45 protein-coding genes and 1 other RNA gene (1 of these 46 running past the window's edge) are annotated in these 57,671 nt (G+C 40.9%); 33 read left to right on the top strand and 13 right to left on the bottom strand.

Annotated features, from left to right (window positions below):
* The 11 genes from HPE56_RS12935 to HPE56_RS12885 form a co-directional block, all read left to right on the top strand.
* On the top strand, nt 1–644 hold the 3' end of the coding sequence (locus tag HPE56_RS12935; protein WP_188244180.1) for a glycoside hydrolase family 97 protein. The gene continues 1,366 nt to the left of window position 1, outside the view; only the last 644 of its 2,010 coding nucleotides appear in the window; its start codon lies beyond the left edge, outside the window; it ends in the stop codon at nt 642–644.
* Between the two features lie 3 nt (nt 645–647).
* Nucleotides 648–2,045, top strand: a complete 1,398-nt coding sequence (locus HPE56_RS12930; protein WP_188244179.1) for a Gfo/Idh/MocA family protein — start codon at nt 648–650, stop codon at nt 2,043–2,045.
* A gap of 25 nt (nt 2,046–2,070) precedes the next feature.
* Nucleotides 2,071–2,751, top strand: a complete 681-nt coding sequence (locus HPE56_RS12925; protein ID WP_188244178.1) for a 3-keto-disaccharide hydrolase — start codon at nt 2,071–2,073, stop codon at nt 2,749–2,751.
* Nucleotides 2,752–2,758: 7 nt separating this feature from the next.
* Nucleotides 2,759–4,213: a Gfo/Idh/MocA family protein gene (locus tag HPE56_RS12920; RefSeq protein WP_188244177.1), complete on the top strand. Its 1,455-nt coding sequence runs from the start codon at nt 2,759–2,761 to the stop codon at nt 4,211–4,213.
* 315 nt (nt 4,214–4,528) lie between these two features.
* On the top strand, nt 4,529–6,223 hold the full coding sequence (locus HPE56_RS12915; RefSeq protein WP_188244176.1) for an OstA-like protein: 1,695 nt from the start codon (nt 4,529–4,531) through the stop codon (nt 6,221–6,223).
* Nucleotides 6,224–6,231: 8 nt separating this feature from the next.
* On the top strand, nt 6,232–7,413 hold the full coding sequence (locus HPE56_RS12910) for an aspartate aminotransferase family protein (protein ID WP_188244175.1): 1,182 nt from the start codon (nt 6,232–6,234) through the stop codon (nt 7,411–7,413).
* Between the two features lie 96 nt (nt 7,414–7,509).
* Nucleotides 7,510–8,910 (top strand): tetratricopeptide repeat protein, encoded by a 1,401-nt coding sequence (locus tag HPE56_RS12905; protein WP_188244174.1) that lies wholly within the window; start codon nt 7,510–7,512, stop codon nt 8,908–8,910.
* 25 nt (nt 8,911–8,935) lie between these two features.
* Entirely contained in the window at nt 8,936–9,853 is a 918-nt protein-coding gene (locus HPE56_RS12900) for a DUF368 domain-containing protein (RefSeq protein WP_188244173.1), read from the top strand.
* Between the two features lie 12 nt (nt 9,854–9,865).
* Nucleotides 9,866–10,879 (top strand): DUF368 domain-containing protein, encoded by a 1,014-nt coding sequence (locus HPE56_RS12895; RefSeq protein WP_188244172.1) that lies wholly within the window; start codon nt 9,866–9,868, stop codon nt 10,877–10,879.
* A complete protein-coding gene (locus HPE56_RS12890; RefSeq protein WP_188244171.1) occupies nt 10,857–11,603 on the top strand; it encodes a shikimate dehydrogenase family protein in 747 nt (248 codons plus the stop codon). The genes HPE56_RS12895 and HPE56_RS12890 overlap by 23 nt, the downstream gene beginning before the upstream one ends.
* A 95-nt stretch (nt 11,604–11,698) precedes the next feature.
* Nucleotides 11,699–13,918, top strand: a complete 2,220-nt coding sequence (locus tag HPE56_RS12885) for a DUF349 domain-containing protein (RefSeq protein ID WP_188244170.1) — start codon at nt 11,699–11,701, stop codon at nt 13,916–13,918.
* Nucleotides 13,919–14,080: 162 nt separating this feature from the next.
* Here HPE56_RS12885 and HPE56_RS12880 read toward each other — a convergent pair whose 3' ends face one another.
* A complete protein-coding gene (locus HPE56_RS12880; protein WP_109653148.1) occupies nt 14,081–14,506 on the bottom strand; it encodes a CBS domain-containing protein in 426 nt (141 codons plus the stop codon).
* A gap of 262 nt (nt 14,507–14,768) precedes the next feature.
* Between HPE56_RS12880 and HPE56_RS12875 the strand changes: the two genes are divergently transcribed.
* The 9 genes from HPE56_RS12875 (at nt 14,769) to HPE56_RS12835 (ending at nt 34,524) form a co-directional block, all read left to right on the top strand.
* Nucleotides 14,769–17,579, top strand: coding sequence for a helix-turn-helix and ligand-binding sensor domain-containing protein (locus tag HPE56_RS12875; protein ID WP_188244169.1), 2,811 nt, complete (start codon nt 14,769–14,771; stop codon nt 17,577–17,579).
* Nucleotides 17,580–17,911: 332 nt separating this feature from the next.
* Nucleotides 17,912–21,073, top strand: a complete 3,162-nt coding sequence (locus HPE56_RS12870; RefSeq protein ID WP_188244168.1) for a SusC/RagA family TonB-linked outer membrane protein — start codon at nt 17,912–17,914, stop codon at nt 21,071–21,073.
* Between the two features lie 18 nt (nt 21,074–21,091).
* Complete coding sequence (locus HPE56_RS12865) at nt 21,092–22,588, top strand: RagB/SusD family nutrient uptake outer membrane protein (protein ID WP_188244167.1); 1,497 nt, start codon at nt 21,092–21,094, stop codon at nt 22,586–22,588.
* A gap of 18 nt (nt 22,589–22,606) precedes the next feature.
* Complete coding sequence (locus tag HPE56_RS12860) at nt 22,607–24,652, top strand: PKD domain-containing protein (RefSeq protein WP_188244166.1); 2,046 nt, start codon at nt 22,607–22,609, stop codon at nt 24,650–24,652.
* Nucleotides 24,653–24,677: 25 nt separating this feature from the next.
* Nucleotides 24,678–26,303: a glycoside hydrolase family 16 protein gene (locus HPE56_RS12855; protein WP_188244165.1), complete on the top strand. Its 1,626-nt coding sequence runs from the start codon at nt 24,678–24,680 to the stop codon at nt 26,301–26,303.
* A 205-nt stretch (nt 26,304–26,508) separates the two neighbouring features.
* Nucleotides 26,509–28,038 carry a glycoside hydrolase family 30 protein gene (locus HPE56_RS12850; RefSeq protein ID WP_188244164.1) on the top strand — a complete coding sequence of 510 codons (1,530 nt, stop codon included), beginning with the start codon at nt 26,509–26,511 and terminating at the stop codon, nt 28,036–28,038.
* 57 nt (nt 28,039–28,095) lie between these two features.
* Complete coding sequence (locus HPE56_RS12845) at nt 28,096–29,637, top strand: sugar porter family MFS transporter (protein WP_188244163.1); 1,542 nt, start codon at nt 28,096–28,098, stop codon at nt 29,635–29,637.
* A 7-nt stretch (nt 29,638–29,644) separates the two neighbouring features.
* Nucleotides 29,645–30,964: a glycoside hydrolase family 2 TIM barrel-domain containing protein gene (locus HPE56_RS12840; RefSeq protein WP_188244162.1), complete on the top strand. Its 1,320-nt coding sequence runs from the start codon at nt 29,645–29,647 to the stop codon at nt 30,962–30,964.
* Nucleotides 30,965–31,062: 98 nt separating this feature from the next.
* Complete coding sequence (locus HPE56_RS12835; RefSeq protein WP_188244161.1) at nt 31,063–34,524, top strand: hypothetical protein; 3,462 nt, start codon at nt 31,063–31,065, stop codon at nt 34,522–34,524.
* A gap of 5 nt (nt 34,525–34,529) precedes the next feature.
* On the opposite strand, the gene nadB is transcribed toward HPE56_RS12835, so the two are convergent.
* From nadB to HPE56_RS12805, 6 genes are all read right to left on the bottom strand, one after another.
* Nucleotides 34,530–36,095: an L-aspartate oxidase gene (nadB, locus tag HPE56_RS12830; protein WP_188244160.1), complete on the bottom strand. Its 1,566-nt coding sequence runs from the start codon at nt 36,093–36,095 to the stop codon at nt 34,530–34,532.
* A 4-nt stretch (nt 36,096–36,099) separates the two neighbouring features.
* On the bottom strand, nt 36,100–37,023 hold the full coding sequence (gene nadA, locus HPE56_RS12825) for a quinolinate synthase NadA (protein WP_188244159.1): 924 nt from the start codon (nt 37,021–37,023) through the stop codon (nt 36,100–36,102).
* Nucleotides 37,024–37,171: 148 nt separating this feature from the next.
* Nucleotides 37,172–38,740, bottom strand: coding sequence for a ribonuclease Y (gene rny, locus HPE56_RS12820; protein WP_188244158.1), 1,569 nt, complete (start codon nt 38,738–38,740; stop codon nt 37,172–37,174).
* Nucleotides 38,741–38,788: 48 nt separating this feature from the next.
* Nucleotides 38,789–38,898: non-coding RNA, 6S RNA (gene ssrS / locus HPE56_RS12815), on the bottom strand.
* A 53-nt stretch (nt 38,899–38,951) separates the two neighbouring features.
* On the bottom strand, nt 38,952–39,248 hold the full coding sequence (locus HPE56_RS12810) for a cell division protein ZapA (RefSeq protein ID WP_109653168.1): 297 nt from the start codon (nt 39,246–39,248) through the stop codon (nt 38,952–38,954).
* 12 nt (nt 39,249–39,260) lie between these two features.
* Nucleotides 39,261–39,551, bottom strand: a complete 291-nt coding sequence (locus HPE56_RS12805; protein ID WP_188244157.1) for a hypothetical protein — start codon at nt 39,549–39,551, stop codon at nt 39,261–39,263.
* A 271-nt stretch (nt 39,552–39,822) separates the two neighbouring features.
* Here HPE56_RS12805 and HPE56_RS12800 point away from each other — a divergent pair, with 271 nt between their 5' ends.
* From HPE56_RS12800 to HPE56_RS12790, 3 genes are read left to right on the top strand one after another with little or no spacing between them, the layout of a single operon-like run.
* Nucleotides 39,823–41,517, top strand: a complete 1,695-nt coding sequence (locus HPE56_RS12800) for a M23 family metallopeptidase (protein WP_188244156.1) — start codon at nt 39,823–39,825, stop codon at nt 41,515–41,517.
* Nucleotides 41,518–41,522: 5 nt separating this feature from the next.
* On the top strand, nt 41,523–43,988 hold the full coding sequence (locus tag HPE56_RS12795) for a carboxypeptidase-like regulatory domain-containing protein (protein ID WP_188244155.1): 2,466 nt from the start codon (nt 41,523–41,525) through the stop codon (nt 43,986–43,988).
* A 30-nt stretch (nt 43,989–44,018) separates the two neighbouring features.
* Entirely contained in the window at nt 44,019–44,678 is a 660-nt protein-coding gene (locus tag HPE56_RS12790; protein ID WP_188244154.1) for a hypothetical protein, read from the top strand.
* On the opposite strand, the gene HPE56_RS12785 is transcribed toward HPE56_RS12790, so the two are convergent.
* Nucleotides 44,675–45,823: a cysteine desulfurase family protein gene (locus HPE56_RS12785; RefSeq protein WP_188244153.1), complete on the bottom strand. Its 1,149-nt coding sequence runs from the start codon at nt 45,821–45,823 to the stop codon at nt 44,675–44,677. The genes HPE56_RS12790 and HPE56_RS12785 overlap by 4 nt on opposite strands.
* Before the next feature lie 102 nt (nt 45,824–45,925).
* Here HPE56_RS12785 and HPE56_RS12780 point away from each other — a divergent pair, with 102 nt between their 5' ends.
* Nucleotides 45,926–46,432: a hypothetical protein gene (locus HPE56_RS12780; RefSeq protein WP_188244152.1), complete on the top strand. Its 507-nt coding sequence runs from the start codon at nt 45,926–45,928 to the stop codon at nt 46,430–46,432.
* Between the two features lie 19 nt (nt 46,433–46,451).
* Here the strand turns inward: HPE56_RS12780 and HPE56_RS12775 are convergent, their stop codons facing one another.
* Nucleotides 46,452–47,000 (bottom strand): Smr/MutS family protein, encoded by a 549-nt coding sequence (locus HPE56_RS12775; RefSeq protein WP_188244151.1) that lies wholly within the window; start codon nt 46,998–47,000, stop codon nt 46,452–46,454.
* Between the two features lie 62 nt (nt 47,001–47,062).
* On the opposite strand from HPE56_RS12775, the gene HPE56_RS12770 reads away from it, so the two are divergent.
* From HPE56_RS12770 to HPE56_RS12760, 3 genes are read left to right on the top strand one after another with little or no spacing between them, the layout of a single operon-like run.
* Nucleotides 47,063–47,362 (top strand): DUF2752 domain-containing protein, encoded by a 300-nt coding sequence (locus HPE56_RS12770; protein ID WP_188244150.1) that lies wholly within the window; start codon nt 47,063–47,065, stop codon nt 47,360–47,362.
* A gap of 20 nt (nt 47,363–47,382) precedes the next feature.
* Nucleotides 47,383–47,706 (top strand): CCC motif membrane protein, encoded by a 324-nt coding sequence (locus HPE56_RS12765; protein WP_188244149.1) that lies wholly within the window; start codon nt 47,383–47,385, stop codon nt 47,704–47,706.
* A gap of 25 nt (nt 47,707–47,731) precedes the next feature.
* Nucleotides 47,732–48,049 carry a CCC motif membrane protein gene (locus HPE56_RS12760; protein WP_188244303.1) on the top strand — a complete coding sequence of 106 codons (318 nt, stop codon included), beginning with the start codon at nt 47,732–47,734 and terminating at the stop codon, nt 48,047–48,049.
* A gap of 54 nt (nt 48,050–48,103) precedes the next feature.
* Here HPE56_RS12760 and rocD read toward each other — a convergent pair whose 3' ends face one another.
* Entirely contained in the window at nt 48,104–49,378 is a 1,275-nt protein-coding gene (gene rocD, locus HPE56_RS12755) for an ornithine--oxo-acid transaminase (protein WP_188244148.1), read from the bottom strand.
* Nucleotides 49,379–49,583: 205 nt separating this feature from the next.
* Here rocD and HPE56_RS12750 point away from each other — a divergent pair, with 205 nt between their 5' ends.
* From HPE56_RS12750 to HPE56_RS12735, 4 genes are all read left to right on the top strand, one after another.
* The gene (locus HPE56_RS12750; RefSeq protein ID WP_188244147.1) at nt 49,584–50,759 is read left to right on the top strand and encodes a mechanosensitive ion channel; all 1,176 of its coding nucleotides are present in this window, start codon (nt 49,584–49,586) and stop codon (nt 50,757–50,759) included.
* Nucleotides 50,760–50,976: 217 nt separating this feature from the next.
* Nucleotides 50,977–52,386, top strand: a complete 1,410-nt coding sequence (gene rlmD / locus HPE56_RS12745) for a 23S rRNA (uracil(1939)-C(5))-methyltransferase RlmD (RefSeq protein ID WP_188244146.1) — start codon at nt 50,977–50,979, stop codon at nt 52,384–52,386.
* A gap of 4 nt (nt 52,387–52,390) precedes the next feature.
* Complete coding sequence (locus tag HPE56_RS12740) at nt 52,391–52,882, top strand: DUF6452 family protein (protein WP_188244145.1); 492 nt, start codon at nt 52,391–52,393, stop codon at nt 52,880–52,882.
* Complete coding sequence (locus HPE56_RS12735; protein ID WP_188244144.1) at nt 52,863–53,657, top strand: DUF6048 family protein; 795 nt, start codon at nt 52,863–52,865, stop codon at nt 53,655–53,657. Before HPE56_RS12740 ends, HPE56_RS12735 begins: the two co-directional genes overlap by 20 nt.
* A 33-nt stretch (nt 53,658–53,690) precedes the next feature.
* Here HPE56_RS12735 and HPE56_RS12730 read toward each other — a convergent pair whose 3' ends face one another.
* A complete protein-coding gene (locus HPE56_RS12730; protein ID WP_188244143.1) occupies nt 53,691–53,921 on the bottom strand; it encodes a hypothetical protein in 231 nt (76 codons plus the stop codon).
* Nucleotides 53,922–53,924: 3 nt separating this feature from the next.
* The gene (locus HPE56_RS12725) at nt 53,925–55,094 is read right to left on the bottom strand and encodes a THUMP domain-containing class I SAM-dependent RNA methyltransferase (protein WP_188244142.1); all 1,170 of its coding nucleotides are present in this window, start codon (nt 55,092–55,094) and stop codon (nt 53,925–53,927) included.
* Nucleotides 55,095–55,185: 91 nt separating this feature from the next.
* Here HPE56_RS12725 and HPE56_RS12720 point away from each other — a divergent pair, with 91 nt between their 5' ends.
* Together HPE56_RS12720 and HPE56_RS12715 are read left to right on the top strand one after the other, a co-directional pair.
* The gene (locus HPE56_RS12720) at nt 55,186–55,857 is read left to right on the top strand and encodes a ZIP family metal transporter (protein WP_188244141.1); all 672 of its coding nucleotides are present in this window, start codon (nt 55,186–55,188) and stop codon (nt 55,855–55,857) included.
* A gap of 2 nt (nt 55,858–55,859) precedes the next feature.
* Nucleotides 55,860–56,288 carry a DUF4268 domain-containing protein gene (locus HPE56_RS12715; protein WP_188244140.1) on the top strand — a complete coding sequence of 143 codons (429 nt, stop codon included), beginning with the start codon at nt 55,860–55,862 and terminating at the stop codon, nt 56,286–56,288.
* 21 nt (nt 56,289–56,309) lie between these two features.
* Here the strand turns inward: HPE56_RS12715 and trhA are convergent, their stop codons facing one another.
* Nucleotides 56,310–56,942 (bottom strand): PAQR family membrane homeostasis protein TrhA, encoded by a 633-nt coding sequence (gene trhA, locus HPE56_RS12710; RefSeq protein WP_188244139.1) that lies wholly within the window; start codon nt 56,940–56,942, stop codon nt 56,310–56,312.
* Nucleotides 56,943–57,671 lie beyond the last annotated feature (729 nt).

The following is a 57,671-nucleotide window of genomic DNA, read 5'->3' as shown; positions in this document are numbered from 1 at the left end:
TGTGGCCCAACATCATCAATTACGAAGGTGTCCGGGGTAATGAGAATAACAAATGGACTAATGCAATTACGCCAGAACACAATGTGACATTACCATTCATTCGCATGGCCGCTGGTCCGCTGGATTTCACCCCTGGTGCCATGGTCAACATGAACCAATTGGATTATGAAACGGGTGGACCCAATTACGCCCCTTTATTCACTAGACCAATGAGCTATGGCACAAGGGCCCACCAAGTGGCCATGTATACGGTCTTCGAAGCCCCACTTCAAATGCTATGTGAATCACCGACCATTTATTACAAAGAACAGGAAACCGTCGATTTCATAACACAAATACCCACAATATGGGATGAGACCGTTGTGCTCGAGGGAGCAGTTTCCGATTATATTGTCCTGGCCCGTAGAAAGGGTGATAATTGGTATCTTGGTGCAATGACCGATTGGACGGCCAGGGACTTTGAAATAGACCTTTCCTTTTTGGAAAAGGGCAATTACACTATGCAAGGCTACCAAGATGGGGTAAACGCATCTAGGAATGCACAGGATTATAAGATCACAAAGAAAGACGTTGACCAAAACACAAAACTAAAGTTAAAGTTATCCAGTGGTGGGGGGTACTCCGCCATCATCACGAAAAATTAGATTATGAAAAACATAAACAGAAGAAATTTTATACGTAAGACATCATTGGCCGGTGCCGCATTGGCGATAGCCCCGGCAATAGCCAAAGGTGCCTATTCCAATTCTGAACGCCCTTATGGGGCAAAATACATGGGTGATTTCGCTGCCCCAAAGTTAGAGACCGTACGGGCTGCTTTCATTGGCGTGGGGTCAAGGGGCCCTGGACACCTTAAATTCTTTGCCTCTCTTCCTGGAACCGAAGTGGTTGCGATTTGCGATTTATATCAAGATTTTACTGAAAAGTGGAGTAAAGAGACCAAAGCAATCGGAAAGGGAAAACGCCATAAGAAGATAGCCCAATATTACGGTGATGAAAATCAATGGAAGACCATGTTGGACGAGGTTAAACCCGATGTGGTTTTTATCGCAACCAATTGGAGTAACCATGCACCCATGGCTATCGAGTCCATGAAAAAAGGAGCCCATGCTTTTGTAGAAGTACCTATAGGCATTACGCTTGAAGAAATGTGGGAACTCGTAAATACCTCAGAGCAAACCCAAAAGCACTGTATGATGATGGAAAATGTCAATTATAACAGGGAAGAACTGATGTACCTTAATATGTGTAGACAGGGTGTTATTGGGGATTTTTTACATGCCGAAGCTTCCTATATTCACGAACTCCGGTCCCAAATGGAAGACCAAGAACGTGGAACGGGCTCTTGGCGAACGTACCATTATGCCAATCGAAATGGTAATCTATACCCAACCCACGGACTAGGACCGGTTGCCCAATACATGAATTTAGGACGTAGTGATGATAACTTTGGCAGTCTGGTTTCTTTTTCTACCCAAGCCTTGGGAAGAAAATTATATGCTGAAAAAAATTATCCGGCCGATCATAAATGGAATAAACTGGATTATAAGGGTGGAGACCTAAATACCTCCATAATAAAAACAAAGGTTGGCCGTACCATAATGGTCCAATGGGACGAAACAAGTCCACGCCCCTACTCAAGATTGAACCTGATTCAAGGTACCAAAGGGATTCTGGCGGGATTCCCGACAAGGATTGCCTTGGAAGGAGGTGTGGAAGGTGTAACCGATAACCATCACACATGGGCACAAGGGGAACAATTGGCAGCCATATACGAAAAATACGACCACCCATTGTACAAAAGATTGAATGAGGCTACCAAAGACACTGGTCATGGTGGCATGGATGGTATGATGATGTATCGCATTGTCGAATGCTTGCAAAATGGACTTCCCCTAGACCAAAACCTCTATGAAGGTTGTTTCTGGAGTGCCGTGGGACCCTTAAGTGAACGATCCGTTGCAAGTGGCGGTGCCCCCCAGAATTTTCCAGACTTCACAAGGGGTAACTGGAAAGACACCAACCCATTAGCCATTATTTCATAAAATCAACGTAATAAAAAACCAACCTATGTTTAAAAAATTCCATGTTTCATCCTTTTTTGTTTTATTATCCATCATGGCCATTACTTCATGTGCATCCCATAAAAACAGCAATGAAAATGGATTCAAAGCCCTTTTTAACGGTAAGAATCTAGATGGTTGGGTAGGCAATACATCGGCTTACCGGGCAGAAAATGGTATGATTGTCGTTGACCCCAACGGAAGTGATAGCGGAGGTAACCTTTTTACCGAACAGGAGTACAGTGATTTTGTCTTAAGATTTGAATTTCAATTAACCCCTGGGAGTAATAACGGATTGGGGATTCACGCCCCCTTGGAAGGGGATGCCGCATATGTGGGCAAGGAATTACAGATTTTGGACAATACCGCCGATAAATATGCAAAACTACAACCCTATCAATACCATGGTTCAGTCTATGGTATCATTCCAGCCAAACGAGGATTTCTAAATCCCATTGGGGAATGGAACCAACAGGAAGTTTATGTAAAAGGCTCAAAAATAAAGGTTATTTTAAATGGCAGTGTAATTGTAGATGGGGATTACATAAAAGCCAGTAAAAATGGCACCTTGGATCATAAAGACCACCCAGGGTTAGAGCGAACATCCGGACATATTGGCTTTCTAGGTCATGGCGATGTCGTCCGTTTTAAAAATATCAGAATAAAGGATTTATCAACCAAAAATTAAAGAATTTATGTGCGCATACAATAAGGAACGTAGGGATTTTGTAAAAAAAAGTGGATTAGGCCTATTAGGAATGGCTATTGCCCCTTCCCTTTTGGGAAACATGGGGCTTGGACTCAAGAATCGCTTGAGAACGGCCCATATTGGTGTGGGAGGAATGGGGTCTGAAGACTTAAAGGCCATTTCATCCCATAAATTGGTCGATGTTATCGCCTTGTGCGATGTGGATAGCACCAATTTGGCTGCCGCCCAAAAACTACACCCTAAGGCCAAGGTATTTTCCGATTATCGTGTGATGCTGGCCGAAATGAAAAACGAAATTGATGCCGTCATCGTTTCAACACCAGACCATACGCATGCACCAGCTTCAATGATGGCGATGGATCTCGGTAAACCGGTTTATTGCCAAAAACCACTTACCCATCACGTATCCGAAGCCCGGGCTATGAAAAAATTGGCTGTGGACAAAAACCTGATTACCCAAATGGGTATTCAGGTGCATTCGTTCTATGACTATAAATTGGCGACGCTATTAATACAATCCGGAATAATCGGCAAAGTACATACCGTACGTGCATGGTCCCCAAAAAACTGGGGATATGACGGACCAAAACCACAAGGCAGCGATCCTATTCCCGAAACGTTGGACTGGAACCTTTGGCTTGGCACATCGGCAGAAAGACCGTATAAGAAGGATGTTTACCACCCCGGAAACTGGAGAAAATTAATGGATTTCGGTTGTGGTACACTTGGAGATATGGGGGTCCATATTTTTGACACCCCCTATAATGCCCTTGAATTGGATGTGCCAAGGACCATACGTAATGAATGTAGGGAACCCAACGGTTTTGGATTTCCCGAAAACAACATCGTAACTTATGAATTCCCAGGCACCAAACATACCGCAGAAAAATTGACTTGGGTTTGGTATGATGGCCCTGGGGCTCCAAAAATGCATAAAGACCTTATACTTCCTGGTGCAAAAGATGCTACGTCGGCCACAAACGTTGATAAAAAAGAAAAGTCCGTGGAAGAAAAAATGTCCTTGGACACCAAGGCTACCGGAGCTGGCAAATTACCTGATCAAGGTGCCATGTTCATCGGTGATAAAGGTCGTTTATTACTACCGCACTTTATGGAATTGCCCAAGAAGATCGTTGATGGAAAATACGTGGACATTTCCGACGAAATTGCCCGTATAGAAAAAAAGAACAATATGGGCAAGCCCATACGCAACTACAATTCCGAAGGACAAAAACACTACCATCAATTTGTGGATGCCTGTCTGGGCCAAGCAGAATGTAGTGCCCCTTTTTCCTATGCGTCAAGGCTTACCGAAACAATCCTATTGGGTGTAATAGCAGGTCGTTTCCCTAACAAGACCTTACATTGGGACAATAATGAGGCCAAATTCACAGAAGAAGAGGCGAACCAGTATTTGAAATCGGCTTATCGGGATTTTTAAAGAAGATCAAACCATAGACCGTCTTTTAGGTTCAAGGTGGTTTTGTAGTCTAAAAAGTTACAAAACCACCTTTTCCTGACGGTCTTCTTTACGTTATGGCAGCAATAGAACAACATCGTCCATTTCATTGTCCATACCTCCTATTATACGTTTGCATTTGGATGCCTTAAAAAATGGATTCAACCACAGAAAAGGCAAAAACCCAGCATCGAAAAGTTAAAAAACTTCCGCAACGTTTTATCGGTTTACTAAATCTATCCCAATCATTGATTACACTCCCTCAAAAAATCATATTTTTGGGCAAAATTCATAACCTTGTTCAATAAAATCATTTACATACTGGTTGTATTGGCTTCACTACCCCTATTGTCACAAGAAGCCCCCCCAAAGCAAATCAATATTGTTTATGGGGCCAACTTCACCAAGGATGAGGCACAATATCCAGGAGCTTCCATCTTCAGTAAAGACAATAGGCAAATACAATTTGAGCACGAAGGAGCCGATCTGTTTTGCGATATCGCCATCTACTATCAGAAAGAGAATAGGTTAAAGGCCATTGGCAATATTCGCCTGCAACAGGGAGATTCCATTCAAATGACCAGTGGAAAGATCAACTATGATGGTAACGAAAACATGGCAAAAGCGTGGGAGAACGTGGTATTGACCAGTAGCACCAAAATGACCTTAAAGACCGACACCCTTCGTTTCAACAGGTTGGAACAGCAGGCTTATTATAAGGATTTCGGTACGGTGATCGACTCTGTCAACACCTTGACCAGTGAAATAGGCCGGTATTTTCTGGAAAATAAAAAGCTACAGTTTTTAGACAGTGTCCATATTGTAAACCCGGACTATATTTTGGATTCTGAACAATTGGATTATTACGAAACCTCTAAAAACGCTTACCTCTACGGGCCATCGACAATAACGGGAAAAACCTATAAAATATATTGTGAACGCGGGTTTTATGACACAAAGGTAGAAACGGGGTACTTTATTAAAAACACTAGGATCGATTACAACAATCGCATCATTAAAGGTGATAGTGTATATTTCAACAAGGCTAGGGAATTTGCCTCGGCAACCAATAACATCAAGGTCATCGACACTTTGAACAACGGGGTGATCAAGGCCCACTATGCAGAGGTCTTTAAGGCCAAGGATTCGGTTTTTGCCACTCGGCGGGCGGTATCAATATCGGTAATGGAGAAGGACTCGTTGTACATGCACGGCGATACGTTAATGCTGACCGGCAAACCAGAACACAGGATTCTAAGGGCCTTTAGAAATGCAAAATTCTACAAGACCGACCTAAGCGGTAAATGCGACTCCATTCATGCTGACCAGAAAACCGGGATCACCCAACTGATAACCAACCCGATCATATGGAACGGCCCCAATCAAATGACCGGAGACAGTATCCATTTAAAATCCGATTTAAAGACCGAAAAAATGGATTCGCTTAAAGTATTGAACAATGCATTTATCATTTCCCTGGACAGTATTAGCATGGAAGGCTACAATCAGGCAAAAGGAAAGGATTTATTTGGAAAATTCAAGGACAATCAACTCAACCTAATCGATTTAATCAAGAACACAGAGGTCATCTATTATATGTACAATGATGATGATGAACTCATTGGAATCAACAAAACAATCTGCAGTGCCATTCGTATAAAAATGGCCGAGAACGATATTGAGGAACTTACTTTTTTCACCAAGCCCGATGGGGATATATTCCCTGAAACAGAACTTCCCGAGAACAGCCGGAAATTAAAAGGTTTCGTTTGGCGGGGTGATGAACAGATCATTACAAAAGAGGATATTTTTGATGAGGATGACAACAACCTGATACTACCCATTATCAGGGGTATTTCAAATCCCATCGATATTGATGCGGAAGAAGAGGAACGGAGCTCCAATGAAGGTGACCCCGTCAATAATATCCCACCAAAAAACGATAAGGCCATAAATCCCAAGAAAAATTCTAAGGAAGAAAAAGCCAATTAATAGGTGTTATGAAAAAGGATTTTTTAAAATTCCAGGCCCAAACATCCCCACATCCTTTAGCCATGCAAGTATCCCATGCCAAGGGGTCCTATATCCATGACAGTGAAGGGAATGCGCATTTGGATTTTGTAGCAGGCGTATCTGCCTGCAGCTTGGGGCATTGCCATCCTGAAGTGACCAAGGCCATAAAAGATCAGGTAGATAAGTACATGCATGTGATGGTGTACGGTGAATATATCCAAGAACCGCCAGTGGCATATACCAAACTTTTGGCTTCATTGCTCCCCCCCTCTTTGGAAACCACCTATTTGGTCAACTCAGGAACAGAAGCTATTGAAGGGGCTCTGAAGTTAGCGAGGCGATTTACCGGAAGAAGTCAGATAATCGCTGGAAAAAAGGCCTACCATGGCAATACCATGGGGAGTTTGAGCCTAATGGGACTCGAAGAACGGAAAGGAGCCTTTAGACCTTTGATCCCGGATATCTCGTATATTGAATTTAATGCACCATCGGATCTTGGGGAGATAACCCAAAAGACTGCCGCGGTCATTTTGGAAACCATACAAGGGGGAGCTGGCTTTATTGAGCCAAGCAATGGTTATCTGGCCAACGTAAGAAAACGTTGCTCTGAAGTGGGAGCCCTTTTGATTCTCGATGAGATCCAACCGGGTTTTGGTCGTACAGGAAAATTGTTCGCTTTTGAAAATTATGATTGTATTCCCGATATATTGGTCATGGGCAAAGGCATGGCCTCCGGTCTACCCGTGGGTGCTTTTACGGCTTCCCATGAAATGATGTCAACCTTACAGGACAATCCCAAAATGGGTCATATCACCACTTTTGGTGGTAACCCGGTCATTGCCTCCGCCGCTTTGGCCACACTCAAATGTATTGTCGAAAGTACCCTCATGGCTGACACCCTGGCCAAGGAAAAATACGTTCGTTCCTTATTAAAACACAAGTTCATCAAAGAGATCAGGGGAAAAGGTCTCATGTTGGCGTTGATCATGGAAAGCTCCGAAATTGCGGATTTCCTTATACTGACCGCAGCCAAGAGACACCTCATCCTTTTTTGGCTATTGTTTGAGACAAAAGCCGTTAGGATAACCCCTCCCTTAACGGTTTCATTAGAGGAACTTAAGGAAGGGTGCGATACCATTCTAGAAATATTGAACGATTACAGGCAATAATTTGTTAACTAATTTGTTAATAATATAGCCCAATTCAGGAGGAAAACGTAGTCCCAAAAGAGTACTTTTAAGCCTGAGATTAACCAAAAAATCCCTATGGCGTTAGAAGCCAACGAAAGGCCAAATAAGCCCATTGCCAAGTTTGAATCCATGCTGAAGACAGACGACGTCTATTTTTTTGATGCAGAGGATTTTGAGGATATCATACACCATTACCTCAACCATGGAAAAATAGCTTTGGCAAAAAAAGCCATAAAGATTGGCTTGAGACAACACCCCGACTCCATTGCGTTGAAACTTTTGGATGTTGAGGTTCTTGTGTTCGAGAACAATCTTGATCGGGCAGAGGATTTATTGGATAAACTACAGGTGCTGGATAGTTCAAACGAAGAGATTTATATTCAAAGAGCGAACATCTATTCAAAAAAAGACAATCACGAAGCTGCAGTCAAATTGCTTAAAAAAGCACTTAACCTTTCTGAAGAAAGTTATGATATTCATTCATTGTTGGGTATGGAATACCTCTTTATGGATGATTTTAGGTTAGCCAAAGAATGCTTCATGCGATGCGTCGATTTCGATGATCAGGATTATTCCTCGCTTTACAATGTAATCTATTGCTTCGATTTTCTAGAGGATTTTGAAGGTGCGATTGTATACCTCAATGACTATCTGGATCGAAATCCCTATTGTGAAGTGGCCTGGCACCAATTGGGAAAACAGTATTATTCCAAACACATGTTCAAGGAAGCGTTGACCGCTTTTGATTTCGCCATCATCTCTGATGATTCGTTTATTGGGGCGTATTTTGAAAAGGGCAAAGTCCTCGAAAAGTTGGGAAAATACAGTGAAGCCATAGAAAATTATGAGATTACCATTCAAATAGAAGACCCGACTTCCCATGCTTATTTAAGAATCGGAAAGTGCTATGAACGTCTTGGCAATGACGAAATGGCCAAATATTACTATTACCAAACCGTGCATGAAGATCCTTTATTGGACAAAGGCTGGTTGGCCATAACGGACTTCTATTTTTTAAAAGGTGATTTTGACAAAGCCCTGCATTATATCAGCAAAGCATTGAACATTGACGGTGAGAACCCAACATATTGGAAAAAAAGCGCCAACATCAATGCCGCCCTGGAAAATTATGATCAGGCCGATTTTTCCTTTAAACAAGCCGTTGACCTTGGCAATTACGAATTGGATACATGGTTAAACTGGGCCAATGTCGCCAAGGAAAACCATGACTACATCTCAGGAATCCATATTTTGGCACAAGGGCGTGAATTTTATCCGGAAAGCTCAGAGATCCTTTATAAGACCGCAGGTCTACACCTCTTGGCCAATGATAAAATAAATGCGCGTATCGGTCTAATAGATGCCTTGAACAAGAACTCTGAAAAATTACACCTTTTCGAAGAAGAATTTCCCACATACTTCAAAACAGAATGGACTCAGAACATAATATCGAATAACAAAAGAGCTTCTCGATAAATAGTCTATTTTTGCTTTTTTGTCTATGGAAAATCGAAACTTACTCCAATATATCTTCATTACCTTAAAAGGAATTGCCATGGGGGCGGCAGATGTCGTACCTGGTGTTTCAGGGGGGACTATTGCCTTTATTTCGGGTATTTATGAAGAATTGATTACGTCGATCAACAATATTAAGCCGTCCCTGATAACAACCTGGAAAAACGAAGGGTTTAAAGCCTCTTGGCAAAAACTCAACGGTAATTTTTTGGTTGCCCTGTTCTTAGGTATTTTCATTAGCCTTTTCTCTTTGGCGACCTTGGTAAGCTGGCTAATGGAAAATGAACCTATACTGCTTTGGTCTTTCTTTTTCGGATTGGTTGCCGCAAGTATCTTTTTCGTTGGAAAGGAGATAACGAAGTGGAATCCAGCTACCGTGATAATCTTGTTATTGGGTGCTGCCGTTGCCTATTTTGTAACTACCCTACCGGCATCAGAGCACGCAACAAGCCTTCCCTATTTATTTATGTCCGGGGCATTGGCCGTTTGTGCCATGATACTACCGGGAATTTCGGGGGCTTTCATTTTAGTGTTATTGGGGTCGTATAAAACCATTTTGGACGCCGTTCATGAAAGGGATGTGAAAGTGATCATTACTGTGGCCTTGGGAGCGATATTCGGACTTTTGAGCTTTGCCAAACTCCTAAAATGGATGTTCAGCAACTATAAGAATTTGACCTTGGCCCTATTGACGGGATTTATTGTGGGATCGCTAAATAAAATTTGGCCTTGGAAATTGATTTTGGAAACCAAAACCATTGGCGATAAGATCATTACCCTAAAAGAACAAAACGTATCCCCTTTCCATTTCGAAGGCGAACCAAACTTAATGTTGGCCATTGTTGCTGTCACCATCGGTTTTTCCCTTATTTTTATACTCGAAAAAATTGCCTCAAAAAAATAAGCGTTTTACCATATGCACGAGCCTAGAACATTTTTGGATAAATTGTTTTTGGTTATCAAGGGCCTTGCCATGGGTGCTGCCAATAAGGTGCCCGGGGTCTCTGGGGGCATTGTGGCCTTCGTTGGTGGGTTCTATGAGGAATTCATCTATTCCCTACAAAAAATAAACTTTAAAGCCATCAAATTGCTTCTGAACGGTAGGTTCCGAAGTTTCTATCGCTACATAAACGGCCAATTTTTGACCCTTCTCATTTTTGGTATGCTCGTTAGTTATTTCAGTGTATCCAAATTGCTAGATTATTTCCTGGAAAGAAAGGAACTTTTTGTCTGGGCCGCCTTTTTCGGAATGATCTTAGGGTCAATCTACTTTATTTCAAAAGATTTCAAACACTGGAACAGAAAGACACTGACGGCCGGTATCTTAGGGCTTGTCTTCGGCATATCCATAAGTTTTTTGAGTCCCGCCAGGGAGAATGACAATCTTTGGTTCATTTTCCTATGCGGAATGATCAGTGTTTCGGGCATGACCCTGCCTGGATTATCGGGTTCTTTTATCCTTATCCTGTTGGGAAATTATGTGCTACTCTTGGTTGATTCCGTTAACGCCCTATATGACTCCATGGCCGAAATGCTACGGGGTGATTTCAGTTTTGTAAGAAACCATGAAAGACTGGAAACCTTGAAGATCCTTGCGGTATTCACGCTAGGGTCTGCCACGGGATTAGTTACCCTTTCACACATACTTACCTATGTACTAAAGCACTTTAAACACATTACTACGGCCGTAATCATTGGATTCATCACTGGATCATTGGGAGTGGTATGGCCCTGGAAACGAACCATTTTCAAAACAGATGGGGACGGACAGCTATTTTTGGATTCAAACGGCAAGGAAATAATCCTGAATTATGAAAGGTACTTACCTGATTTTACCACGACAGAAACGTGGTGGGCCATATTCTTTGTCATCTTGGGTATATTTATTTTATTAGGATTGGAATGGTATGGGGATTATAGAAAAAAATAACTACGGCTTGGTGGGTAAGAACATCGCTTACTCTTTTTCAGAAAGCTACTTCGAAGAAAAATTCAAGAAATTGGGTCTAAAGGGATATTCCTATAGGAATTTTGACCTGCCCCAAATAGAGGATTTCACTCCATTGATACAGCAAAACAAACATATTAAAGGACTGAATGTCACCATTCCCTATAAGGAAGCCGTGATTCCTTATTTGGACAGACTCAACAAAAAAGCTAAAAAAATAGGTGCCGTAAATACCATAAAATTTACGAAAAAGGGACTAAAAGGGTATAATACAGACATCTACGGATTCAAAAAATCAATAAAACCGTTTTTGACAAAAAATCATACCAAAGCCTTGATCTTGGGTACAGGGGGGGCATCGAAAGCCGTAGCATTCGTATTTGGGGAACTGGGCATTGAGTTTAAGTTTGTTTCAAGAAGACCTAAGAAGAACCAATTGCAGTATACCGATTTAAATGAAAAAACAATGAAGGAATATACGGTATTGGTCAACTGCACCCCTTTGGGTACATTCCCCAATATCGAGGAAAAACCGAACATTCCATACCAATGGATCACGGATGCCCATCTACTTTTCGATTTGATCTATAACCCCGAAAAATCAGCCTTTTTACTCGAAGGTGAAAACCAAGGTGCATCCATATGTAATGGGTTAAGAATGCTAGAGTTACAGGCCGAAAAGGCTTGGAAAATCTGGAATTCATAGGAAGTCCCTAAAAAAGAACCTACATAAGCTTTGGTATTCATTCGGTTGTTAGTATATTACATTAGCATTCTTAAGCAGAACTAACACGAATTACAATGCAAGAAGAAAAAGATCAAGAACTGCAGGAAACTGTAGGTGGTGAAAACAATTCAGAAACTACCGAGACGACTGAAAAGACTCCGGAGAAAAGCCCTGAAAGTCCGATTGAAACTCCAAAGTCAGTCGATCCCCCTGAACCCGAAAAGACAGAACCGACAGAAGCGGTTACAGATTCCACACCCGCATTGGAAGAGACGGACGGTGGTGAAAATAACACAAAAACGACTGAGGAGGCTCCTGGGGAGCACCTTGAAAGTCCGACTGAGACCCCAAAGACAGTGGATGGCCCTGAACCCGAAAAAGCCGAACCCGGAGAAGCGGTTACAGACCCCACACCCACAGAGGAAGAAATGGATGGTAAGGATGATGATGTCCTAAACGAGATCGATGAGTCCAATGCGGAGGATGCTGAGGACCAGGACAACCAACATCGACACAATATTCCCACGTTGGATTACCATGCCATGTCTATGGAGAATTTGGTGGGGGAACTACAGCGATTGGTTAGAAACGAAAAAGTCCAGGCCATCAAAAAACATGTTGATGGAATCAAATCTGAATTTGACCTTAAATTCCAGGAATTCATAGAACAGAAAAAGGAGGATTTCATAAACAATGGCGGTAATGAGTTGGACTTTAGGTATAACTCGGTCTCAAAAAGACAATTCAACGAAGTTTATTCTGAATATCGCGAAAAACGCAATCAATATTACAAGACCCTTGAGAATAGTTTAAAGGATAACATGGCCAACAGATTGGCGATTATCGAAGAATTGAAAAGTTTGGTCAATGTCGAGGAAGACATCAATACCACCTACAAACAATTTAAGGAGGTACAGGAAAAATGGCGAAATGCCGGACCTGTTCCCCGTAATAATTACAACGACGTTTGGCGTACTTACCATCACCATATCGAAATCTTTTATGATTTTCTACACATAAACAGGGAATTACGTGATCTTGATTTCAAGCACAACCTCGATGAGAAAATAAAACTGGTGGAACGTGCTGAGGCCTTGGAAAAAGAAGAGGACCTTAATAAGGCTTTTCGTGAATTACAGACCCTGCATAAAATCTGGAAAGAGGATATTGGCCCCGTTGACAAAGAGCACCGTGAAGAAATCTGGGAGCGTTTCAGCAATGCCACCAAGGTATTGCACCAAAGAAGACAGGACTACTATAAAGACCTTGATAAAATACATGAACAGAATCTCGAAAAAAAGAAAGAGATCATCAATGCCATTAGGGACATCTCTGAGAATATTGCCAGTAACCATAAGGCCCTACAACAACAAATAAAAAAAATTGAAGAGCTGCGCGATGCCTTCTTCAAAGCCGGAAAAGTACCCCAAAAGGTCAACGAACAGACTTGGGCGGAATTTAAGGAAGCGGTACGTGGTTTCAACAGAAATAAAAACGCCTACTATAAGAACCTAAAAAAGGACCAACAGGAAAATCTAGATAAAAAACGTGAATTATTGAACCTTGCCATTTCACTAAAAGATAGTGAGGAATGGGATATGGCCACTTCCGAAATGAAGCGCATTCAGAATGAATGGAAAAAAATAGGTCATGTACCCCGTAAATATTCCGATAAGATCTGGAAGGAGTTCAAAGATGCCTGCAACCATTATTTTGACCATTTACACGCTTCAAAAAATGAGTCCCATAAGGATGAGATTGAAAATTATGAAAAAAAGGATGCTTGCCTAGAACGCTTGAAATCCTTTGAATTGACGGGCCAAAGGGAAACCGACCTTGCGACCATAAAATCCTTTATCGAGGAATGGAAAACATATGGCCGGGTACCTTTTAACAAAAAGAACATCAATCAGAAATTCAATAAAATCCTAGATGCCATCTTCAAAAAACTGGATGTTGACAGACAAGAATCCGAGCTATTGAAATACGGTAATAAAATTCAACAATTGGCCAATGCGGAAAACGACAGGGCCATCGCAAATGAACGTTCGTTCATTCGTAAAAAGATCGATGAAAGCAAGAATGAAATTCGCCAACTGGAAAACAATCTTCAATTCTTTTCAAATGCCTCCGAAGACAATCCCTTGGTAAAGGATGTCATTAAAAAAGTGGAAAAACAAAAAGAGGCGTTGGACACCTGGATGGCCAAATTGAAAAAATTGAACATTATGCAACGTAATTTGGAAAAGGAAGAACTCGATGAGGAAGCGGGGGAATCCCAAGAAGAAGCATAGGAAAATTTAACCCACCTACATCCTTTCGATTCAAACGGACAAAGGTTTTAACAAAACAAGCTAAAATCACTGGATAATCATAAAAACAAAACATGGCCTAGTGCCATGTTTTGTTTTTTTTCCAAGATCCAATACTAAGTTTTCCCTAAACGGTACTAGGCATTAATCCTCATATTGTTGCAACAAAAAGTTGATTAGGTCGGTTGTGGTAACCATCCCTACAAGTTCTCCATCATCCACAACAGGAAGGGCATGAAACTCCTTCTTAGATAGTATTTCTGCCACATCCTTTACAATGGTGTCCGAGGACACGCTAACTAAATTTTTGGCCATCACTTGTTCTAAGCTGAACATATTATAAACCATTGAATCAACTTCTTCCTCATCCTCGTAAACAGCATCCGCAAAACTGATTCGCAATAAATCAGTGTAACTTAACATACCGATAATTTTAGATCCCGAGACTACAGGTATATGTCTAATATGATGTTTTCTAAATAAATGTTCCGCCCTTTCCAGGTTATCCGAAGCTTTTAAAGTAATGACATTCTTGGTCATTATTGTCGCGATGGGAGTTCCTTTTTTCATAATCTTGGGTTTAAATTACATTACTAAAAATAATCAGTAATACTCCCGTAAAGTATGATAAAAATCATGTAGGCCTTACTTTTATAAAATCAATAATGCCAATCGAACGGGACCTACATTAGATAATAATGAAAATTCCCACAACACTGTCCCCTTATCAATGGCAACGGCGATCCTTTCCCCCTACTTAATAAATAAATTACTTTTAGGTATCTTTACGAATCTCTTTTTACCCTTAACCTAGGAAGTTATTTTCAACCCTATGAACCTGAAAGTATTTTTGATTATTTTCCTCTTCAATGGCATTCATGCAATCGCCCAGGAATTGCCTCCTATCACCACCTACCCTCCCGAGCAATACCAGGCCGACAATCAGAATTGGATGATATCCCAAAGCTCCGATAAAAAAATCTATATCGCGAATAATTCAGGCTTATTGGAGTTTGATGGTGCCCGTTTCAAACTATACAATTCGCCCAACAGTTCCGTAATACGTTCTGTAAAGGTCATAGATGATTTGGTATACACGGGTTGTTATATGGAATTTGGTTATTGGCAAAAAAATGAACTAGGCAGTCTCGTTTATCATTCCTTGATCCCCAAACTTAACGAGCCTTTGATTGATGATGAACAATTCTGGAATATACTTAAAGTTGGTGATTGGGTCCTGTTTCAATCACTCGACCGAATCTACAGCTACAACACCTTGGATGGATCCTTTCGTATAATAGATTCTGAAACCACGAGGGCCCAGATTTTCAATGTAGACAATGAAGTGTATTTTCAAAAACCCAATGAAGGTATTTTTAAGATTGAAAATGGAAACCCTGTGTTAGTCTCCAAGGATTCCATCTTTGCGGATCGCATTGTCCTCGCCATTTGGAAGATTGATAAGAAGCTCCTGTTTATTTTCGAAAAAGGGGGATTCTGTTTTTTGGAGGAAGACGGACCCAAAAAATGGAATATTCAGGCTGACAAGGAATTGGAAAAGGTGACCTTGTTCAGTAGCATTCAATTGAGCGATGGTAGTTTTGCTTTGGGCACCATATCCAACGGTGTATATCACATCGGTCGCGACGGGTCGGTAATAAACAAAATCAATAAGGAAAAAGGGCTCCACAATAATACCATATTGTCTTTATTCGAAGACATTGACCACAACCTTTGGCTCGGTTTGGACAATGGACTGAGTGTTATAAACTACAACTCCCAATTCAAGGAGTTCAATGATTTAAAAGGTGAAGTAGGAAATGTATATGCCGCTAAGATTTTTAATGGACTATTTTACATAGGGACAAATCAGGGCCTTTTTTATAAAGAGGCCGATAGTCAGGATTCGTTTACTTTGATCAATGGCACACAAGGCCAGGTATGGTGTCTTGTTGAACAGGACCATGCTTTGTTCTGCGGGCATAATAGAGGCACCTTTTTAGTAAAAAATAAGACTGCGGAATTAATTTCAGATTTCCCAGGAACTTGGGATATTAAAAATATCGAAGCAAACAACAGCTTATTGTTACAGGGCAACTATGAAGGGTTGAGTATACTCGAAAAGACCAATGGCCAATGGTCTTTTCGAAACAAAATAAAAGGGTTTGATTTTTCCAGTCGTTTTTTCGAGTTTACCGATGACCTTGAAATAATCGTAAACAATGAATATAAGGGTATATATAAAATAACCGTTGACCCTACCTTCAATACCATCATTAATGCAAATAATAAACCTGCCAATGGTTTTGGATCGAGTATGGTTACCTATGACGATAAGGTACTCTATTCCCAAAATTCGAACCAACATATCTTAATGTACACTAAGGATCAACATAATTTCGTTGTCGATTCGGTCCTTACGAACATATTTTATGGCAAGGATAACGACCTTCAAGGTATATTGATACCCGATTATGACACAAATAAACTTTGGGGATTCAGCGATAATAATATCATATATACCACCCCTGGCAAATTCAGTGACACCCCGGAAACCATAAAAATTTCAATTCCCAGGAATTTCAGAAGAAGTATGGGTAATTCCGGTTTTGAATATATAACCCATTTAAAGGACAACACTTTTCTGATAGGGGGTTCTGACGGATACACAACACTCAATTTGGACAAAATAAAATCCCAAACCCATACCATCCAAATTACAGAGGCCTATAATGAATTTCGGAATGCCCCCAAAGTGGGGATTGTATTGGATAAGGAAGCCGAACTTCATTCGAGGGAAAACAACATTGGCTTCTCGTTCAGTGTTCCCAATTACGATAAATATGCCGAAGTAATTTATCAGTACAAACTTGATGGATTGGACACGGGATGGAGCGATTGGTTTTCCACTCCGAACATTTCTTTTGAAAATTTAAGTTTTGGCGAATACACCTTTAAGGTCAAGGCTAAAATAGGCGATCAGGAATCCCGGAATACAGCAAGCTTCAAATTCATCATCAATAGGCCTTGGTACTATTCCAATGTCGCCATAGCATGCTACATTCTTATTATAGCCCTAATTTCCTTTATAATACATAAACTATACAAGTCGTACTACAGGAGACAACACAAAAGGTTATTAAAGGAGAACACCAAAAAATTAAAGCGTAAAAAATTAAAGGCCCAAAGAAAGATCGTTGAAATAAAGAATGAACAATTACGTCAGGATATTGCCAATAAAAACCGGGAACTGGCCATTTCAACCATGAGCATAATCAAAAAGAATGAGTTCTTAAGTGCCATACGAGATCAGTTAAAGGAAAATGCGGACAACCCTAAAATAAAATCGGTCATAAGAACCATAAATCAGAATATCAATAATGTTGATGATTGGACCTTTTTCGAAGAAGCCTTCAATAATGCGGACAAGGATTTCTTAAAAAGGATAAAAAAATTACATCCAGACCTTACCCCCAATGATTTGAAGCTTTGTGCTTATTTAAGGCTAAATCTGTCTTCAAAGGAAATAGCCCCATTACTCAATATTTCGGTTCGAAGTGTAGAAGTCAAGCGCTACAGACTTCGAAAAAAGATGCAACTTCAGCACGAATCCGGTCTAACGGACTACATCCTAAATCTGTAATCCACACAGGAGGGTACTTCATCACCTCAACATTACCTATACAAAAACGATTTCGTAGCGCATTAAGCGTTATTTCAACAACTTCCAATTCCTTGTAAATCCACATAACCTACAAGGCAAACAACTGCGAATAATCAAATTTATGTCCTTTTTTTTGGGATGTATGTTTTTTGTTGTGGTGTTTTCTAAGGAATCCTTAACCCTCCCTGTTAAATTTACCTTAACGAAAAGTAATCAAAAATGAAATGCGCATAACGACGATCCCATGGCAAAAGGAAACCTTGTTTATGCGAATTCCATCTGAAAAATTAAAAACTAACTAAAATTAACAGATGAAGTCAAAAATTTTATTTCTCACATTGTTTTGGGTAACATCGTTTACATTCGGTCAAACGACCAATGTGTCCGGTACCGTTTCAGATTCGGGCAATATGCCTATTCCGGGCGTAAATGTTATCGTGAAAAACACGACAAAGGGAACAGCAACGGATTTTGATGGTATTTTCACCTTAAATGAAGTTCCCGTTAACGCAACCTTGGTTTTTTCCTATTTAGGTTTCCAAACCAAAGAAGTTACAGTTACCAGCAGTAACCAAACCTTTAATGTCATTATGCAAGAAGACACGGAGGCTTTGGAAGAAGTTGTTGTTATCGGATATGGTACTCAAAAGGTGACCAAAGTATCCGGTGCCATTTCCACCGTAAAGTCAGAATCGATTGAAAGACTGAAACCGTTGCGCGTTGAGGAAGCCCTTCAAGGTAGCGCCTCAGGTGTATCGGTTATCCAAAGTGGTTCCCCAGGAAGCAAACCAACCGTATTGGTTCGTGGTATTCCTTCATTTACAGGAACAGACCCCGTAGTTATTATCGATGGTGTTCCCCAGAGTTTAGACGATTTAAATTCCATCAACTCGGCAGACATCCAATCATTGAATATATTAAAGGATGCCGCCTCCACAGCCATTTACGGTGTAAAAGGGGGGAACGGTGTTATTGTGGTCACCACCAAAAGTGGTAGAAAGAATGAGAAGGCAGAATTCAGTTTCAACACGTATTCAGGCTTTCAATCCGTAATCAAAAAAATAGGTGTTTTAAATGCTTCGGAATACGCTGGCATGATCAATGAAGGTAGCGTAACCGCAGGAGGGGATTTGATATTTCCCAACATCTCCGCTTTAGGCCAGGGTACTGATTGGCAGGATGAAGTCTTCAAAGATGCTTCCGTAACCTCCTATTCCCTATCTGCAAGAGGTGGTTCGGAAAGTATAGGCTATTTCTTGTCCACAGGTTATCTAAGCCAAGGTGGTATTGTAGGTGGTAATGATAAATCCAATTTCAATAGATTGAATTTCACGGCAAACGTGGATGTTCAATTAACGCCAAAATTGAAATTCATTCTTAATTCCAGTTACGCCAATATCAAAAGTCAAACTGTAGCTGAGAACTCTTTCAACTCCATTATTGGCAACGCATTGAACTTCGACCCTACGGTATCTGTTTACAATACCGATCCCAACGACTATGCCTCTTATGGGTACAGCAATCTATTGTTATCGGAAATATTCAATCCAGTACAAAGATTGGAAGACACCCATAATGAAAGTAATGGGGATAAATTATACGGTAAATTGGAGTTGCAATATGACATCCTGGATAACCTTAAGATAACCTCCCGTTTTGGTTATACCAAATGGGATCAGGTTAGTAAAAGTTTCACCCCTTTGGCCTACTATGGTCCGAACAACGTATCTAGTGATTATTACGCAGACGGTACGGTAAAAACGCAGGAAGTGGACAATGGTGACGGCACAACCTCAACCATTCCCTCATTCCACAATAGTGTTACGGAAAGCACGGTATCCAACTTCAGTTACACCTTTGAGACCTTTGCGAGCTATAACTTCACCCTAAATGAAAAGCACAATTTTGATGCTGTATTGGGTATTTCCAGAAGTAAATCAACAGGATATGGCTTTGGCACCACAAGACAGGATGTTAGGGACAACGCTTGGGAGTGGGCAGACATAAGTGCTGCTACCGGGGTGAATACCGAATTGAATACCGATGCTTACACAGGTTATAGTTATCAAGACCTTGAACGCAGGAATGTATCTTACTTCAGTAGGATCAACTACGATTATCAAGGCAAATATTTAGCATCATTCTCTGCCCGTCGCGATGGTTCCATTGCTTTTGGTAACGACAACAAATTCGCAAATTTCTACGCGGGTTCTTTGGGTTGGGTCGTAACCAATGAGAGCTTCTTCAATTCCGAAGCCATTGATTTCTTGAAAATCAGGGGAAGTTACGGTACCGTAGGTAACGAAAACGTAGACCCTCAATATGTTAAAATCACTATAGGAGGTCCAAGTTATAATTCCACAGCGAATAGCAATGGATATACCTTCGGAACGGAATTCGTTTCTGGTGCCACGGTAAACTCTTTTGAAAACCCCACCTTGAGTTGGGAAGAACAGACCCAATACAACATTGGCTTCGATGCTAACTTATTCAAGGATATTTCCATAACCGCGGATTACTTTAATAAATCCGTAGACGGATTATTGTTCACAGATGCGCCCCCATTATATGCCGGTACATCAGAACCTGTAACATCGAATATAGGTAGTACCGAAAGTAAGGGTATCGACTTTACCGTGGGATATAGCAACAACGGGGCTCAAGATTTTAAATTCAATACCTCCCTGACTTTTACAACTTCCAAGAACGAAGTTACCGAGACCAATAGCGACGGAACGGCATTTGTATCAGGAGGCTCCTATTTCAATGGACAAAGTCACAATATAACACGTTTTGAAAAAGGCTATACCCCTGGATATTTTTATGGGTATAAAACCGATGGGTTATTCCAAAATCAAGCCGAAATCGATGCCCATGCCACCCAAGACGGTGCGCAACCCGGGGATATTCGTTTTGTCGACTACAATAACGATGGGATCATTGATGACGATGACAAAACAAAAATCGGTGATCCATTCCCTGAATTCACTTTAGGTTGGAATGTAGGTTTCAACTATAAAAACTTCGATTTAAGTATGTTCACTTATGCCTCAGTAGGAAATGATATATATAGGGCTTACGAACGTAATGCACAATATTCGAACAAATTTAGGAATATATTAGATCGATGGACCGGTGAAGGCACTACCAACGATGCAACTACCCCAAGGTATACATTTGCCGACACCAACAGTAACATCAGACCTTCCGATAGATATGTTGAGGATGGAAGCTTTATAAAAATAAAGAGTTTGATTTTGGGATATACCCTACCGGAATCATCAAATAACTTTTTCAGCAAAATACGCATCTATGCACAAGCCAAGAACCTCTTGACCTTGACTGATTATACAGGTTATGATCCTGAAATATCGGACAACTCAGATAACTCGGGTATTTTGGAAACCGGAGTTGACAGAGGCGCCTATCCACAAGCTAGAACTATCTTACTCGGTTTGGATCTTAAATTTTAACATCGAAATAATATCAGTATGAAAAATATAAAAAACAGTATAAGCCTAATCATCATACTTACGACCTTCGTCGGTTGTTCAGACGTGGTTGAATTTGACCCACATGATGAATACGAAGTAACTGAGGTGGACTATCTACAGACTGCGTCCGACTACGAAACTATGGCCGTAAGTTGCTATACACCCACACAATGGCTCAACCAATTGGTGGTTATTGGCGATATCGCATCGGACAATGCCGTGGCAGGTGGTGAAAACGCATCCGATGTTGTTGCCTTACAGCAAATAGATGACCATGCCATATTAACCAATAACAGCACCCTTGAGGATTTATGGAAATCAGCTTACGAGGGTGTCAACAGAACCAATTACCTTATCAGCTATAAAGATGTTAACCTACTAGGCGAAATCGTTGAATTCGATGGAAAGGAAGCACTGTATGGCGAAGTTTATTTCTTAAGGGCCTATTACTATTTCAACTTGGTGAAAATGTTCGGGGACGTGGTGCTCTTTACCGACCATAAGCTGGGCCTATCGGATTTTGGTACTTTACAAAGGTCCCCCAAAGAGGATGTTTACGCACAAATCGAAATAGACCTCCTTGACGCTATCAGTGTTCTACCAACAACACAATCGCAACAAGGAAGGATTACGAAATATGCGGCCCAAGCTTTGTTGGGTAAGGTGTATCTGTATCAAGAGAAATTCTCGGAGGCAGCTGCAATGCTAGAGAATGTGGTAAACGGGCCTTTTAGCTTAGTGTCCAATTTTGATGACATCTTTTTATTGGAAGGTGAAAACGGACCGGAATCGGTATACGAAGTACAATATTCAAACGGACAACCTTATTACAACTGGGGTGGCCAAACAAGGGGTCAAGGTAATTATGCCGTACAACAATGCGGTGTAAGAGGTTTGAATGGAACAGCAGAGATGCCCTACAACTCGGGCTGGAGCACGAATCTGCCAACCCAAGACCTTGCTGCTGCTTATGAAGAAGGGGACCAAAGAAAAAATGCTACGGTTTTCGATGTGGAAGCATATGCCAATGACAATCCTAGTTTAAACGTAACCTATCAGGTAGCTCCCTATAAAAATACTGATTTGTACAACAAAAAGTATTTACCTCGAAAAGGACAAACCAGCGGACAGGTAGAGTTGAATTACGAAAACAACCACCGCATAATTCGCTATTCCGAAGTTTTATTAATGGCTGCAGAAGCAAATTTGAGATCGGCCACACCTAATGTGCCAAAAGCACAAGGCTACTTGGACCAAGTACGCGATAGGGCCTTTGGCGATACAGACCATAGGGTTACTGCCACAGTCGATGCGATTTGGAACGAAAGACGTTTGGAGTTGGCTATGGAAGGGGATCGATTCTTTGATCTAGTAAGAACGGGACAAGCTGCTTCGGTCTTAGGAAGCGGATATAATTCAGCTACCAACGGACTTTTCCCCATTCCACAGAATGAAATTGAAATTTCCAATCTTACCCAAAACGATGGTTACTAATAACAAAAAGACTTTAAAATGAAAACATTAAAATATATTTTAAGTGCTATTGTCCTTTTGACCACCTTTTGGGGTTGCGAGGAGGATAACTTTGACAATCTCGATTTTGTTGGGTCGGCGGTGGCCCCCACCAATGTTTCTGCATTATTCGGTGCTACCCAAGACAATACGGGACTCGTGACGATAACCCCGAATGGTGAAGGCGCGGTTTCCTATTCCATTTATTATGGCGATGACACCCCTGAGGCCGAGACGGTTTCACAAGGGGAAAGTACAACCCACACATATGCCGAAGGTTCTTATACAGTAAAGATTATTGCTTATGGTGTCACAGGCAAATCTTCAGAAACCACCTTGCCTTTAGAAGTATCGTTCAACGCCCCTGAAAATTTAGAGGTCACCATTGCCAATGACGAAGCGGTATCAAAACAAGTGAACGTTACTGCAAATGCCGATTATGCCATTTCCTTTGATGTCTATTTTGGGGAAGAAGGTAATGACGATCCTGTTTCCGGTAATATAGGTGAAACGGTTTCTTATATATATGCCGAACCTGGCACCTACACCATAAGGGTGGTTGCAAAAGGCGGTGCCATTGAAACTACCGAATATACACAGGAATTTGAAGCAGTGGCCATAGTACAACCCATAGCATCGGCCGCTACGCCACCAACAAGAAATGAGGTTGATGTGATATCTATTTATTCCTCAAAATACACCAACATCACGGATGTGAATTACAATCCCGATTGGGGGCAATCAGGTCAAGGAAGTGGTTATGCGGAGTTCGACCTGAATGGAGATACCATGTTACAATACATTAACCTGAGCTATCAGGGCATTCAATTTTCAGCAGCAGAGGATCTTACCTCCATGGAATACTTACATATGGATGTTTGGACCGCGGATGTTGAAACCTTGGAAACCTCGTTGATCAGCTTAACCAATGGTGAAAATCCAGTGGTTTCAGAATTAACCGCCGATCAATGGACAAGTATCGATATTCCTATTTCCGCTTTTACAGACCAAGGTTTAACCGTGGCCGATATTCATCAACTTAAATTTGTAGGCACCCCTTGGGCTGGAGGAACAGTCTTTATTGACAACCTATATTTCTATAGAGCATCGACGGCTCAGATAGATGGCTCACTTCCTATAAATTTTGAATCCGCCTATTTACTGAGCTCTTTCGACGGAGGCGTTATTTCGACAGTCCAAAATCCAGATACTTCTGGAAACCCATCCGCTACGGTTTTGGAATTGGTTAAAGGTGACGGTCAAACTTGGGCAGGATCAAAAATAACCGTAGAAGATCCGTACGATGTATCTGAGAACACTGTAGTTACTATGAAAGTATGGTCACCACGGGCAGGATTGAATGTATTGATGAAATTCGAGGATGCCGCTGCTTGGCCAGACACTTCGGCTACAGATGAAATTACCGTCGCTACCACTGTTGCCAATGCTTGGGAAGAACTATCGTTTACCGTTACAGGAGTTGATTCCAGTCTTGATTATTATAATTTGGTATTGATAATGGATAATGGAACCGTAGGTGATGGTTCAAATGATTATACAATCTATGTTGATGACATTTCAATTGCCTCATTCTTGGATTTTGAAGAAGATTATTCCATGAGTTCTTTTGATGGTGGAGCTATGGCTACAGTTGAAAATCCAGATACCTCTGGCAATACTTCCGCTACGGTAGCACAGTTGGTCAAAGGTGCTGGTCAAACTTGGGCAGGATCTAAAATAACCGTAGAAGAACCTTTCGATATCGAGGAAGGCACCACGATCAAGATCAAGGTATGGTCACCACGGGCAGGATTGAATTTATTGATGAAATTCGAGGATGCCGCTGCTTGGCCAGACACTTCGGCTACAGATGAAATTGCCGTCGCTACCACAGTTGCCAATACTTGGGAAGAACTAACGTATACCATTACGGGTGTTGATTCCAGTCTAGAATATTACAATTTGGTATTGATCATGGATAATGGAACAGTTGGTGATGGATCAAGCGATTATACCATCTACGTTGATGATATTTCACAAAACTAATAAGTCTAAATAATTAAATGAACTTATGAAAAATTCTAAAATATTATTTAAAACCATCTTCTTGGCACTGACGACCCTCTTGGTTTCGTGCGAAGAAAAAGAGTATGAATTCGGGGATATTATCGCTCCATCGAATTTGGACATCAATTCTGTAATTGTAGGTCAGGATACGGAAAACCCTTATGGGGATGGTTCTGGTGCCGTAAATTTCACAGCATCGGCAGCGGACGCCCTAACCTATAAATATATTTATAATGGCAAGGAAGAAATGGCACCTACGGGGGAATTGACCATTGACTTCTCCACTACAGGTATAAATAATTACAATGTAACCGTTCAAGCCTTTGGCAAAGCGGGCGTTAGTACTACGGAAACTATCGAAGTGGAAGTATTAGCCCTTTATTCCGCTCCCGACGACCTATTGGAGATGTTATATGGTGATGGGGAAAAGACCTGGAGGGTTAAAGCTGAGTCCGTAGGTCATTTCGGCGTAGGTCCCGCAGACGGTACTTCACCTGACTGGTGGGCTGCTCCAGCTTATGATAAATCCGGCCTCGGGGCATATGACGATAGAATAACATTTAAGTCCGACGGCACGGTTACCTATACAACCAATGGTACAATGTATGGCCAAGCCGCTGCTTTGGATGCGGATTATGGAATATCATGGGAAGCCAATTCAAATAGCGAATATGAAAATTATCCCGTTGATGAATTTTCGGATACTTGGTCGTTAACCGCTCCCGAGGGTCAAGAAACCTTGAATTTTGATGGCAATGGTTTCCATGGCTTCTATGTGGGTGGCGATCATAGCTACGCCATTCTTGAACGCACGGATACTGAAATGACGATAAAAACTATTGGCGCAGATGGCCTAGGCTGGTTTGGCATTTTAACCTCCGAGGATGAACCATCGACCGAAGAGGCTTCCGTTGATGTAACGTATTCCAATTTAATTTGGTCTGATGAGTTCGATACCGATGGGGCTCCGGATACTACCAAATGGACCTATGATATTGGAACAGGTTCCAATGGATGGGGCAATAATGAATCCCAATATTACACCAATAGAGTCGATAACGTAACCATATCCGAGGGTACCTTAAAGATTACGGCCAAAAAGGAAAGTTACGAAGGGTCTGAATATACCTCTGCTAGAATGAAAACCCAAGACTTGTTTGAGTTTACCCATGGTAGGGTCGATGTTCGAGCAAAATTACCAGCAGGGGGCGGAACATGGCCTGCCCTTTGGATGTTGGGAGCGAATTTTGAAACCGTAAACTGGCCAGCTTGTGGGGAGATAGATATTATGGAGCATGTGGGTAACGACGAAGGCACCGTGCATGGTTCCATTCACAATGCTTCAAGTTCCGGTGCTACTGTAAATACCGGTGAAACAACAGTAAGCGATGCTACTTCCGAATTTCATGTTTATTCGGTAAACTGGTCAGAAGATGAGATTTCATTCTTAGTAGATGATGAGATTTTCTATACCTACAGCCCAGACCCAAAAGATGGGGATACTTGGCCATTTGACACCGACCAGTTCATTATCATGAATGTTGCCATGGGTGGCAACTTCGGAGGAGCCATAGATGCATCCTTTACAGAAGCAACGATGGAGGTTGATTACGTAAGGGTTTATCAATAAGGGTAAGATTAGTTTTTGTTTAGGCTATAACAAAGGTTAGTGCAACAGCTAACCTTTGTTATCACAGACATCCATTATAAAGGAATATACCATTGACAACAATAATAAGCTTGAAAGAAAGACCTTTATATATGCCATTTATCAAAACCCAAGAAACAACTCCTGTTTTACTATTTTATTGAAATTAATCTTAACCATGATTATAATGGGACACTTAAAAATTTGGAATGTTTTATCAAGCGCAACGGCATTGTTAATACTACCCCTACTATTGGCCAACTGTACGACCAAGGGCAAAGGGAATCCGGAAGACAAAATAATCGTCACATCCAATACTCCCAAAAATGTTCACGTCAAGAAAATGAAGGGCGTTATCTATACCACCGCCCATAAGACCCAACTTAAACTTAGCAAGACCGGGGAATTGGATTTTATCAAAAAAAAACAGCCCTTGGAAACTGAAATCGATATTTTCGTAAACCCGAACAAACAATTCCAATCATTAGTGGGTATAGGTGCGGCATTGACCGATGCCGCTGCAGAAACTTTTTATAAACTTTCGAAAGATAACCAAGAAAAATTCCTGGAAGCCTATTTCGATAAGGACAAAGGTATCGGTTACACCTTGGGAAGAACCATTATACATAGTTGTGATTTCTCCTCGGGTAGTTATACCTACGTTGAAGAGGGTGATACCGAACTGAATACGTTCAATATAGACCATGATCGTAAATATCGCTTGCCTTTTACAAAAAAGGCCATTACCGCTGCTGGGGGGACATTGACCATGTATGCGAGTCCCTGGAGTCCACCCGCATTTATGAAAACCAATAACAACATGTTACAGGGCGGTAAACTAAAACCTGAATTTTATCAATCTTGGGCCAATTATTATGTGAAGTTCATCGAGGCATACGAGGCGGAAGGTATTCCTATCTGGGGGTTGACCATCCAAAATGAGCCCATGGCCGTTCAGCGATGGGAATCCTGCATTTATACGGCAGAGGAAGAACGCGATTTTTTAAAGAATTACCTAGGCCCTACCTTGGAGAAAGCCACTATGGGTGACAAAAATATCATCGTTTGGGATCACAACAGGGACCTGCTTTTCCAAAGGGCAAGTATTATCCTGGATGACCCTGATGCCGCAAAATATGTATGGGGCACCGGTTTTCATTGGTATGAGGATTGGAAAGACGGTATTCCCATGTTCGATAATGTCCAAAGGGTACATGAGGCCTATCCCGATAAAAATCCAATATTCACGGAAGGATGTAACGAAGCATTTGACTTTGACAAAATAGAGGAACCTAGACTTGCAGAACGTTACGGCAGGGCTATGATCAATGACTTCAACAACGGCACGGTGGCCTGGACGGATTGGAATATCCTCTTGGATGAAACCGGGGGGCCAAACCATGTAGGCAACCTATGTTTTGCCCCGGTTCATGGAAATACCAAGACAGGGGACCTACTGTTTACGAATTCCTATTACTATATTGGTCATTTCTCCAAGTTCATCCGGCCCGGCGCAAAAAGAATCAGTAGTGTTTCCTCCTCAAACAGCTTACTGTCTACCGCATTCATCAATAAGGATGGCAGTATTGCCATAGTAGCCATGAATCAGAGTGATAAGACATTGCAGTATAGTATCACCATAGCTGAAAACAAGGCCGATATCGACCTTCCAGCCCATGGCATTCAGACCATCCTATTATCCGAAGAAAAGACTTAAATTAGAGAAGAAAAGCGATTGTAATCAGAATCAATTAACCACTAAAATACCATTACCATGCAAAAAGCCGATCCCGTTGTAAAAATGAATAATACTTATACCATTCTTATAAGTCTCATTGTGGCCTTAGGAGGTTTTTTATTGGGTTTTGACAGCGCCGTTATTTCGGGTGCTGTCAAGGGAATAACGGTTTATTTTGAGATGACCGAATTGATGTTGGGTTTTGCAGTAGGCTGTGTGGTTTTCGGTGCGATGGCCGGAAACATCGTGGCAGGCCCTATGGCTGATAAATTCGGCAGAAAGAAAGTACTTATTGTTGTTGCCGCTCTTTTTACCATCTCGGCAACATGGTCGGCCATGGCCACTGGATATACCGAATTCATTATTGCCAGGATTATCGGTGGCATCGGTATTGGAGGTGCCATTTTAATTGCCCCGATTTATATTGCTGAAATCGCCCCGCCCAAATTAAGGGGCAGTTTGGTATCCTTCAATCAATTGAATATTGTAATTGGGATATCAGTGGCCTATTTTTCCAATTATTTTTTGGTGAATCTGGAAGGGGAAAGTTGGAGATGGATGTTAGGGGTCGAAGCCATTCCCGCACTTATTTACTTCCTATCCCTATGGACCGTACCCCGCAGTCCACGATGGTTGATCCTAAAATTGAACAAAGTGGAATTGGCGCAAAAAACATTACAAAAAATCGGTGGTGATGCCTATGCCGAAGGAACCATTGCCGAAATTCAACGGGGTATTGACAAAAAAGAGGAAAAAGGCAAGCTTTCGGATATTTTCAAAAGTAAGTATGCAACCATAATGATCATTGCCTTGGGTATTGCGTTCTTTCAACAAATAACAGGGATTAATGCCGTATTTTATTATGCGCCAACCATCTTTGAACAGGCTGGTGGCAGTACGGATTCATCCTTTCTTCAGGCCATTGTGGTAGGACTCACCAATCTGGTGTTCACCTTGGTGGCCATATGGCTGATTGACAGACTCGGTAGAAAGCCCCTATTGTTGATTGGAACATCCTTTATGACCATAGCCCTAATTATGGCTGCTATGGCCTTTAATAATGCAACCTATGATTTTAGTGAAACCACTTTGTCGAAAATCGGGGATACCCAAATAAAAAATGCCTTGATCGATTTGGAAGGAAAATCCTTTAACAGCCAAGCCGCACTATTTGCCGAAATTGAACCGAAGTTGAATCAAGAACAATTCTTGGACTTCAAACGAAACCAGATTACCAATTTTATCCAAATCAATGCGACCTTGGTATTAATTGCCATTCTACTTTATGTGGCCTCATTCGCTATTTCATTGGGCCCTGTTATGTGGACATTGCTTTCTGAGATATTCCCCAATAAAATAAAGGGGATTGCCATATCGGTAGTTGGCTTTTTCAATTCCTTGGTCAGTTTTTCGGTCACCCAGGTATTTCCATGGGAACTTTCATCCCTTGGGCCCACAGCCACATTCGGTATTTATGCGCTCTTATCGTTCTGCGCCATACTCTTTGTGTACAAATTTGTCATTGAGACCAAAGGGAAAACCTTAGAAGAGGTAGAAGAATTATTAATTAGAAAATAAACATAAAATGAAGCATATATTGATCCTATTCTCCTTTTTGGTGCTTTTCTCCTGCAAAGAGAACACGGGCAACAAGCAAGTAGAAAGCGAGTCCGAAAAACCAAATGGTCCCGCAAAAGTGGAAATACAGAACAAGGACGGTAAATACAGATTACTGGTCAATAACAAGGAATTCTATATTAAAGGTGCAGGATTGGAATTTGGCAATATTGAAGCATTGGCCCAGCACAACGGCAATTCCTTTAGGACATGGCGTACCGACAACGGGGAAAGACCTGCTTTGGAAATATTGGATGAAGCCCAAAAAAATGGCCTTATGGTTTCCATGGGTATAGAGGTAGGAAGGGAACGCCATGGTTTTGACTACAATGATTCGGTCGCTGTAAAAAATCAGTTGGAAGATATCAAAAAACAAGTACTTGGCTTAAAGGACCATCCTGCCCTTTTGATTTGGGGTATCGGTAATGAATTGAATCTCCATTACACCAATCCGAAAGTATGGGATGCCGTGAACGACATTTCCAAAATGATCCACGAAGTGGACCCCAACCATTTGACCACCACAAGTTTGGCCGGAATTTCCCAAAAGGAAGTCACCTTAATCAAAGAAAAATGTCCCGATTTGGATATCCTTTCGGTTCAAATGTACGGTGACCTTCCCGACCTTCCGAATTTGGTAAGGGAATTTGGTTGGACCGGTCCTTATATGGTCACCGAATGGGGGGCTACCGGCCATTGGGAAGTACCCAAAACAAAATGGGGAGCCCCCATCGAGGACAACAGCACGGTAAAAGCAGCGAATTACCTTAAACGTTACAAAGGGGGCATCGAAGCCGATTCCCTACAATGCATCGGATCTTATGTGTTCTTATGGGGCAACAAACAAGAACGCACCCCAACTTGGTATGGTATTTTTCTTGAGGATGGAAAGGAAACCGAATCTGTTGATGTAATGCATTATATCTGGAATGGCACTTGGCCAGCAAATAGAACACCGCAGATCGTATCCTATTCCATAGATAATAAAACCGCTCTTGACAATGTTATCCTTAAACCCAATCAAGTAGCCCATGCCAAGGTTGAGATCAAGGATTTTGAGAATGACCCGATTACCTATAAGTGGGAGATTTTACCAGAGAGCACCGACCTAAAGGACGGAGGCGATCATGAAGAACGTCCTAAGGCCGTTACTTTGGATAGTATCGGGAATAGCCCAGGAAAACTTTCATTCAAAGCCCCGAAAAAAGGACATTATAGGCTATTTATTTATGCCAATGATGGACAAAACCATTCGGCTACCGCCAATATCCCTTTTATGGTAGACTAACAAACACAATCTTTTGAATAGGGAAACCTCAATAAATTAAAGAATAACACCTTTTATCAGGGTTTCCCCTTTTATCAAATCAAAACGCAACCTAGACCATGACCATCGATCATTTATACATTGGCAACAACATATCCGCTATAAAGGAATTGAACGTAGAAGGTGAATTCGTCCAAATCGATAATGAAAGCTTTTATAAAATATCGAATAGCAATGCTATGAGACCTTTTTTCATGAGTATTGTCAGCGATTCCAACCATTGGATGTTCCTATCGAGCAACGGAGGCCTAACCGCTGGTCGTAAGAATAGCGATAATGCACTTTTCCCTTACTATACCGATGATAAGATTACTGAGTTTGCAGAATCAACAGGTAGCAAGACCATCCTTCTCGTAAAATCAAAGGGGAAGACCTTTCTCTGGGAGCCCTTCGCCGAGAGATATTCCAACATTTATGATATCACTCGAAACCTCTACAAAAACAGCTACGGCAACAAGGTGATCTTTGAGGAAACCCATAACGACCTTGGTCTTACTTTTCAATACCAATGGAACTCGAGCAACGAATTCGGTTTTGTGAAAAAATCGAAAATCCTCAACCAAACAGACCATAAGGTTGAAGTTTCCGTGCTGGATGGCATTCAGAATATCATGCCATACGGCGTACCCGAAGCCATGCAAAACACACGCAGCAATTTGGTCGATGCCTATAAGAAAAGTGAACTGGAAGTCGATACAGGTATGGGTATATATGCCTTAAGTGCTATAATCGTTGATAAGGCCGAACCAAGTGAAGCTTTAAAATCGAACATCGCTTGGTCCCTCGGAATCGATGTTGACACCTATTTACTATCATCCAAACAACTGGAAGCCTTTAGACGCGGAAAAAACATAACATCCGAAATCAACATCCGGGCAGAGAAAGGAGCCTATTTTATTAAATCAGACATTTCCCTGAATTCAAAATCGGAAAAAAATTGGATGATCATTGCTGATGTAAACCAAACCATATCCGCGATAAACCTATTATCGGAAAGGATTCATAAAGAAGGAAATCTTATTGAATCCATTGAAAAGGATATCGCCAATGGAACAAGGCAATTGATCGATCTTACCATAGCTGCCGATGGTTTACAACTCACAGCGGACAGATTGATCAATACAAGGCATTTTTCCAATACCCTTTTCAATATTATGCGTGGTGGGATTTTTGACCATAATTACCAAATTGAAAAATCGGATTTTATCCCATACATTGAAAAAGCCAACAAGCAGGTAGCTAAAGAGCATAAAGATTTACTTGATGATTTACCTGGTATTTTTTCTTTATCCACCGTAAAGGAAATGGCAGGACAAAGTGATGATAGCGACTTTAAAAGACTTTGTTTTGAATACTTACCCCTAAAATTCAGTAGAAGACATGGGGACCCAAGTCGCCCTTGGAACAAGTTTTCCATAAATACCAAAAGTGAATTGGACGGCTCCAAAATCCTGGATTACCAAGGTAATTGGAGGGATATTTTTCAAAATTGGGAGGCATTGGCCCACTCCTATCCTGAGTTTATAGAGCATATGATCCATAAATTCCTTAACGCCACTACCTTTGAAGGGTACAATCCCTATCGTGTAACCAAAGACGGATTTGACTGGGAGGTCATAGAAGAAAACGACCCTTGGTCCTTTATAGGGTATTGGGGTGATCATCAGATTATTTATCTTCTAAGGTTTTTGGAGTTTATAGAAAACCACAAACCGAATAAACTAGCGAGTTATTTTAATCAGGAATTATTCGTTTACGCCAATGTTCCTTATAAAATAAAGAGCTATGCCGATACGCTCGAGAATCCCAAAGACACTATTGGGTTCGATGCCCCTTTGGATCTCAAATTGGTAGAAAGAAAAAACAAGTTGGGTGCCGATGGTGCCTTACTGACTATCGATGATAAAGGTATTTATCATGTGAATCTGATTGAAAAACTACTGGCCACCGTCCTGTCCAAAGTGTCGAATTTCATTCCCGAAGGCGGAATTTGGCTAAATACACAACGGCCCGAATGGAATGATGCCAATAATGCCCTGGTCGGTAATGGCGTGTCAATGGTTACGCTCTACTATCTAAGGCGTTTCGTCAAATTCTTCGGGAAACTGATAGAGGCCTTGCCAGAAGACGCCCCAATCTCTAAAGAACTCAAATTGTTTTTTGACCAAGTGGTCGCAACCTTGGAAACCCACAAGCATATTCTAGTTGGTAAGATTACCGATAGGGACAGAAAACTTGTTCTGGATGGTTTGGGTAATGCAGGTAGCACCTATAGATCTTCGATTTATGCGAACGGTTTTTCGAACCAAAAAGAGATGGTTTCCAAAACAGAATTGGCATCCTTCTTGGCGATTGCCGAAAAATTCTTCGACCATACGATAGAAGCGAATCAAAGAGCTGATAAATTATACCATTCATACAATCTAATGACGATTGTGGATGACAGCGAAATCTCAATTTCCTATTTGAATGAAATGCTCGAAGGGCAGGTTGCCGTTTTAAGTTCTGGTAAATTAAGTCCAAAAGCGGCCCTGGAACTATTGGATGCGTTAAAACAGAGTGCTTTATACCGAGCAGACCAGAATAGTTATATACTCTACCCAAATAAGGAATTAAAACGATTTAAGGACAAAAACAACATCCCCAAGGATTTTATTGCCAAATCGCAACTTGCACAGCAGCTTTTAAAGGGCGGTAATACCCAAATCATTGAAAAGGATATCTTGGGACACTATCATTTCAACGGTAATTTCAATAACGCCAATAGTCTTAAGAAAGCCTTATCTAAGCTGGACACTGATACCTATGGACCACTTGTGGAAAAGGATACGGATTTGCTTTTAGAGGCATTTGAGAATGTCTTTGACCATAAATCGTTCACAGGAAGATCTGGAACATTTTTTGGCTATGAAGGATTAGGCTCTATATATTGGCATATGGTCTCCAAGCTGTTATTGGCGGTTCAGGAAAATTGTCTTACGGCCATCAACGCGAATGAAAATGACGGGGTTATTACAGGATTGAAAAGACATTATTATGAGATCTTTGAAGGGATTGGGGTACACAAATCCCCAGCATTGTACGGGGCATTCCCTACGGACCCCTACTCCCACACCCCTGCTGGAAAAGGTGCCCAACAACCTGGAATGACCGGACAGGTCAAAGAGGATATTTTAAGTAGGTTCGGTGAATTGGGTGCTTTTGTTGTAAAAGGGAAGCTACAGTTTAAACCAAAACTATTGCGAAAAGAAGAGTTTCTAAACACCGACGAAGTTTTCAGGTATGTCACCGTTGATGGGGAACCCAAGGAAATATCCTTATCAGCCGATTCATTGTGTTTTAGCTATTGCCAAATACCAATTGTATATAAACTTATGGACAAGAAGGGATTGGTCGTTTTATTAAAGGATGGGACTTCCAAAAATTACAATGACCTGTATTTGGATAAGGATTTAAGTCGCAAGGTGTTTAAACGGGAGGGTACGATTGAACAAATTATCGTGCATGTTCCAAAGGAGTGAGAATATCATTTCCCTTCTTTCTGATAATCCTTATTGAAATACCCGCCCCTATTTTCTTTTTGTTCGAGGGATTGACTGATGATCACATGGGCAACGTTAACCATATTCCTTAGTTCACAAAGCGTTGTGGTGATTTTGGATTCCTTATACAATTCCTCAACTTCCCTGTAAATCAAATCCAAACGGGCAATGGCCTTATGCAATCTTTTATTGCTACGTACAATTCCGACATAGTTACGCATTAATGCCTGCAATTCCTTCAAATTGTGTTGGATCAAAACATGCTCCTTGGGTATGCTTGTTCCCTCATCATTCCAATCGGGAATATTCAAGGGTCTTGAATCCAAGGTATCCACACTTAGATATTTAAAAATGTTATGGGCATAGACCAAGGCTTCCAAAAGCGAATTGGATGCCAATCTATTGGCCCCATGCAATCCGGTTCTTGAACATTCCCCACAAGCGAATAAATTATCTATGGATGTCTTTCCTTGTTTATCAACTACAATTCCGCCACAAAGGTAATGGGAGGCCGGAACGACCGGGATATAATCCTTCTCGACATCAATATGGTATTCCAGACATTTATCATAGATATTGGGGAAATGTTTTTTGAATGCGACCATGTCTAGATGGGTACAATCAAGAAAAACGTGTGTATCCCCACTTTTTTTCAATTCATTATCGATACATTGGGAAACAATGTCCCTAGACGCCAACTCTGCCCTATCGTCATAATCGGGCATAAACCGATATCCGGCCTTATTACGCAGGTAAGCTCCAAATCCCCTAACAGCCTCAGAAATCAAAAAATAAGACCCTCCTTCCGGATTATATAATGCCGTAGGATGAAATTGAATGAATTCCATATCCTTTATCAAGGCTTTTGCCCTATAGGCCATGGCAATACCGTCACCTGTTGCAATGATAGGATTGGTCGTATGCCCATACACCCGGCCAATACCTCCAGAAGCCAATAAGGTATGGTCTGCCTTTATCGTAAGTATTTCCCCGTTTTTTTGGTTCAACACATAAGCCCCATAACATGAAATACCCTTACTACTTTGTTTTTCCAACTGGTGATCGGTAATTAGATCAATAGCGAAATGGTACGCTAATAATTCAATATTCGGTAATTGATGTACGCGTTTTAAGAGGGCCCGTTCTACTTCATAACCAGTAACATCCTTATGATGTACAACCCGATACTCAGAATGTCCACCTTCCTTGCCCAAATCAAAATCACCTTCCGAATTCAAGTCAAAATTGGCTTCCCATGCAATCAGTTCCTTAAGTCGTTTTGGTCCTTCCTTAACGACCATTTCCACGACATCCTTATCGCATAGTCCATCACCCGCAACCAAGGTATCCTGTATATGTTTTTGAAAGGAATCCTCTTCCATATCCAAGACCACGGCAATCCCACCTTGGGCGTACTTGGTATTTGATTCGTCCTCATCGCCTTTAGTGACAATGATGACATTCCTTTCTGGGTGTTTTTCGGCCATTTTAACCGCGAAGGTAAGTCCGGCAACCCCGGAGCCAATAACTAAATAATTTGTTTTAACCATAATCTTAGGAAAGGTCCAACATTCGTTGAATAGGTATCAGGGCTTTCTCCATTATTTCTTTTGGGACACTTACCTCTGGTGTTTCGTTAAGTAAACAATCGTGAAGTTTCTGAAGGGTATTTACTTTCATATAGGCACATTCACTACAGGCGCAGGTATTGTCCTCCTGTGTTGGTGCCGGAATCAATTCAGCCTCAGGAACCTCTTGTTTCATTTTATGTAAGATACCAACCTCTGTGGCAACAATGAATTTGTTCTTGGGATGCTCTTTGACGAAATTTATCATTCCTGCCGTTGAGCCAATATAGTTGGCCGTTTTTAAAATATGATCTTCAGATTCTGGATGGGCGATGATCAATGCATCTGGATGTTTTTTGAATAACTCCAACAATTTATCCAAACTGAAGGCCTCGTGGACTACGCAGCTACCATCCCATAAGACCATATCCCTACCTGTCTCTTTCTGAATATATTTCCCTAAATTTCTGTCCGGTGCAAAAATAATGGGTTGGTCCTTGGGTAAGGATTCCACTATCTTCAAGGCATTAGAGGAAGTGCATACGATATCGGTCAAGGCCTTGACTTCGGCAGAGCAATTCACATAGGTGATCACGGTATGTCCCGGATGCGCCTTAATGAATTCCCCAAACTGCTCGGGCGGACAAGAGTCTGCCAAAGAACACCCTGCATTGAGGTCGGGCAGTAGTACCTTCTTTTCGGGATTCAGGATTTTTGCGGTTTCTGCCATAAAATGGACACCGGCAAAGACGATGACATCTGCATCGGTTTCAGCCGCTTTCTGCGACAAACCTAAGCTATCACCCACATAATCAGCGATATCCTGAATTTCAGGATATTGGTAATAATGGGCCAAAATTACCGCATTCTTTTCTTTCTTGAGTTTTTCGATTTCTTCCTTAAGGTTCATCACAAGACTTTAAAATACCCACAAATTTAAGTCAATCTGCCCTATAAAAAAATAACATCGATCATTCTTTATCCCAATTGTACTTCAGCATACCAAACAAAAAAGGGGCTTTGAGGCCCCTTTTTAATTCTATATGTAATTCAATACCTTATTTCGCGACGTTAACGGATCGGGTTTCCCGAATCACTGTAACCTTTACTTGACCGGGATAGGTCATATCGGTCTGTATCTTTTGGGATATTTCAAAGGACAATTGTGCCGCCTTATCATCGCTCACCTTTTCACTTTCTACGATTACACGAAGTTCCCTACCGGCCTGTATCGCATAGGCTTTTTGAACACCGTTGAATGCAAAGGCAATTTCTTCCAAGTCTTTAAGCCTTTGTATATACGAATCCAATACCTGGCGTCTCGCACCCGGTCTTGCACCACTTATGGCATCACAAACCTGAATGATGGGAGAAATCAATGTCTTCATTTCAATTTCATCGTGGTGGGCCCCAATGGCATTGCAAACGTCTGGTTTTTCACCATACTTCTCTGCCCATTGCATACCTAATATTGCATGTGGTGTTTCTACCTCAGCCTCGGTATTCGGAACCTTACCTATATCGTGAAGCAGTCCGGCCCTTTTCGCCAATTTAGGATTCAATCCTAATTCTGCCGCCATTACCCCGCAAAGTTTTGCAACCTCCCTAGAGTGTTGCAGAAGGTTTTGGCCATATGAAGAACGGTATTTCATTCTACCTACCGCTTTGATCAATTCGGGATGTAATCCATGGATACCCAAATCGATAATGGTTCGTTTTCCTATTTCTACGATTTCTTGCTCAATTTGTTTTTCGGTCTTACGTACAATTTCCTCAATACGTGCCGGATGGATCCTTCCGTCGGTTACCAATTTGTGTAACGACAATCTCGCTATTTCCCTTCGAACGGAATCAAAACAAGAAAGAATAATGGCTTCCGGTGTATCATCGACAATGATCTCTACCCCAGTTGCGGCCTCAATGGCTCGGATATTCCTACCCTCACGGCCAATGATCCGTCCTTTGACGTCATCAGATTCCAAATTGAAGACGGAAACACAATTTTCCACGGCTTCCTCGGTACCTATTCTCTGAATGGTATTGATGACTATTTTTCTTGCCTCCTGTTGTGCCGTTAGCTTAGCCTCTTCCAGGGTAGTCTGCAAATACGCCATGGCATCGCTTTTCGCGGTCTCTTTCAAAGACTCCATTAACTGGCTTTTAGCATCCTCGGCAGACAGTCCGGAAATAACCTCCAATTGCTGCACCTGATTGTTATGCAGTTTTTCCAATTCACCTTGTTTCTTTTCGAGGAACTCCTCTTTATGCAAAACATCCTTGATCTTACTATCAAGTTGCTCATTGAGTTTTTTGCTCTTTGCCAGCTCATTGCTTACTTGGGATTCCTTATCCCTGGTCCGTTTTTCTGCCTCGGCGATTTTCTTATCCTTATTGATAATTACTTTCTCGTGCTCGGCCTTTAGTTCCAAGAACTTCTCCTTGGCTTGGAAAATTTTGTCTTTCTTTACGTTCTCCCCTTCAATATTTGCTTCTTTAAGGATTGTGCCGGCCTCCTTTTTTGCATTGGCAACGGTCTTTGAAGCTTTTCCTTTTTCTAGGATCTTCGCGACAATGAATCCGATAATAAGTCCTGCTAATCCGACTAATATAAGTGTGGTACTGTCCATAATTTCAAATTTTAATATAAAAAAACCCACATTGGGGAAGTTTTGTACAAACTCCAGAAAACAGGTTTAGGGCTAACAGACTGATCAAGGATCCTTATACGGGTAAGGCCTGCTTTTACAATCTAAACTCACCCTTCTTAAACAAATTAATGTTGAGTTTGTCAAAAGATAATACCAATGTGGGCAGTAACTTAATGTTATTTAAAAGAACTTATTTTATACCAAGCTTTGAGTTCACCAATTCGTTTAATGCTTTTAACCGTTCAGTGGCCTCTTGGTTTCCTTCTGATTGATCTATACCGCGTTGTTCAATTTTAGAGGCAAATTGCAGTGCGCACATGGCAAGCACGTCTTGTTTGTCCCTAACGGCATAGTTCTGTTCAAATTTTTTAGCCAATTGCTCAATATTCTTTGCTGCCTTCCTCAACCCTTCCTCTTGGCTAGGGTCGATTGTCAAAGGGTAAACCCTATCTGCTATGGAAAGTTTAATTTTGAGCCTTTCTGACATTTAATTTAAAACTTATTCGGAAAGTTGGGCTATACAATGGTCCAATTCCCTAATCAATGTATTTATTTTAAGCTTAGCTTCTGTTTTATTTGTATTACTGCCAAGCATCGAATTTGCAAGTTTAAGCGAATTATATTTCTGTTCCCATTCGGACACGGATTTTTCGGTTAAATCTTTTTGGTTTCTGATTGAAACCAATTCCTTTTCCAACGTTTTGTTCATCTGCTGCAACACCTCCAAATGATGTAACAACTTACTGATTTTGTTTTCCAGGGAATCAACAATTTTCACCAATTCACTCATATACAATACTCAATGCGTATTACACAAAGTTAACATAGATATAAGGACTGGGCAATAGTTTTTCAAAATATTCTTTGCGTATAACATTAAATACTGATATTAAGTCCTCTAAAGTATAAAACAATCGTAATTAGATACAGATTTTTTACGGTTCTAGGCGGTTAATTATATTCATCTGTTTAATTTTATCGCTTATTTGCGTTTCCCTCCTATACTTTCATAAAATAAAAGAAAGGTATTTGGGTTTACATTATAGCTACTAAAGAATACTATGGGCAGAACATTTCTTATTTTTCTATTGATTTCATCCATGGGCATATCAGCCCAAGAAACCACTTATCCAAAAGAAGCTTTTAGACCTCCCTTGGACATTCCATTGATCTTGGCAGGCACTTTTGGTGAATTGCGATCGAATCATTTTCATTCCGGAATCGATATCAAGACGCAGCAAAGGGAAGGACTCCCCGTATACGCCATAGGCAATGGCACCATTACCCGCATAAAGGTCTCCTTATGGGGATATGGAAAAGTATTGTATGTGGCACACCCTAACGGGTATACTTCGGTCTATGGCCATTTACAAAAGTTCTCCCCCAAGATCGAGGAGTACATTAAAAAAATACAATACGGGAAGAAATCCTATGAGGTGGAAGTTTTCCCCGAGTACGGGGAAATAAAACTCGAAAAAGGTGAAGTTATAGCCTATAGTGGCAATACGGGAGGTTCATCAGGACCCCATTTGCACTTCGAGATCAGGAGTAGCATATCTGAAAAACCAACAAATCCACTTTTATACGGTTATGAAGTTAGGGATGCCACCAACCCCACTGTGGTCGGACTTTATGGTTATCCCCTATCCAAAAACGCCCAATTAAACCAAAGTAACACAAAATCACAGATCAATTTTACCCGACAAAAAGATGGTTCCTTACTGGCCGATAAGGTAACGGCATTGGGCACCATAGGTTTTGGTTTCGTGGGTTTTGACCGCCAAGATCTGGCGGCCAATAAAAACGGGGTATATTCAGTGCGCCAGGTGGTCAACGGTCAAGTTTATAGCGATTATGATTTTGAATCTTTTTCTTTCTCAGAAACGCGCTACATCAACACCTTGATCGATTATGGACATTTCGGCAAATACCGACAGCGGATACAAAAAAGTTTTAAATCCCCTGGAAACCATTTGAGCATCTACAATAAATTGGTGAACGATGGAAAAATCGTGGTTAAGGAAGGGCTTTCATACACGGTGGAACTATTGATCTATGATTTGGAAGGCAATTTGACAAAATTGGTGATTCCTGTCGAAGGGAAAAACCAGCCGCTCAAAATTGATGAGGAAACACCAAAAACCGATAACTATATCGTTGCCAAACGACCCAACAATTTTGATTTGGGAATAGCAAAAGTCTATTTCCCCGCCAATACCTTCTATGAAGATTTCTATATCGATTTAAGAAAAGGGAGCGACACGGTAATGGTGCACAACAATCGGGTACCGGCCCATAGGAATTTCACCTTAACGTTTGATGTTTCAAAATATTCCGAGGCAGAGCGCAAACAACTCTTTATCGCACGATTGGACAAAAATTCAAGACCTAGTTATACCTCCACCTATAAACGGGGCAATACATTTACAACAAGAACCCGTAATTTAGGCACCTACACCTTGGCAAGGGATACCGTACCCCCCACAATACGCACAAAGAATTTCAAACATAAACAATGGTTGACCAACTATCACTATCTAAGCCTGACCATCGCTGACGACTTAAGTGGTATTGACACCTACTCCGCCACCTTGAACGGCGAGTGGATCTTAATGGAATACGAACCGAAAAAAAACACCATTACCTATAATTTTGATGATCGTATATTGGATAAAAAACAATGCGTTCTTAAAGTCACTGTGACGGATAATGTAGGGAATACGAATACGCACGAGGTCACCTTTTATAGAAAATAAACACTTTGAAGTGCCCTAAAATAGTTTTAATTATCCTTTTCCTATGTCTGTATACAAACATTAGGGCACAAACAGCAACCCTTACGGGTATCGTATTCGACGAAAACAACAACCCTATTCCCCAAGTAAATATCACTTCGACCCTAGGTGGTACTACAACTGATGATACTGGGTTTTATATTTTGCCCATTATTGCTGAAAAAGAAAACCGAATCATCTTTTCCCATATAGGACATAAAAACATTGTTTTGGAACGATTGATCCTAAACAGCAATGAAACCTTTGAATTCCACCCCGTCATGTTTACAGAAATCACCCAGATTGATGGGGTTACCGTTTCTGCAGAAGAAAAGAAGGTTCAAGGCATCAAGAGTATTTCCCCGGAAATGGCCCGTCAAATACCTGGGGCCAATGCTGGGATTGAAAATATTTTGAAACTATTACCCAGTGTTTCATCGAACAATGAACTCAGCACACAGTATTCAGTACGTGGTGGGAATTTTGATGAAAATCTAGTCTACATCAACGAAATAGAAGTATACCGGCCTTTTTTGATCCGTGCCGCCCAACAAGAAGGATTGAGTATTGTGAATAACGACCTGATTCGTAAAGTAGCATTTTCCCCAGGGGGATTTCAAGCCAAATACGGAGATAAGCTTTCCTCGGTATTGGACATCACCTATAAAGACCCAACCAAATTTGGCACCCAAATGGATGTAAGTCTTTTAGGGGCCAGCTTGGCTATGGAAACAGTTTCCAAGAACCAAAAGCTTTCCAGCGTGACCGGAATAAGATACCGAAACAACAGCCTCTTCGTCAACAGTCAACAGACTAATTCCAATTTCAACCCGACATTCGCCGACATTCAGGGTTATCTTACCTACAGACTTTCAAACAAGCTACACCTTAACTTTTTTGGCAACCTTTCAATCAATGATTATCAAAACGAGCCTTTGGATAGGCAGACGAATTTCGGAACACTTTCAGCCCCTAAGGCACTTATCATAAATTATAGCGGCAGTGAGAATAATAGATATGCAACAGCCCTCGGTGCCGTTAAGGCCAATTATTTCTTGAACGAAACGGTGACCCTGAAATTGATAGCCTCACTTTATCATACGACAGAGCGGGAATATTCAGACGTAATCGCGCGCTATGCCCTTGGAGAGGTGAATTCCGATTTGGGTAGTCCTACTGTGGGTGAACCCACTACGGTCAGAGGTGTTGGGGGGCAATTCACAAGGGCAAGGAATGAATTGGATGCCCTGATCTTTAATTTGGAACAACGAGGTAGTGCCTCGATAGGAAAAAGAAATTTGCAATGGGGAATAAAATACACCCATGAAGATATCCGGGACCAATTACGGGAATCCGTTTTTTTGGATTCCGCGGGGTTCTCCGTTCGCCCACCACTACCCGAATACGGGAACAACCAACCTGAAGTTCCATTCGAAGAACCCTTAATTGCCTATGAAGGTGTCGCTGCAGGAAATTTTGTGAAGACCAATAGGTTTTCTGCCTATACCCAATTCAGTGAAAGCAAATCATTACTGATCGGGGATATTTATTTCAATATCGGGGCAAGGGCCCATTATTGGCGGGTCAGCGGCAAAGATATAGACAAGGTCTCCCAAACGGTTTTTAGTCCCAGGGCCCAATTTGCCATTAAACCAAAATGGGAGAAAGACATGCTTTTTAGGACTGCCATCGGGGTTTATCATCAACCCCCCTTCTATCGGGAGTTAAGGGATGCCACCGGAACGGCTAAACCCAAGGTCAAAGCACAGAAATCAATACATTATGTATTGGGCCATGAATACAGTTTTCTGCTCTGGGAACGCCCTTTTAAACTGATAAGCGAAGCGTATTATAAAACCTTGGACCATGTGAATCCGTACACATTGAACGACGTTCGCATACGATATGCGGCCAACAATAACGCTAAGGCCTATGTGTACGGTGCAGAAATGAGATTGAACGGGGCTTTTGTGCCCGGAACCGAATCCTGGGTGAGCGTGGGTTATATGACTACCAAGGAAAATATAGCGAACCAAGGGTATATTCCAAGGGCCACGGATCAACGCCTTAAGTTGGGCATTCTTTTTCAGGATTACGTTCCTAACATTCCCAATTTAAAGATGTACCTTAATTTAGTGTATAACACGGGAGTACCTGGGGGATCCCCCAGTTATGCGGATCCTTATATCTTTCAGAATAGATTAAGGGATTATAAGCGTGCTGATTTAGGAATTTCCCATATTTTTGTAGACGCGGAAAAAAAATATCCAAAGAACCACTGGTTACATCATTTCAAGGAGTTGAGTGTTGGTTTTGAGATTTTCAATCTTTTCAATAACCAAAACTCCATTACCAATACGTGGATCAGGGATGTTGAAAGCAGAAATGAATATGCGGTTCCCAATTATATGACAAGTCGTGTATTGAACCTACGACTCAAAATTCGGTTGTGATCGTAATGGTACCCGAAAAAAATATATGTGATGAAAAAGTTATTAGTGTCAATGCTCCTTTTGTGCAGTTTTATGGTAAGTGCCCAAAAAAATATTTATGAACATAAAAATTTTGACCGTCTAAGTCAAGACCATAAAATTCTGGCCATTATCCCCTTCTTAACCAATTTGGATTTGAAACATGATATGTCTAAAAATGATTTGGAACTATTAAAGGAGAAGGAGGGATATGCTGTTCAAAATGCCTTGGAAACCTATTTTTCCAAACGAAAAAGCAAAAAGAAATTTTCAGTGGAATTCCAGAATACCAAAAACACCAATGCCATTTTGGCCCAAAACAATATCACCTATGAGGACATTGATGTTTATACGGTAAAACAATTGAGCGAAATCTTAGGGGTAGATGGTATTATCAGCGGTAATATGGACCTTAACATCCTTCTTTCAAACGGGGTGCCCACAGAATCCAGTTTTATGGATTATTTTCTTGGGGATTCCAATTATGGCCGAATAGGCATTAAGATAAGTGATGGCAATACCGGCAAGTTGCTTTGGAAATATGAGAAAAAAATAAATAAAAAAACTGGCAAGAATACCTATGACCTTATTGACCGAATGATGAAATTGGCCACACGAAAATTCCCTTATGATCGTGAAAAGAAAAAAGGCAAGAACAAGAATAAAAATTAAGCCCCAATAAGTTGCCTTAACACCGTTATCGTATAATCCAATTCCTCGGTGGTATTGTATGTTGAAAATGAGAATCTCAATGAGGTTCTTTTAGACCCTTCCCCTTTTTGCAATTGATTCAACACATGGGATCCCGCATCACTTCCTGATTGACATGCACTACCTTTTGAACATGCAATGCCCTTCATATCCAAATTGAACAAAAGCATTCTTGTTTTATCGTCGCTTATGGGCAATCCCACATTTACAAGCGTATAGGTACTTTCGTCCAGTGAACCCGAAAGTCCATTGAATACAACATCAGGAACAACTTCCGTTAACCTAGCCATGAAATATTTTTTAAGCCCCTCGATATAAGCCCGTTCCTTGTCAAGATGTTTATAGGCCAGTTGAAACGCCTCCTCAAGTCCAACTATATTATGTACCGATTCGGTACCTGCCCTAAGTCCCCGCTCTTGCCCCCCTCCTGAAATCAAAGGTTTAAGTCCCGAATTTTTTCGCACGAAGGCAAAACCCACACCTTTTGGCCCATGGAACTTATGGGCAGAGGCTGCCATAAAATCGATGGGAACCTTCGTCACATCCAATTCATAATGACCAATGGACTGTACCGTATCGGAATGGAACAAGGTCGCATTGGCCTTACACATTTCAGCAACCTCCCCAATAGGCAATAAATTACCGATCTCATTGTTTACGTGCATTAGGCTCACCAATTTTTTGGTGTCATCTTCCTGCAACAATTGTTCTAGATGAGGAAGTTGTGGCGTACCGTTTTCATCCAAATCAACAAATTTCAAGGCGATATTATAATCCTTGGCCAAATCCTGGGCGGTATGCAAAACAGCATGGTGTTCTATTCTGGAGGTAATGATCGTTTTAACCCCCAAATCACGCACAGCACTTTTAAGAATCATATTATCGGCCTCGGTTCCGCCCGAAGTGAAAATTATCTCGGAAGGATGCGCCTTCAATGCTTTGGCAATGGTCTTCCGCGCACTTTCAATGGCGGTTTTCGACGTACGCCCACAACTATAGGTAGATGAAGGATTACCGTAATAGTCTGTCAATGCTTTTTGCATTCTTTCGATGACCCCCTTCCTGATCTGGGTAGTGGCCGCATTGTCTAGATAAACATTTTTCATGGGTAAGTGCTATAGTAAAAGCGGGTCAAAAATAACCGAATAAAATGTAAAATCTATCCCAAAGAAGATAAACTTATTGTTTATTTCCTTTAAATTTGGAGCATGAAGAACCTATTCGTTTTATGCATTTTAACCTTATCCCTATCCTGTGATGATGGTGAGTTGCAAATAGAGACCATAGATTTCGACAGTGTTGACATCAGCACTTGTGAATCGACCGTAACAACATCGAGTACAATTTTCTTTAAAATAAGCGATAATGAAGCCTTAATTCTTGAATTGGAATCCGGAGTTCTCAAAAATGAGGTTTCCGAAACCTTCAGCAGTGCCATTCCCGGCAAATCACAATTAACCTACAGGATATTCTCGGATGATGTTGACAGTGATTATTTTTGTGATGACATACCAACCGCCACACCTACGGTAATGGAAGAGATTGAAGCAGAGGATGGCGAGGTTTTAATCACCACTACCTTGGCAGAGGGATCAACAGATACGTACGAACATACTTTGGAGTTAAGTGGAATCACCTTTATCACTTCCACCGATCAAAGGATCACCGATCTGCAGATCAGCGAATTCGGGGTAATCACTACCACTGCCAATTGATTGTGCCACAATAGTTGACTCAAGTATTCATATATATGTATACCTCGGTGGCACCAAGACCGTATTTCTGGTAATCGGCATCGTAATATCGTACATTATCGTACCTTCCAAAGAGAAAATTCAGTTCTTCCTTTAAGATACCTTCCCCTACCCCGTGAATAAAAACCACTTTCTGTATGCGTTTTTGCATGGCAAATTCCAATTGTCGCTTGGCTGTTTCCATTTGCAAATTCAACATTTCATAGTTACTCATACCTTTTGATGATTTGACCAATTGGTTGATATGTAGATCAACCTCCATTTTCGGGGCATTTCGTTCTTTAGGTTTTAATATTGTAGTTTTTCGTTTTTTGCCAATTTCCTTTTCGGCCTTGACTTTGGCCACCTCATAATTGGTTACCCTTATATCATCGGTATCGGGTCTTCCAACCAATTCATTTTCGGCGAATTGCATCACAAAGCCATCTTCGGTTTCAATGGTGATTTCATTACCGGAAACAGCCACGACCACCCCACTCATCATCTCGTCAAGCACCTCTACCCTATCACCTATATTAAAAAGCCGCATAAATTTGTTTTCTACCACAAAAATAATGGTTATTTTGCCCTAAGAAATAAATTTAAGGAAAAATGCAACTGCGGTATTTCATGATTTCTTTGGATGATTATATGCTTCCTTGTCTCAATAAGAAATTTTTCGGCATCGAATGCCCGGGTTGTGGGGCCCAACGTGCTATTTCCTTCTTATTCAAAGGTGAATTTGCCGATGCCTTTGCCATGTACCCTGCTATTTTTACCATTATTCCCTTATTGGTTTTTTTATTGGCTGATAGTTTTTTTACGATTAAACATTCCAACACGATTATAATTACCTTAATGGTATCCAGCGTCATATTGATTCTGGGCAACTATATCTTGAAATTTATATAACAACCAAATACTTTTAAATTATGGAACAACAAAAATTACCCAATGTTACAATAGTCATTGTGCTATCCATTATAGGTTACGTCTGCTGCTGCTTTGCAGGGATACCTGGAATCCTTTTTGGAGGAATCGCTTTAATGTTAGCCCTTAAAGATGAAAAGAAATATAAGGCTAGTCCAGAAGATTACTCAAATTACAGTCAACTTAAAACGGCGAAAATACTTGCTATCGTTGCCTTGGCTATAGGGGTTTTATATTTTGCATATACCTTTTTCCAAATCTCCCAAATGGGTGGATGGGAAGGATACATGGAGAAAGTTCAGGAGATGAGCGAACAATGGCAATAAACCTACAACCCATTATACAATGAATATGAATAGAGAAACCTTACCAGACTCGGGCAATGCTTTGACTTTTGGTATATTATCAATAGTGCTTACTATATTATGCTGTGGTCCCTTTGGGGGCATTTTCGGAATTATTGGCCTTTCAAAGGCGAAAAAGGCCGAGCGCATGTATAATGCGGAACCTGACAGGTTTTCTGGGATTGAGAATGTAAAAACGGGTAGGATCCTATCCTATATAGGTATTGCCTTAGCGGCGATATTGCTGGTTTTCACTGTCCTCTATTTTGGGGTAATTGCAGCGATAATTGCAGGATCTGCTTCTGGTGCCGACTGGGCATTATAGATTCTGACCTGGTAAGAAAAAATCCCCTGAACAAATGTTCAGGGGATTTTTTTGTTATTTGAATTCTTTTATTGTTTTGGTGATTATCGAAACACAATCCAATAGCTGCCCCCTGGTCATCACCAATGGCGGGGCAAACCGTATGATATTACCATGGGTAGGTTTGGCCAAAAGTCCGTTTTCCTTGAGGGCCATACACAAATCCCAGGCCGTAGAACTATCCTCGGTATCGTTGATTACAATAGCATTTAAAAGGCCTTTACCCCGTACCTTCAAAACCAAATCGGTCTGCTCGATCAATTTTTCCATTTCATTTCTGAAAAGCACTCCCAATTCATAGGCATTTTCGGCAAGCTTCTCTTCCTTTACAACCTCCAAAGCTGCAATAGCCACAGCGCAAGCCAATGGATTGCCACCAAAAGTAGATCCGTGGTTTCCAGGGCCTATCACCTCCATAATATCATTATTAGCGAATACAGCGGATACCGGAAAAACACCCCCTGAAATGGCCTTCCCTAAAATAAGTACGTCGGGTTTAACCTCTGGAGTACCGCTACATGATTTATCGGGGCATGAACAATTGCCACAGGTGGCCAAAAGTCGACCCGTTCTTGCAATTCCTGTCTGTACTTCATCTGCAATGAACAATACGTTTTTCGATTTACATAATTGTAAAGCCTCACTAAGGTAATTCCCATCAGGAACAAAGACGCCAGCTTCCCCTTGAATAGGTTCCACCAAGAATGCGGCTACATTTTCATCTTGCAAGGCTTCTTCCAAAGCTTTGATATCATTATAAGGGATAGAGACGATGCCAGGTGTAAAAGGCCCAAAATTCTCTGTAGCCACTGGATCGTTAGATGCCGAAATAATGGTCACCGTTCTCCCGTGGAAGTTGTTCTCACAAACTATGATCTTAGCTTGGTTAGCGGGTATTCCTTTTTTCTCGTACCCCCATTTACGGGCCAATTTAATGGCTGTCTCGACCGCTTCGGCCCCAGTATTCATCGGCAACACCTTCTCAAAACCAAAATACTCCGTAACATACTTTTCGTATTTGCCAAGTATATCATTATAAAAAGCCCTTGAAGTCAAGGTCAATTTTTCTGCTTGCGATTGTAATGCCTTAACGATTTTAGGATGACAATGCCCTTGGTTTACCGCGGAATAGGCTGAAAGGAAATCATAGTATCTATTTCCTTCAACATCCCAAACATATACCCCTTTTCCCTCACTTAAAACAACAGGTAATGGATGGTAATTATGTGCTCCGTACTTTTCTTCCAAGGCAATAGCCGCTTTAGAGCTGATTTTTTCTAAGACTGACATGTTACTTGATTATTTAAATAAAACTTTAGCAATTCCTTCTTTGGGAGAGAAATCATCCTACTGTAGAACACAAAAATAGAAAATAATATCCTTTCATCGATAATTAATGGGCTATTGTCGATTTTGACATAAGATTTTATAAATCAGGATTTAATCCTTTTTGAAAAATATATTTTTAGTTGTAACCATTAAACAAACACCAATAATGAATTATTTACAAAACACTTTAGACAGTTTATCCAATTCACTTGGAGACTATTTACCTAACACAATTGCAGCAATTTTAATATTGATTATAGGCTCCCTTATTGCCGGATTCATAAAAAGGCTTATCACAAAACTCATCAAAAAAACCAAAATAGATGATAAGCTTAGTTCGGATAAAATGAAACTTTCAAGTTTTATAGGAAAGTTAGTTTACTTTCTAGCTATGATCTTTGTTTTTATGCTTGCTCTTGAAAAACTAGGAATGACCAATGTTTTGGAGCCAGTTAAAAACTTACTCAATAACTTCTTGGCTTTTGTACCTAATATCGTAGGGGCTGGTCTTGTAGGCTATATTGGTTATATGTTGGCGACCATTGTATCAGAATTGGTAGGCCTCTCAGGTGATACTATCCAAGATTTCGTTCCCAAATTAAAACTACCTAATAATCTTAACCTTGTGGGAATTTTGAAAAAATTGGTCTTCATCTTCATTTTCATACCAATGTTGATCACTGCCTTGAACATCTTGAATATGGATACCATCTCTGAACCGGCAACCGTTATGCTTGAGCAATTTTTTGCTGCTATTCCAAGAATTTTAGTTGCTGTTATCATATTGATTTTCTTTGTAGTCGGAGGACGTTTCGCCTCTCAATTATTAAGTGACTTACTGGAAAACCTAAAAATAAACGAATTGCTGAGCAGCATGAACCTTGAAGGAATCTCTTCGAAAACCAATATACCTAAATTGGTAGGTAATCTTGCCTTCTTCTTTATTGTCCTTTTTGGTTTAATGACCGCCATTGAAAAATTAGAGTTCATAAAACTTACCGAAATCTTAAATACTATCTCAGGAGTAGCAGGTAACATCCTTTTCGGATTGATCATTCTTATTATCGGAAACTGGATTTCAGGTATCGCATATAAAAGTCTTTCAAAAAGCAACAACAACCAATTTGTTGCTTCCATCCTTAGAATTTGTATACTCGCCATCTTTTTGGCAATGGGTCTTAAAACAATGGGTATTGGCGATGAAATCATAAACATGGCTTTTGGTATTACCTTAGCTACAGTAGCCACAACCATAGCTCTTTCTTTTGGTCTTGGAGGTCGTGCTGCAGCAGGAAAACAGATGGAACGTATCTTAGATAGGTTCAATCATAAAAAACAGTAATCGTATAGATTATTTGTATTTAGCAAAAAAAGGGGTTCCAAAATTCGGAACCCTTTTTTTTTACCCTATTATACCTTATTCTACTTTAGGTAGTTTTGCATTGATTTAATTAGCAAAAGCCTATGAAATTAAAAAAGGTTCATCTTTTAGGATTATTTTATTAGTATACTACGAAAGATACCTACTATAAATGCAAACCTATTAGTATTTTTGCGCCATGCGTAAAAAGAACAAAAGACAGGTCTTCGAGAATATAGAAGTAATAGATGCCGGGGCCAAGGGCAAAACAGTGGGAAAAGCACCCGATGGCAGGGTCATCTTTATGAACAACACCGTACCCGGTGACGTAGTTGATGTGCAGACCACTAAAAAGCGAAAGGCGTATTTTGAAGGATCGGCGATTAATTTCCACTCCTACTCCGACAAACGTGTGGAACCCAAGTGCGAACATTTTGGGATTTGTGGCGGCTGTAAATGGCAAAATATGGGTTATGGGCACCAATTGTACTACAAACAACGGGAAGTAGAGAACAACCTTCGTCGTATTGGGCATTTAGAGCTACCCAGTATAAACCCCATTATAGGTTCTAAAGACCAGTACTTCTATCGAAACAAAATGGAGTTCTCCTTTTCCGATAGTCGTTGGTTGACCTTGGCGGAAATTCAATCCGACGTTGAAATTGAAGACAAGAACGCCCTAGGTTTTCATATTCCAGGTATGTGGGACAAGATTTTAGATATAAAAAAGTGCCACCTTCAAGCAGACCCTTCAAATGCCATTCGATTGGAAGTAAAGGATTTTGCCCAGAAAAACGACATTACTTTTTTCAATCCCCGAAATCAATACGGTATGTTGCGTACCTTGATGATACGAACTGCCTCTACCGGGGAAATCATGGTGTTGATCCAGTTTTTTGAAGAGGATCGGATTAAAAGGGAACTATTACTGAACCATCTAACCAGCGTGTTTCCCCAAATCACCTCTTTGCAATATGTGATCAACAAGAAACAGAATGATACCATTTATGACCAAGAAATCATCTGCTTTTCAGGAAGGGACCACATCATAGAGGAAATGGAAGGTCTTCAATTTAAGATCAATGCCAAATCATTCTACCAAACCAATTCGGAGCAAGCCTACGAGTTGTATAAGGTCACCCGTGATTTCGCGGGACTATCCGGAAAAGAATTGGTGTATGACCTGTATACCGGAACAGGTACCATTGCCCAATTCGTTTCTAAAAATGCCAAAAAGGTCGTAGGTATAGAATCTGTTCCTGAAGCCATCATAGATGCCAAGGCCAATGCGGCCAATAATAATATCGACAATGTCGATTTCTTTGTTGGCGATATGAAGCATGTGTTCAACACCGACTTCATCGAAACCCATGGTACCCCCGATATCATAATTACAGACCCCCCAAGGGATGGTATGCATAAGGACGTTGTTCAACAGATTTTAAACATCGCCCCAAAAAAAATCGTTTATGTAAGTTGCAATAGTGCGACCCAAGCCCGGGACTTGGAGATGATGAAACATCAATATAGCGTAACTAAAGTTCAACCTGTAGATATGTTTCCGCAAACGCATCATGTAGAAAATGTTGTACTTTTGGAAAAGTTATAGCTTCATGAATAAAATAAAAATTGCTTTTTTCATTTTAATCGGCATCGTTCCCTTCGCTGGGTGCGAAAAAGATGATATCTGCGTCGAAGGTGATACGCCGCATTTGGTAATGCGTTTTTACGACGCCACCGATCCCACCGAATTCAAGGATGTTTCCAACTTGGTCGTTAGGGGACTTGTTTCCCCAGACACCCTGGATATTATCACCAACGCTGCGTCAGATTCAATCGCTGTACCCTTACGGTCCGATTTTACAAACACCACCTTTGTCCTGTCCCAACAAACGACCGATGATGGCCCTGTAAATTATGATGTACTTACCTACTCCTATGAGACAAAGGAAGTATACATTTCCCGAGCCTGTGGATTTGTTGCCAACTACGAAATTTCAGATACCGATTTAACCATCGATACCGATAATTGGATTAAGAGTATTGAGATTGTCAACCCCACGATAGAAAATTCAGATACAGCCCATGTTAAGATATTTCACTAGCCTTAGTCTTCTGATGTTCCTCTTTACTGGATGGGCTCAAGAAGAAACCATTGACCTACAGCCCAAAGATACCGTTGTACACAAGCAAACTTATGGTTTAAGGGTCGGGGTTGACCTTAGCCGTATCATCCTTACCCAGACCAGTGATGATTACAAAGGACTCGAAATAGTCGCGGATTATCGTTTGAACCAAAAATTATACATCGCCGGAGAGATGGGCACTGAGGACAAAACATCTCAAGAGGACCTATACAATTTTACCACATCGGGTAGTTATATTAAACTGGGCATTGATTATAATACCTATGAAAATTGGTACGGTATGAACAATTCCATTTTTATTGGTGGAAGATTTGCACTAAGTTCCTTTAGTCAGACCTTGAACAACTTTGACTATTACGACACCAGTAGGTATTGGAACACTGACGCATTCCCCAATGGTTCCTCAGAGGCCCAGGAATTTGATGGCTTAAACGCCTCATGGCTCGAATTTATCTTTGGATTAAAAGCCGAATTGTTCACCAATTTATATCTGGGTGGTAGTCTTCGTATTGCTTTTTTGACCAACAACAAGGAGTCGGAAGATTTCCCCAATCTATTTATACCAGGCTTCAATAAAGTTACCGATGACAGTAAATTCGGAATAGGATATAATTATTCCATCACCTATATGATACCGTTGTACAAAAAGGCGAACAAGCGAAAAAAGGAAAAACCTGAAATGGAACAGGGCCCTGAACGACCTGAAAAGCCCAATGACGGACCTCGGAATTAAATTTTCAGTACTTCGGTAACCCGAGAAGAACCCTTAGATTTCACGAAAGCCTTTGATGAAAATCCATTTCATCATAATCTTTGCATGCCCATCACCTTCCACAACCCCAAATTTTGGGGCTAAAAAGCTGGCGGAAACTGCCGCCGCCAAGGCCAAATAAAATCGGCTTATATCAAAAAAATAGCCAAAAGCAAAACGTAAGACCAGAAAAAGTATCGCAAAGCCTAAAAAATTGTATACTACAGCACGTGTTTTTGGTTTCATAGACTAATCGTTGTCTTTATTTTGGTATTTGGCCTTTTTACTCCCTTCATACATCACGTATTTGACCAAACGTGACTCTAAATGGCTATTGAAAACCTTGATCTTTCTCGAAGGCCGTAAGCCCACAAACTTAAGGGCCTCCAAATTTGATGTAATAAACCAAGCCTCTGTACCTGGGTATTCCTGCTTTAGCGTATTACCGATAGACGAATAGAAATCCTCCATATCAAGATTCAAACGCTCCCCATAAGGTGGATTAAATACCATGTGCAAATGGGCATCGGTGAACTTGGTTGAATCGAAGAAACTCTTACGTTCTACCGTAATATATTCCGAAAGATTGGCATTGGCTATGTTGTCTATGGACTTCCGTACCGCAGAAGGTGCCTTATCATACCCTACAATCTTATGATGAAACTCACGGGTTTTGTTTAAGCTACTTTCAATGATCTTTTGAAAAAGCTCCTCATCAAAATCATTCCATTTTTCAAAAGCGAATTCCTTCCTATTGATGTTAGCCGGTATATTACAGGCAATCATCGCAGCCTCGGTCAAAAATGTTCCACTACCACACATGGGATCCAAAAAATCGGATTGTCCGTCCCATCCACTCAACAATAATAATCCAGCAGCCAAAACTTCGTTGATCGGTGCTATATTCGTGGCTGTCCTATATCCCCGGTGGTGTAAGGATCGCCCCGAACTATCTAACGATATATTACAATGCTCCTTATGAATATGTACATTGATACGAATGTCGGGAAACTTGACATCCACATTGGGCCTTTGCCCATCAGTATCCCTGAATTTATCCACGATGGCATCCTTGATTTTCTGTGAGACATAGAGCGAGTGGGTAAATACATCTGAAAACAATGTAGTATCTATGGCCAACGTTGAATCGGTCGAAAGAAATTCGGTCCAATCCATTTGATAGATCTTTCTATATAACTCATTTTCATTACGAACGGTAAACGAATGTATGGGTTTTATGATTTTTATGGCCGTACGTAAACAAAGGTTGGCCTTGTACATAAAACCGGTATCACCCTCGAATGAAACACTGCGGACACCCTCTTTCACATTACTAGCACCAAGGTTACGCAATTCCTTGGCCAAAAGTTCTTCAAAACCAAATAAGGTTTTGGCCACCATTCTAAAATTATTGTTCATATGCTTTATAAAGATTGCCACAAAAATACAGTAATTTTACGCCAACCACGACACGTGGCATTAATTAGTATTCGCAACTAAACCAGCTTTAATGACTTACGTATTGCTCATTCTCGGGGTGTTGTTGAGTTTTGCCTTTGTATACTTCGTAAAACCAACCAACAATGGGAATTTTAAACTCTTACTGGCCTTTAGTGGTGCCTTTTTATTGTCTTTGACCATTTTTGAACTTTTCCCCTCGGTCTATGCCATATCGGATTCGAAGACGGTAGGGGTCTATATAATGCTCGGGATTTTATTACAGATTTTTCTGGAGTTCTTTTCCAAAGGTGCCGAACATGGCCATATGCATTTTGACATTGAGAACTCGAAATTCCCTTGGTTATTGTTCGTTAGTCTGTCGATACATTCATTGTTGGAAGGCTTTCCCATTGAAAAACATGACCATTTAATCTATGGTATCCTGATCCATAAAATTCCGATAGCCATAGTTTTGAGCATTTTCCTACTGAACTCCAAAATTAAATTGGTCTATGCCATATTCTTTATGGTCTTGTTCTCCTTAATGACGCCATTAGGCAATTATATGGCGTCCCATTTTGATTTTGCCATGAAATACTATGTCCCCATAACAGCATTGGTCATAGGTGTGTTTTTACACATCTCAACGGTTATCCTTTTTGAAAGTTCGGAAGGCCATAAATTCAATTTGAGAAAATTGGTGGTCATCGTACTTGGGATCGTAATTGCATATTCCCTATAACAATGTTCAGTAAGGAAGCATCGAAAAGATTACGGCAAGAATTCTGGATTTCCTTTGGTAAATCGTTTCCCCGTAAATGGATATTGTACAATACCAAGATAAAGGGACTTTCCCTAAAGTTTCATTTTGAACTGAAGAAGGCCATGGTTTCGTTGGATATTGACCATTCCGACCTTGGCGTACGTATCGAACTATGGGACAAACTACTATCCCTGGAATCGATAGTGAAAAATGACTATTTACCCGAGGTTATTTTTAATGATTCCCAGATTCTGGATAATGGGAAAGAAATTTCAAGGGCATACGTTGTATTGAACAATGTTTCCATCCACAATAAGGATACGTGGCGGGAAACGATGGAATTTTTGAACAAAAACATGCTCCTATTTGAAGCATTCTTTTTGGAATATCGGGAAATAATCGAAAACTGACCCCTTTCTGGCCATATATGATCAAACCACATCATAGTATATAAAAAGCCAATGGCTTATAGCCCCTCCCAGCACAAACAAATGCCATATAAAATGGTTATAAGGTATACGTTTCCAAGCATAGAAAACAGTACCGATCGTATAGAATACCCCTCCTAAAAAAAGCAATTGTATACCAAGCCTTGATGTATAGGCCATGATATTGGAAAAGTCCATTACGATCAACCAACCCATAGCCAAGTATAGGATCAAGGAAAGTACCTCGAACCTCCCGGTAAAGAAAATCTTCAATAAGGTACCTACGGCAGCAATTCCCCATACCACATAGAATATCAACCATCCCTTGCCATTTTCCAATGTTATTAAGGCCAAGGGGGTATAGGTGCCCGCTATCAACAAATAAATACTGATGTGGTCAAATACCCTCAATTTGCGTTTTAATTCGGGGTTGGAAACCGAATGGTAAAGCGTTGAGGCCAAAAACAGCACGATAAAGGATATGCTGTAGATGATTATGCTCATCTGGGCATACACGGTCTTATGTGCATTATGTTGTAGCAGAAAGTACAATCCAAAAACACCAAAAAAGATTCCTAATGCATGTGAGATAGCATTCCATTTTTCTTCCTTGTGATATGTCAATTCCTTAGTCATGTTGGACTACCCATTAAGCAGACAAAATTACAAAATAGTCCACATTATTGCGTAAAAAAAGACTTTCACATATTGTGGTGGGGTTTCAAGAGGGCACCTAGGCTTTCGGTCGGCCTGTACCAATGGCGGCCTATGCATGATGCTGCCGGAAGGGGCAGGTCATCGGTCCTACAAAAATGGGTCAAAAAAAAGGATCAATCCTAAAAGTTGTATGTGAATTAGAAATAGAAAGCATAAACTATCCCGAAGTTGGCGATCTGTTCTTTTTTGCATTGCCCAAAAAAGAAACAAAAAACGCTAGGCTGATTTTGAATTTCTTTAAATCCACGCACTTTCCGCGGCCACACCGTCCAGGCCGCTTTCACTAAAGTGAAATGCTCTATGGACGGCTTCCCCCGCCCAATGCGGAAACCACTTGATTTAAAACGAAATCAAAAATAGGCCGTTCCTTTTTTAGGACCCCGTTCAAGGGGGTAAAAAATATAGCATTCTTCCTTTACAGATTAACCACAAGATTTGTATAAACACAACAATGGGTCATGATCCCTATTTAGGGTAACCCAACTATTTGTATAAATATCCAAATACCCAGAAATTGTTCTTGACCCCAGGTCATCGGTCCTACAAAAATGGGTCAAAAAAAAAGAGTCCCTCACATTGCTGTGAAGGACTCTCGAAAAAGGCGGCGGCCTACTCTCCCACTTAGTGTAGCAGTACCATCGGCGCAGA

The organism is Maribacter aquimaris (assembly GCF_014596745.1).
Taxonomy (GTDB): domain Bacteria; phylum Bacteroidota; class Bacteroidia; order Flavobacteriales; family Flavobacteriaceae; genus Maribacter_A; species Maribacter_A aquimaris.
Note: the sequence above shows the minus strand (reverse complement) of the source record. Positions and strands in the feature narration are given on the sequence as shown.

Bases quoted from the DNA above. Each gene is read 5' to 3' on its own strand.
- HPE56_RS12925 (WP_188244178.1), top strand. From the start codon at position 2,071: ATGTTTAAAAAATTCCATGTTTCATCCTTTTTTGTTTTATTATCCATC.
- HPE56_RS12760 (WP_188244303.1), top strand. From the start codon at position 47,732: ATGAATAGAGAAACCTTACCAGACTCGGGCAATGCTTTGACTTTTGGT.
- HPE56_RS12845 (WP_188244163.1), top strand. From the start codon at position 28,096: ATGCAAAAAGCCGATCCCGTTGTAAAAATGAATAATACTTATACCATT.
- HPE56_RS12775 (WP_188244151.1), bottom strand. From the start codon at position 47,000: ATGCGGCTTTTTAATATAGGTGATAGGGTAGAGGTGCTTGACGAGATG.
- HPE56_RS12740 (WP_188244145.1), top strand. From the start codon at position 52,391: ATGAATAAAATAAAAATTGCTTTTTTCATTTTAATCGGCATCGTTCCC.
- HPE56_RS12720 (WP_188244141.1), top strand. From the start codon at position 55,186: ATGACTTACGTATTGCTCATTCTCGGGGTGTTGTTGAGTTTTGCCTTT.
- HPE56_RS12885 (WP_188244170.1), top strand. From the start codon at position 11,699: ATGCAAGAAGAAAAAGATCAAGAACTGCAGGAAACTGTAGGTGGTGAA.
- HPE56_RS12850 (WP_188244164.1), top strand. From the start codon at position 26,509: ATGGGACACTTAAAAATTTGGAATGTTTTATCAAGCGCAACGGCATTG.
- HPE56_RS12800 (WP_188244156.1), top strand. From the start codon at position 39,823: ATGGGCAGAACATTTCTTATTTTTCTATTGATTTCATCCATGGGCATA.
- HPE56_RS12860 (WP_188244166.1), top strand. From the start codon at position 22,607: ATGAAAACATTAAAATATATTTTAAGTGCTATTGTCCTTTTGACCACC.
- HPE56_RS12840 (WP_188244162.1), top strand. From the start codon at position 29,645: ATGAAGCATATATTGATCCTATTCTCCTTTTTGGTGCTTTTCTCCTGC.
- HPE56_RS12715 (WP_188244140.1), top strand. From the start codon at position 55,860: ATGTTCAGTAAGGAAGCATCGAAAAGATTACGGCAAGAATTCTGGATT.
- HPE56_RS12810 (WP_109653168.1), bottom strand. From the start codon at position 39,248: ATGTCAGAAAGGCTCAAAATTAAACTTTCCATAGCAGATAGGGTTTAC.
- HPE56_RS12880 (WP_109653148.1), bottom strand. From the start codon at position 14,506: ATGAAAAAAGGAACTCCCATCGCGACAATAATGACCAAGAATGTCATT.
- HPE56_RS12780 (WP_188244152.1), top strand. From the start codon at position 45,926: ATGAAGAACCTATTCGTTTTATGCATTTTAACCTTATCCCTATCCTGT.
- HPE56_RS12900 (WP_188244173.1), top strand. From the start codon at position 8,936: ATGGAAAATCGAAACTTACTCCAATATATCTTCATTACCTTAAAAGGA.
- trhA (WP_188244139.1), bottom strand. From the start codon at position 56,942: ATGACTAAGGAATTGACATATCACAAGGAAGAAAAATGGAATGCTATC.
- HPE56_RS12805 (WP_188244157.1), bottom strand. From the start codon at position 39,551: ATGAGTGAATTGGTGAAAATTGTTGATTCCCTGGAAAACAAAATCAGT.
- rocD (WP_188244148.1), bottom strand. From the start codon at position 49,378: ATGTCAGTCTTAGAAAAAATCAGCTCTAAAGCGGCTATTGCCTTGGAA.
- HPE56_RS12735 (WP_188244144.1), top strand. From the start codon at position 52,863: ATGTTAAGATATTTCACTAGCCTTAGTCTTCTGATGTTCCTCTTTACT.
- HPE56_RS12875 (WP_188244169.1), top strand. From the start codon at position 14,769: ATGAACCTGAAAGTATTTTTGATTATTTTCCTCTTCAATGGCATTCAT.
- rlmD (WP_188244146.1), top strand. From the start codon at position 50,977: ATGCGTAAAAAGAACAAAAGACAGGTCTTCGAGAATATAGAAGTAATA.
- HPE56_RS12930 (WP_188244179.1), top strand. From the start codon at position 648: ATGAAAAACATAAACAGAAGAAATTTTATACGTAAGACATCATTGGCC.
- HPE56_RS12785 (WP_188244153.1), bottom strand. From the start codon at position 45,823: ATGAAAAATGTTTATCTAGACAATGCGGCCACTACCCAGATCAGGAAG.
- HPE56_RS12730 (WP_188244143.1), bottom strand. From the start codon at position 53,921: ATGAAACCAAAAACACGTGCTGTAGTATACAATTTTTTAGGCTTTGCG.
- HPE56_RS12835 (WP_188244161.1), top strand. From the start codon at position 31,063: ATGACCATCGATCATTTATACATTGGCAACAACATATCCGCTATAAAG.
- HPE56_RS12920 (WP_188244177.1), top strand. From the start codon at position 2,759: ATGTGCGCATACAATAAGGAACGTAGGGATTTTGTAAAAAAAAGTGGA.
- HPE56_RS12905 (WP_188244174.1), top strand. From the start codon at position 7,510: ATGGCGTTAGAAGCCAACGAAAGGCCAAATAAGCCCATTGCCAAGTTT.
- HPE56_RS12750 (WP_188244147.1), top strand. From the start codon at position 49,584: ATGAATTATTTACAAAACACTTTAGACAGTTTATCCAATTCACTTGGA.
- HPE56_RS12725 (WP_188244142.1), bottom strand. From the start codon at position 55,094: ATGAACAATAATTTTAGAATGGTGGCCAAAACCTTATTTGGTTTTGAA.
- HPE56_RS12855 (WP_188244165.1), top strand. From the start codon at position 24,678: ATGAAAAATTCTAAAATATTATTTAAAACCATCTTCTTGGCACTGACG.
- HPE56_RS12870 (WP_188244168.1), top strand. From the start codon at position 17,912: ATGAAGTCAAAAATTTTATTTCTCACATTGTTTTGGGTAACATCGTTT.
- nadA (WP_188244159.1), bottom strand. From the start codon at position 37,023: ATGAACCTTAAGGAAGAAATCGAAAAACTCAAGAAAGAAAAGAATGCG.
- HPE56_RS12890 (WP_188244171.1), top strand. From the start codon at position 10,857: ATGGGGATTATAGAAAAAAATAACTACGGCTTGGTGGGTAAGAACATC.
- HPE56_RS12765 (WP_188244149.1), top strand. From the start codon at position 47,383: ATGGAACAACAAAAATTACCCAATGTTACAATAGTCATTGTGCTATCC.
- HPE56_RS12770 (WP_188244150.1), top strand. From the start codon at position 47,063: ATGCAACTGCGGTATTTCATGATTTCTTTGGATGATTATATGCTTCCT.
- nadB (WP_188244160.1), bottom strand. From the start codon at position 36,095: ATGGTTAAAACAAATTATTTAGTTATTGGCTCCGGGGTTGCCGGACTT.
- rny (WP_188244158.1), bottom strand. From the start codon at position 38,740: ATGGACAGTACCACACTTATATTAGTCGGATTAGCAGGACTTATTATC.
- HPE56_RS12790 (WP_188244154.1), top strand. From the start codon at position 44,019: ATGAAAAAGTTATTAGTGTCAATGCTCCTTTTGTGCAGTTTTATGGTA.
- HPE56_RS12865 (WP_188244167.1), top strand. From the start codon at position 21,092: ATGAAAAATATAAAAAACAGTATAAGCCTAATCATCATACTTACGACC.
- HPE56_RS12895 (WP_188244172.1), top strand. From the start codon at position 9,866: ATGCACGAGCCTAGAACATTTTTGGATAAATTGTTTTTGGTTATCAAG.
- HPE56_RS12910 (WP_188244175.1), top strand. From the start codon at position 6,232: ATGAAAAAGGATTTTTTAAAATTCCAGGCCCAAACATCCCCACATCCT.